The sequence below is a fragment of the Escherichia sp. MOD1-EC6475 genome (genome assembly GCF_003046645.1).
Lineage (GTDB): Bacteria > Pseudomonadota > Gammaproteobacteria > Enterobacterales > Enterobacteriaceae > Escherichia > Escherichia ruysiae.
In genome coordinates this window covers 1-57,089 of sequence record NZ_PZKQ01000015.1, presented here as the reverse complement: position 1 = coordinate 57,089, position 57,089 = coordinate 1, and the positions used below count along the sequence as shown (strand labels likewise).

Genomic DNA, 57,089 nt, shown 5'->3' with positions numbered 1-57,089 from the left:
CGCACTGAACGCCACACCGTTTACCGACAGTCTGGCGATTGGCGCCATTGCGATGATTGGTAAATCGTTGCCGAAAGCGGTGGGTTACGGGCACGACCTTGCCGCGCGCGAAAGTATGTTGCTCGCATCATGCATGGCGGGAATGGCGTTTTCCAGTGCGGGGCTTGGGTTGTGCCACGCGATGGCGCATCAGCCGGGGGCGACGCTGCATATTCCGCACGGTCTGGCGAATGCCATGCTGCTGCCAACGGTGATGGAGTTTAACCGGATGGTATGCCGCGAACGTTTTAGCCAGGTAGGCAGGGCGCTGCGAACTAAAAAATCCGACGAGCGTGATGCTATTAACGCGGTTAGTGAGCTGATTGCGGAAGTTGGGATTGGTAAACGACTGGGCGATGTTGGTGCGACATCTGCGCATTACGGCGCATGGGCGCAGGCCGCACTGGAAGATATTTGTCTGCGCAGTAATCCGCGTACCGCCAGCCTGGAACAGATTGTCGGCCTGTACGCAGCGGCGCAATAAATGCCGGATGCGACGCTTGCCGCGTCTTATCCAGCCTGGGGGATTGCACAGGTAGGGCGGATAAGGCGTTCACGCCGCATCCGCCAATAAATAACAACTAACAGGGAGTAAAGGCGATGGGAATTAACGAAATCATCATGTACATCATGATGTTCTTTATGCTGATAGCTGCCGTAGACAGGATCCTGTCGCAGTTCGGTGGTTCTGCTCGTTTCCTCGGTAAGTTCGGTAAAAGTATCGAAGGATCCGGCGGTCAGTTTGAAGAAGGATTTATGGCAATGGGCGCGCTTGGCCTGGCAATGGTCGGTATGACCGCGCTGGCACCGGTACTGGCGCATGTACTTGGGCCGGTAATCATCCCCGTTTATGAAGTGCTCGGCGCAAACCCTTCCATATTTGCCGGAACACTGCTGGCGTGTGATATGGGCGGCTTCTTCCTCGCCAAAGAGCTGGCGGGCGGTGACGTAGCAGCGTGGCTATACTCTGGGTTAATTCTCGGATCGATGATGGGGCCAACGATTGTGTTTTCCATTCCGGTGGCGCTCGGCATTATCGAACCCTCAGATCGTCGTTACCTGGCGCTCGGCGTGCTGGCGGGCATTGTGACTATTCCGATTGGCTGTATTGCCGGTGGCTTGGTGGCAATGTACTCCGGCGTACAGATCAACGGTCAGCCGGTGGAGTTCACCTTCGCGCTGATCCTGATGAACATGATCCCGGTACTTATCGTTGCGGTGCTGGTGGCGCTGGGGCTGAAGTTCATCCCGGAAAAAATGATCAACGGCTTCCAGATCTTCGCCAAATTTCTCGTTGCATTAATCACCCTCGGTCTTGCCGCTGCGGTGGTGAAATTCCTGCTTGGCTGGGAACTGATCCCCGGTCTTGATCCGATCTTTATGGCGCCTGGCGACAAACCTGGCGAAGTGATGCGCGCGATTGAAGTTATCGGCTCGATCTCCTGCGTCCTGCTTGGCGCGTATCCGATGGTACTGCTGCTGACCCGCTGGTTTGAAAAACCGCTGATGAGCGTCGGTAAAGTGCTGAATATGAACAATATCGCGGCAGCAGGCATGGTGGCGACGCTTGCCAACAATATCCCGATGTTCGGCATGATGAAGCAGATGGATACTCGCGGCAAAGTCATCAACTGCGCCTTCGCCGTTTCCGCAGCCTTCGCCCTGGGCGACCATTTAGGCTTCGCGGCTGCCAACATGAACGCCATGATCTTCCCGATGATTGTCGGCAAGTTGATTGGCGGCGTCACGGCGATTGGCGTGGCGATGATGCTGGTGCCAAAAGAAAACGCGGCAACGGCTAAAAACGCAGCGGAGGCGCAATCGTGAGCACTCGCCAGCTACTGAGCGTCGGTATCGATATCGGCACCACTACCACTCAGGTGATCTTCTCCCATCTGGAACTGGTTAACCGTGCGGCGGTGTCGCAGGTGCCGCGCTACGAATTTATCAAACGCGAAATTAGCTGGCAAAGCCCGGTGTTCTTTACCCCTGTCGATAAACAGGGCGGTTTAAAAGAAGCGGAACTGAAAACCTTAATCCTCGAGCAATATCAGGCTGCGGGCATCGCGCCGGAAAGCGTCGATTCCGGCGCCATCATCATCACCGGCGAAAGCGCGAAAACCCGCAACGCCCGTCCGGCGGTGATGACGCTCTCCCTGTCGCTGGGCGATTTTGTGGTCGCCAGCGCCGGACCGCATCTCGAATCGGTGATTGCAGGCCACGGTGCCGGGGCGCAAACCCTCTCTGAACAACGGCTGTGTCGGGTACTGAATATCGACATCGGCGGCGGCACCGCGAACTACGCCTTGTTCGAAGCTGGAAAAATCAGCGGGACTGCCTGCCTGAACGTTGGCGGTCGCCTGTTGGAAACCGACAGCCAGGGACGCGTGGTTTACGCCCATAAACCGGGGCAGATGATTGTGGATGAGTGCTTCGGCGCAGGCACCGACGCCCGTTCGCTGACTGGCGCGCAGCTGGTGCAGGTTACCCGCCGGATGGCAGAACTGATTGTTGAAGTGATTGACGGAACGCTCTCGCCGCTCGCGCAGGCATTGATGCAAACCGGTTTGCTGCCGGCAGGTGTTACGCCCGAAATCATTACGCTCTCCGGCGGCGTGGGCGAATGTTATCGCCACCAGCCCGCTGACCCGTTCTGTTTTGCCGATATTGGCCCGTTGCTGGCAACGGCGCTGCATGAGCATCCGCGTCTGCGTGAGATGAACGTGCAGTTTCCTGCGCAAACCGTGCGCGCCACGGTGATTGGCGCGGGCGCGCATACCCTTTCGCTCTCGGGCAGCACTATCTGGCTGGAGGGCGTACAACTGCCGCTGCGCAATTTGCCGGTGGCGATCCCGATTGATGAAACGGATCTGGTGAATGCCTGGCAACAGGCGCTGATTCAGCTTGATCTTTGCCCCAAAACTGACGCGTACGTGCTGGCGCTTCCCGCCGGGCTTCCGGTGCGTTACGCCTCGGTACTGACGGTCATCAACGCGCTGGTCGATTTCGTCGCGCGTTTTCCGAATCCGCATCCCCTGCTGGTGGTAGCCGGGCAGGACTTTGGTAAAGCTCTGGGTATGTTATTGCGCCCACAGCTACAACAACTCCCGTTGGCAGTCATTGACGAAGTGATTGTTCGCGCGGGGGACTATATCGACATTGGTACGCCTCTTTTTGGCGGATCGGTTGTGCCGGTGACGGTGAAATCACTCGCATTTCCTTCCTGAGGGAACGACTTATGAAACTAAAGACCACATTGTTCGGCAATGTATATCAGTTTAAGGATGTAAAAGAGGTGCTGGCTAAAGCCAACGAACTGCGTTCGGGGGATGTGCTGGCGGGCGTTGCTGCGGCAAGCTCGCAGGAGCGCGTGGCGGCAAAGCAGGTGTTGTCGGAAATGACGGTAGCGGATATCCGCAATAATCCGGTGATTGCCTATGAAGATGACTGTGTGACGCGGCTGATTCAGGACGACGTTAACGAAACGGCCTATAACCAGATTAAAAACTGGAGTATCAGCGAGCTGCGCGAGTATGTGCTGAGCGACGAGACCAGCGTTGACGACATTGCTTTTACCCGCAAAGGGCTGACCTCGGAAGTGGTCGCAGCGGTGGCGAAGATTTGCTCCAACGCGGACCTGATCTACGGCGCGAAGAAAATGCCGGTGATCAAAAAGGCCAATACCACCATCGGTATCCCAGGCACTTTCAGCGCCCGTTTGCAGCCAAATGATACCCGTGACGATGTGCAAAGTATCGCCGCGCAAATCTACGAAGGGCTTTCTTTCGGGGTGGGCGATGCGGTGATTGGCGTCAACCCGGTGACGGACGACGTGGAAAACTTAAGCCGTGTGCTGGATACCATTTACGGTGTGATCGACAAATTCAATATTCCAACCCAGGGCTGCGTGCTGGCGCATGTCACCACCCAGATAGAAGCGATTCGTCGTGGCGCACCAGGCGGGCTGATTTTCCAGAGTATCTGCGGCAGCGAAAAAGGGCTGAAAGAGTTTGGCGTGGAACTGGCGATGCTTGACGAAGCGCGCGCAGTGGGCGCGGAGTTCAACCGTATTGCCGGGGAAAACTGCCTCTACTTCGAAACCGGACAAGGTTCTGCGCTCTCCGCTGGCGCTAACTTCGGCGCTGACCAGGTGACGATGGAAGCTCGTAACTATGGGCTGGCGCGTCATTACGATCCGTTTATCGTCAACACCGTGGTCGGTTTTATTGGGCCGGAGTATCTCTACAACGACCGCCAGATTATCCGTGCTGGCTTAGAAGATCACTTTATGGGCAAGCTGAGCGGCATCTCTATGGGCTGTGACTGCTGCTACACCAACCACGCTGATGCTGACCAGAACCTCAACGAAAACCTGATGATCCTGCTCGCAACCGCAGGCTGCAACTACATCATGGGGATGCCGCTGGGCGATGACATCATGCTCAACTATCAGACCACCGCCTTCCATGACACCGCCACAGTGCGCCAACTGTTGAATTTGCGTCCGTCACCGGAGTTTGAACGTTGGCTGGAAAGCATGGGCATTATGGCAAACGGTCGCCTGACCAAACGGGCGGGCGATCCGTCACTGTTCTTCTGATGACGCGGAGATAACACATCATGGATCAAAAACAGATTGAAGAAATTGTACGCAGCGTGATGGCGTCAATGGGACAGGCGGATGCCGCGCCAGCGGAAACAAAATGCGCCACCACAACGTGCGCTGCGCCGGTGACCTTTGAAAGCTGCGCGCTGGATTTAGGTTCCGCTGAAGCGAAGGCATGGATTGGCGTGGAAAATCCGCATCGCGCAGACGTATTAACAGAACTGCGCCGCAGCACTGTGGCTCGCGTTTGTACCGGTCGTGCCGGTCCGCGTCCGCGTACTCAGGCGCTGCTGCGTTTCCTGGCCGACCACTCACGTTCGAAAGACACCGTCCTGAAAGAAGTGCCGGAAGAGTGGGTGAAAGCGCAGGAGCTGCTGGAAGTACGCTCTGAAATCAGCGACAAAAATCTCTACCTGACTCGCCCGGACATGGGGCGTCGTCTGTGTGCGGAAGCCGTTGAAGCCCTGAAAGCACAGTGCGTTGCCAATCCGGACGTACAGGTCGTTGTCTCCGATGGCCTGTCAACTGATGCCATCACCGTCAACTATGAAGAGATCCTGCCGCCGCTGATGGCGGGTCTGCAACATGCGGGACTGAAAGTCGGTACGCCGTTCTTTGTTCGTTATGGTCGCGTGAAGATTGAAGACCAGATTGGCGAACTTCTCGGCGCGAAAGTGGTGATTCTGCTGGTGGGCGAACGCCCGGGGTTAGGACAGTCGGAAAGTCTCTCCTGCTACGCCGTTTACTCACCGCGTATGGCGACCACCGTTGAGGCCGATCGCACCTGTATCTCTAACATTCACCAGGGCGGTACGCCGCCGGTTGAAGCCGCAGCCGTCATTGTGGATTTGGCGAAACGTATGCTGGAGCAGAAAGCATCCGGCATCAACATGACCCGATAAGGAGGCATCATGCCAGCTTTAGATTTGATTCGACCGTCGGTCACCGCCATGCGGGTGATTGCCTCCGTTAACGCTGATTTTGCGCGTGAACTGAAATTGCCGCCGCATATTCGTAGTCTCGGGCTGATTTCCGCCGACTCTGATGATGTTACCTACATTGCGGCTGACGAAGCGACCAAACAGGCGATGGTGGAAGTGGTTTATGGCCGCTCGCTGTATGCGGGAGCGGCGCACGGTCCGTCGCCGACTGCCGGTGAAGTGTTGATTATGCTTGGTGGGCCAAACCCGGCGGAAGTGCGTGCCGGCCTGGATGCGATGGTTGCGCATATTGAAAATGGCGCGGCGTTCCAGTGGGCGAACGATAAGCAAGATACCGCATTTCTCGCGCATGTGGTTTCGCGTACCGGGCGCGTCATCAGCCGTAAGGAAATTGGTCGGCCTGATGATGACACCCAGTGGCTGGTTACTGGCTTTAACCGCCAGCCGAAGCAACCTGACGCGTCCGCTATTGCCGAGGGATCTGCTGACGAGTTGTTGGCGCTGTTAACATCAGTACGTCAGGGAATGACGGCAGGAGAAGTGGCTGCCCACTTTGGCTGGCCGCTGGAAAAAGCCAGAAATGCGCTCGAACAGCTCTTTTCTGCCGGGACGTTGCGTAAACGCAGTAGTCGTTATCGTCTCAAGCCCCATTAACCTGTCGGAGATGCCGGGTGTCCTACAACACCCGGCATTAACATCATGAAAAAGACCCAAACAGCCAATTTGCACCATCTTTATCATGAACCCTTACCCGAAAACCTGAAGCTCACGCCGAAGGTCGAAGTGGATAATGTTCATCAACGACAGACAACGGATGTCTATGAACATGCTTTGACGATTACCGCCTGGCAGCAGATTTACGATCAGCTCCATCCGGGCAAGTTTCATGGTGAATTTACGGAAATCCTGCTTGATGATATTCAGGTTTTCCGTGAATACACCGGTCTGGCGCTGCGTCAGTCGTGCCTGGTCTGGCCGAACTCTTTCTGGTTTGGCATTCCGGCGACGCGTGGCGAACAGGGATTTATCGGTTCGCAATGTCTGGGAAGCGCAGAAATTGCCACACGCCCTGGTGGCACCGAGTTTGAATTAAGTACGCCGGACGATTACACCATTCTTGGCGTGGTGCTTTCTGAAGATGTCATTACCCGGCAGGCTAACTTTTTGCATAATCCTGATCGGGTATTACATATGCTGCGTAGCCAGTCGGCGCTTGAAGTGAAAGAGCAGCATAAAGCCGCGCTGTGGGGCTTTGTCCAGCAGGCGCTGGCAACATTTTGCGAGAATCCCGAGAATTTGCATCAGCCTGCGGTACGTAAAGTGCTGGGTGACAATTTGCTGCTGGCGATGGGGGCGATGCTGGAAGAAGCGCAGCCAATGGTGACGGCGGAAAGCATTAGTCATCAGAGTTACCGCCGTTTGCTTTCCCGCGCCCGCGAATATGTGCTGGAAAACATGTCCGAACCGGTAACGGTGCTGGACTTGTGCAATCAACTGCATGTCAGTCGCCGTACGTTACAAAACGCGTTTCACGCTATTTTAGGCATTGGCCCGAACGCGTGGCTGAAACGCATTCGCCTGAACGCTGTGCGCCGCGAACTGATAAGCCCGTGGTCGCAAAGCACAACGGTAAAAGACGCCGCCATGCAGTGGGGATTCTGGCATCTGGGGCAATTTGCCACGGATTATCAGCAACTGTTTGCCGAGAAGCCATCACTGACGCTGCATCAGCGGATGCAGGAGTTGGGGTGAGGAAATCATACCCAATCCCTGACCTTAATAAACTCGCTCAACGCCGCTTCCGGGCTGCCTTCTTCCGGTTGATAATCGTACTCCCAGCGTACCAGCGGCGGCATTGACATCAGGATTGATTCGGTGCGCCCGCCGGTTTGCAAGCCAAACAGCGTGCCGCGATCCCAGACCAGGTTGAATTCGACATAACGCCCGCGACGGTAGAGCTGGAAATTACGCTCGCGCTCGCCGTATTCCATCGCTTTACGTCGCTCAACAATAGGCAAGTATGCGTCGGTGTAGCCTTTGCCTACCGCCTGCATAAAGGCAAAACAGTGGTCGAAATCTGGCGTGTTCAGATCATCAAAGAACAGCCCGCCAATGCCGCGCTGTTCGTTGCGATGTTTGAGGTAGAAGTATTCGTCGCACCACTTTTTATAACGTGGATAAACGTCTTCACCAAATGGCTGGCACAGCTCGCGGGCGGTGCGGTGCCAGTGAATGGCGTCTTCTTCAAAGCCATAGAAGGGGGTTAAGTCGAAGCCACCGCCAAACCACCAGACAGGATCGGCGCCTGGTTTTTCGGCAATAAAAAAGCGCACATTCGCGTGGCTGGTGGGGACATACGGGTTATGCGGATGCACGACCAGCGAAACGCCCATCGCCTCAAAACTGCGCCCGGCAAGATCCGGGCGATGAGCGGTGGCGGAAGCCGGCATCGCATCACCGTGGACGTGAGAAAAGTTAACGCCCGCCTGTTCGAAAACTCCACCATTACGCAACACCCGGCTACGCCCGCCGCCACCAGCTTCGCGCTGCCAGCTATCTTCGACAAACTCTGTGCCATCTACGGCGCTTAGCTGTTGGCAAATTGTGTCCTGAAGGTTGAGCAGGAACTGTTTAACCTGGTGTGCGTCGGGCTTCATAACTTACCGCTTTTTCGAGTGTGCTTTCTGGTTGTCAAACCAGTGGAAATAACTGATCACGCCTTCGGCAATGGCAGAGGCAATTTTCTGACGAAACGCCGCCGTGCCTAACAGTCGCTCTTCTTCCGGGTTGGTGATAAACGAAGTTTCCACCAGCACTGAAGGAACCGACGGCGATTTCAACACCACAAATGCGGCTTGTTCGGTGTTGCGGCTGTGAAGTTTATGCACCGGCTTAATCTTCTTCAGAATATGCGAGCCAAGCGTCAGGCTGTTTTTAATGGTATCTGTTTGCACCAGATCAAACAGCACTTGTTGCAATAGATGATCCCTGTCAGTCGCTTTTTTCCCGGCGACTTCATCGGCACGGTTTTCGCGTTCCGACAAATATTTTGCCATCGCACTACTTGCGCCACGGTTAGAGAGGGCAAAGACTGATGCACCAGCGGCTTTTGGGTTGGTAAAGCCGTCGGCGTGAATTGACATAAACAGATCCGCGCCATGTTTATGGGCGATTTCAACGCGATCGTACAGTGGGATAAACGTATCGCCAGAACGCGTTAAACGCGCATCAATGCCATGATTGCGCAAAATGGAACGGACGTTTTTAGCAATCGCCAGCACCACGTGTTTTTCTTTCGAACCGTTGCGACCGATCGCTCCGGTATCAATCCCGCCGTGGCCTGGATCGAGAACAACGACACGTTTGCCGCCAGCTTTTTTGGCTTTTGGCTTGCTATGTCCGTTACTGGTTTTTAAAGGTTCTTCTTTAGCGATGGCTTGCGACATGCCTGACAACGTCAGGGCAGCCAATCCGGCTTTCAGCACCTGGCGGCGCGAAGTGAGTGTTTTTAGTGGTTTAAAAGTGCTCATACGGCCTGAGTTGTAATAATAAAGTTCCAGATGTTATATCGTATCGCGTAATCCGTTACGACCGTTTGCTGTTGAGAATTGTTTTACTTTTCATTTCAATAGTTGACAACTCCCCATTATGCCACTTTTTCAACCGATTTTCGTCAGATATTGGCTAATTCAACCGTTCACGCCATAATCACCCTTTTAACCCGCAAAAAGGTAACGAATACCATGGAGATACGCGTATTTCGCCAGGAAGATTTCGAAGAGGTCATCACCCTTTGGGAGCGTTGCGACTTGCTGCGTCCGTGGAATGATCCGGAAATGGACATCGAGCGCAAGATGAACCATGACGTCAGTTTGTTTCTGGTCGCTGAGGTGAACGGTGAAGTGGTCGGAACGGTGATGGGGGGTTATGACGGGCATCGCGGATCTGCTTATTATCTTGGCGTGCATCCAGAGTTTCGCGGGCGTGGGATTGCCAATGCGCTGCTTAATCGACTGGAGAAAAAGCTGATTGCTCGTGGTTGCCCGAAAATTCAGATCAACGTGCCGGAAGATAACGACATGGTGCTTGGAATGTATGAACGTCTGGGATATGAACACGCCGATGTGCTGAGTCTGGGTAAGCGTTTGATTGAAGATGAAGAGTACTGAGTTTCATCCTGTCCATTATGATGCGCACGGACGCCTGCGTTTACCTTTTCTCTTCTGGATTGTGCTTTTGCTACAGGCGCGAACCTGGGTACTGTTTGTGATTGCCGGTGCATCGCGCGAGCAGGGTACTGCGCTGCTGAATCTGTTTTATCCCGATCACGATAATTTCTGGCTGGGGTTGATTCCCGGCATTCCGGCGGTGCTGGCGTTTTTGCTGAGTGGTCGGCGGGCTACGTTTCCCCGTATCTGGCATGTGCTCTATTTTCTGTTGCTGTTGGCGCAGTTCGTTTTGCTTTGCTGGCAACCGTGGCTGTGGCTGAACGGTGAATCTGTTAGCGGTATCGGTCTGGCGCTGGTGGTGGCAGATATTGTGGCGTTAATCTGGCTTTTGACCAATCGACGCTTACGTGCCTGTTTTAATGAAGAAAAAGAATAGCGCAGAGGCGCGCTTTGTTTATGCCGGATGCGGCGTGAACGGCTTATTCAGCCTACAAATTTTCGCAAATTCAATACATTGCAGGAAAAAACAGGCCTGATAAGCGTAGCGCATCAGGCAATTCTGTGTTTGCCATCAGCTTCTAACGGCACTTTTTTGCAAATTTGCACTCCAAGCAACGTTATTGAATAACCAAAGGAAGTGACATGAAATCGCTGCGTTTATTGTTATGCGCTATGCCGTTGATGCTGACCGGCTGTTCCACCATGTCGTCAGTTAACTGGTCTGCCGCTAACCCGTGGAACTGGTTTGGGTCGTCCACCAAAGTGAGCGAGCAGGGGGTGGGTGAATTAACGGCGTCTACGCCGCTACAAGAACAAGCCATTGCCGATGCGCTTGATGGTGATTATCGCCTGCGCAGCGGAATGAAAACTGCGAACGGTAATGTTGTGCGCTTTTTCGAAGTAATGAAAGGCGACAACGTGGCGATGGTGATTAATGGCGATCAGGGCACAATCAGCCGCATTGATGTGCTTGATAGCGATATTCCTGCTGACACGGGTGTTAAAATCGGAACACCGTTTAGCGACCTTTACAGCAAAGCATTTGGCAATTGCCAAAAAGCCGACGGTGATGATAATCGTGCTGTGGAATGTAAAGCCGAAGGCAGCCAACATATTAGCTACCAGTTCAGCGGTGAGTGGAGTGGTCCTGAAGGGTTAATGCCTTCAGACGATACCCTGAAAAACTGGAAAGTCAGTAAAATTATCTGGCGGCGTTAATTTGCGTCTGAACAAACCGCCGCCGCAAAAAAACACGTAAGATAGCGCCCAACAATGCCACGGATTGCGTGGCATTCTTATTTTCAGGAGGAACAATGTCTCAGGTTCAGAGTGGCATTTTGCCAGAACATTGCCGCGCAGCGATTTGGATTGAAGCCAACGTTAAAGGGGAAGTTGATGCCCTGCGTGCGGCCAGTAAAACCTTTGCCGATAAACTGGCAACCTTTGAAGCAAAATTCCCGGATGCGCATCTCGGCGCGGTGGTTGCCTTTGGCAACAACACCTGGCGTGCTCTGAGCGGCGGCGTGGGTGCCGAAGAGCTGAAAGATTTTCCGGGTTACGGTAAAGGTCTTGCGCCAACGACCCAGTTTGATGTGTTGATCCACATTCTTTCTCTGCGTCATGACGTAAACTTCTCTGTCGCCCAGGCGGCGATGGAAGCCTTTGGTGACTGCATTGAAGTGAAAGAGGAGATCCACGGCTTCCGTTGGGTTGAGGAACGTGACCTGAGCGGCTTTGTTGACGGTACAGAAAACCCTGCGGGTGAAGAGACGCGTCGCGAAGTGGCGGTTATCAAAGACGGCGTGGATGCAGGCGGTAGTTACGTGTTTGTACAGCGTTGGGAACATAACCTGAAGCAGCTTAACCGTATGAGCGTTCATGATCAGGAGATGATGATCGGTCGTACCAAAGAGGCCAACGAAGAGATCGACGGCGACGAACGCCCGGAAACTTCTCACCTGACCCGCGTTGATCTGAAAGAAGACGGCAAAGGGCTGAAGATTGTTCGCCAGAGCTTGCCATACGGCACCGCCAGCGGCACGCACGGGTTGTACTTCTGCGCTTACTGCGCACGTCTGCACAACATTGAGCAGCAGCTGCTGAGCATGTTTGGCGATAGCGATGGCAAACGTGACGCAATGTTACGTTTCACCAAACCGGTCACTGGCGGCTATTACTTCGCGCCGTCGCTGGACAAACTGATGGCGCTGTAAGTTTTACTCACGCACCTGTAGCGTCTTGCCGGAGCGGCGTAAATGCTTTATTCGGCTTGTATGATCGTTCAAATTCAATAAATTGCAGTTAACCTGCAGGCCCGATAAGCGTAGCGTATCGGGCTGTTTTGTTTCTAAGTTACGGCTTAGTCCAGATTGACGTTACGGCAGCCAAAGAGCGTGGTGAAAATGAACCCGCTAATCCATGCCACCAGGATCCCGCCAGCGTAAACCGCCATTGCCGGAAGGATACCTTGTGCCGAAGTCATCAGCGGCAACGCCACCAGGCCAGACGGTCCAAAGGCGCTGTTTAAACCCATCGGCAGACCCCACCATGCGACCAACCCGATAAACAATCCACCCGCCGCGCCGCCTAAACAAGCGGTAACAAACGGTTTCATGCGGGGCAGGGTTACACCGTAAATCAACGGTTCACCCACGCCCAGCAAACCAGGAATAATCGCCCCGCGCACCTGGCTGCGTAAGGCACTGTGCGGCTGCGCGCGCCAGTAAAGCGCCAGTGCCGCACCCACCTGACCCGCGCCTGCCATTGAAAGGATCGGGAATAGACTGTTGAAACCCTGGCTGTCCATTAAGGCAAGATAAACGGGAATAAAGCCCTGATGCACGCCAAACACCACGGCAATCAGGAACAGCCCGGCAAGTACAGCACAACCAAGTGGATTACTGTTCAGATGCATAAACAGCCAGGACATGCCTTCGAATAACCAGCCTCCCAGCGGCATAATCACCAGATATGCCAGCGTGGCGGTGATCAGCAGAGTGATTAACGAGGTTAGCAGCATGTCGAGATCGTCCGGCATAAATTGACGCACCATACCTTCAATGCGGGCGCAGACCCAGGCGGCAATCAGTACGCCGATAATATTGCCGCGCGGATCGATAGGCAGGCCGAAGAAATCGTGAAAACCAGCGTAGTAACCGGTGGTGGCTGCTGGGTTATAACCGAGCAGAAAGAGTGCGGCGATAATTGCGCCATTTACGCCCGTGCCGCCGAAGGCCTGGGCGGCGTTATAGCCCACCAGAATCACCAGGAAGGTGAATAAACCTTTGCTGAATACCTTCATAAAATTCAGTGCGTCGGGCAGCGTTCCCTGGGCATCTGCCGGAACGTGCATCACCGTAGCAATTAACGTCGCAATCCCCAGCAACAGACCGGCGGCAATAAATCCGGGAATTAGCGGCGTAAAGATAGTGGCGAATTTGGCGAGAAATTGCTGCACGCCAGAGGTTTGTCTGGCTTTTAACTGACGTTTGTTCTGAGCGGCGATTTCTGCGGCATCCTGCACAGGTGTTTCACCCAACAACTCGCTCATTGCTTTTGCAGCACGATGCGCTTTGCCGGACCCAAATACCACCTGTACTTGATCGCTGGTCAAAATGACACCCTTCACCCCTTCCAGCGTTTTGATATCAGGATCAACCAGTGAACTGTCATGTACACCGAGACGCAGACGCGTCATACAGTGACCACAACTGGCGATATTTCCCGCGCCGCCGACGCGGGTAAGAATGGTGTTCAGAAGCTCACTGCTGATCTCTTTAGCCATAGGTTATTCCTTTTCCAGAGCCTTACGAATAAAACCCCCATGCTGCGCCAGGCGTTTTTTCGCTTCTGCGGCATCGAGATTTTTCAAGACCATTACAATCGCTGTTTTGCAGTGGCGATCGCAGGCAATTAGCGCCGCTTCCGCCTGTTCCGCGCTACATCCGGTCGCGTTTTTGACAATATTGACCTGGCGCACGTGTAGTTTTTCATTGGTGGCGACCACATCGACCATCAGGTTGCCGAACACTTTTCCTGACTTAATCATCAGCCCGGTGGAGAGCATGTTGAGCACCAGTTTCTGCGCCGTACCTGCTTTCATCCGCGAAGAACCGGTAACCACTTCAGCCCCGACGACTGGCGTAATAGCAAACTCTGCGGTTGTTGAAACAGCACTACCGGGATTACAGGAAATACCGACCGTGCGGCAGCCCAACTGGCGAGCGTATTCCAGCCCGGCAATCACATACGGCGTACGACCACTGGCAGCAATACCGACAACCACATCCTGCGCCGTTAAAGCAATATTTTTCAGATCGTTGACGCCGCCTTCCCGGCTGTCTTCCGCGCCTTCCACCGCGTGCTGAATGGCATATTCGCCGCCAGCAATCAAACCAACCACCAGACCAGGTTTCACGCCGTAGGTTGGGGGGCACTCGCTGGCATCCAGAATCCCCAGCCGACCGGAAGTCCCGGCACCGAGATAAATCAGACGACCGCCACCGCTGACCTGGGCGTGGATGACATCAATCGCCGCTGCGATATCCGGCAGTACTCGCTCAACGGCCAATGGAACGGTTTTATCTTCATCATTGATAATTCGGCACATTTCCAGCGTCGATACGCGGTCGATTTCAGCCGAGGCGCTGTTCGAACCTTCAGTAATCATTTTTTCAAGTTGCATATACAATCACCTTAAATATTTGCCTTCGAATAATTTCATATGGAGTGAATCATATCTCCCTGCCTGATTATGTACAGCAGGGAATGCATACAATGACAGAGTTGTGGTTATGGGAGATTTTACTTAAGATTTTCCTGAATTTAGATCCACTCCTCAGCATTGATCTGTTATTCAGGTATGGTAGGGACAATAGAGCGTAATGCTCTGTATTCAAAAGGAGAAACTTGAAATGGGTAAACTCACGGGCAAGACAGCACTGATTACGGGCGCATCGCAAGGCATTGGTGAAGGAATTGCCAGAACCTTTGCGCGTCATGGCGCAAACCTAATCTTGCTGGATATCTCCCCTGAGATTGAAAAGCTGGCGGATGAGCTGTGTGGTCGTGGTCATCGCTGTACGGCGGTAATTGCTGATGTACGCGACCCGGCGTCAGTTACGGCAGCGATCAAGCGCGCGAAGGAAAAAGAAGGGCGCATTGATATTCTGGTGAATAACGCAGGTGTTTGCCGTCTGGGTAGTTTTCTTGAAATGAGCGATGACGATCGCGATTTCCATATTGATATCAATATTAAAGGCGTGTGGAACGTCACGAAGGCTGTGCTGCCGGAGATGATTGCCCGCAAAGATGGTCGCATTGTGATGATGTCTTCGGTCACTGGCGATATGGTGGCCGATGCGGGTGAAACAGCGTATGCCTTAACAAAAGCGGCGATTGTTGGCCTGACTAAATCGCTGGCGGTGGAGTACGCGCAGTCTGGTATTCGCGTAAACGCCATCTGCCCTGGATACGTTCGCACGCCAATGGCGGAAAGCATTGCCCGCCAGTCAAATCCGCAAGATCCGGAATCGGTACTGACTGAAATGGCGAAAGCAATCCCGCTGCGTCGCCTCGCCGATCCGCTGGAAGTCGGCGAGCTGGCGGCCTTCCTCGCGTCGGATGAATCAAGTTATTTAACCGGTACACAGAATGTGATCGATGGTGGCAGCACACTGCCGGAGACAGTCAGCGTCGGCATCTGATTCACCTCTGTTTCCTCCCTGCATGTGTAGGGAGGATTTCGTCTTATTCCCTTTTCAACTTCCAAATCACCAAACGGTATATAAAACCGTTACTCCTTTCATGCCCGTTATAAATATGATGGCTATTAGAAAGTCATTAAATATATAAGGGTGCGCAATGGCCGTTAACTTACTGAAAAAGAACTCTCTCGCGCTGGTCGCTTCTCTGCTGCTGGCTGGTCACGTGCAGGCAACGGAACTGCTGAACAGTTCTTATGACGTCTCCCGCGAGCTGTTTGCCGCCCTGAATACCCCGTTTGAACAGCAGTGGGCAAAAGATAACGCTGGCGACAAACTGACGATTAAACAATCTCATGCCGGGTCATCAAAACAGGCGCTGGCAATTTTGCAGGGCTTGAAAGCAGACGTTGTCACTTATAACCAGGTGACTGACGTGCAGATCCTGCACGATAAAGGCAAGCTGATCCCGGCCGACTGGCAGTCGCGTTTGCCGAATAACAGTTCGCCGTTCTACTCCACGATGGGATTCCTGGTGCGTAAGGGCAACCCGAAGAATATCCACGACTGGAACGATTTGGTTCGCTCCGACGTGAAGCTAATTTTCCCGAATCCGAAAACCTCCGGTAACGCGCGTTACACCTACCTTGCAGCATGGGGCGCAGCGGATAAAGCCGACGGTGGCGATAAAGCCAAAACCGAACAGTTTATGACCCAGTTCCTGAAGAACGTCGAAGTGTTCGATACCGGAGGTCGTGGCGCGACCACCACCTTTGCCGAGCGCGGTCTGGGCGATGTGCTGATCAGCTTCGAATCGGAAGTGAACAACATCCGTAAGCAGTATGAAGCGCAGGGCTTTGAAGTGGTGATTCCGAAAACCAACATTCTGGCGGAATTCCCGGTGGCGTGGGTGGATAAAAACGTGCAGGCCAACGGCACGGAAAAAGCAGCAAAGGCCTATCTGAACTGGCTCTACAGCCCGCAGGCGCAAACCATCATCACCGACTACTACTATCGCGTAAATAACCCGGAAGTCATGGACAAACTGAAAGATAAATTCCCGCAGACCGAGCTGTTCCGCGTGGAAGATAAATTTGGCTCCTGGCCGGAAGTGATGAAAACCCACTTCACCAGCGGCGGCGAGTTAGACAAGCTGTTAGCGGCGGGGCGTAACTGATGTTTGCCGTCTCCTCCAGACGCGTGCTGCCGGGCTTTACCTTAAGCCTCGGCACCAGTCTGCTGTTTGTCTGCCTGATTTTGCTGCTGCCGCTCTCCGCGCTGGTGATGCAGCTTTCTGAGATGAGCTGGGCGCAGTACTGGGAGGTGGTCACCAACCCGCAGGTGGTCGCGGCCTACAAAGTAACGTTGCTGTCGGCGTTTGTGGCGTCGATTTTTAACGGTGTTTTCGGTCTGCTGATGGCGTGGATCTTAACCCGCTACCGCTTTCCGGGGCGCACTCTGCTTGATGCACTGATGGATTTACCCTTTGCGCTACCGACGGCGGTCGCGGGTTTAACGCTGGCCTCGCTCTTTTCCGTGAACGGCTTTTACGGCGAGTGGCTGGCAAAATCTGATATCAAAGTCACCTACACCTGGCTTGGGATTGCGGTGGCGATGGCCTTTACCAGCATCCCGTTTGTGGTGCGCACGGTGCAGCCAGTGCTTGAAGAGTTAGGCCCGGAATATGAAGAAGCGGCGGAAACGCTCGGCGCAACGCGCTGGCAGAGTTTCTGCAAAGTGGTGCTGCCGGAACTTTCTCCGGCGCTGGTGGCGGGCGTGGCGCTGTCGTTTACCCGCAGTCTTGGTGAGTTTGGCGCGGTGATTTTTATCGCCGGGAACATCGCCTGGAAGACGGAAGTGACGTCGCTGATGATTTTTGTGCGGTTACAGGAGTTTGATTACCCAGCGGCGAGCGCGATTGCCTCGGTGATCCTCGCGGCATCACTGCTGCTGCTGTTCTCAATTAACACTCTGCAAAGTCGCTTTGGTCGGCGTGTGGTAGGTCATTAATGGCGGAAGTGACACAGTTGAAGCGTTATGACGCGCGCCCGATTAACTGGGGCAAATGGTTTCTGATTGGCACCGGGATGCTGGTTTCGGCGTTCATCCTGCTGGTGCCGATGATTTATATCTTCGTGCAGGCGTTCAGCAAAGGGCTGATGCCGGTATTACAGAATCTGGCCGATCCGGACATGCTGCACGCCATCTGGCTGACGGTGATGATTGCGCTGATTGCCGTGCCGGTAAACCTGGTGTTCGGCGTTCTGCTGGCCTGGCTGGTGACGCGTTTTGATTTTCCGGGACGTCAGTTGCTGCTGACGCTGCTGGACATCCCGTTTGCGGTGTCGCCGGTGGTTGCTGGTCTGGTTTATCTGCTGTTCTACGGTTCCAACGGCCCGCTGGGCGGTTGGCTCGACGAGCATAACCTGCAAATTATGTTCTCCTGGCCGGGAATGGTACTGGTGACGATTTTCGTCACCTGCCCGTTTGTGGTACGCGAATTGGTGCCGGTGATGTTAAGCCAGGGCAGTCAGGAGGACGAAGCGGCGATTTTGCTTGGTGCGTCCGGCTGGCAGATGTTCCGGCGCGTCACGCTGCCGAATATTCGCTGGGCGCTGCTTTACGGCGTGGTGCTGACCAACGCCCGCGCAATTGGCGAGTTTGGCGCGGTATCGGTGGTTTCCGGCTCGATTCGCGGCGAAACCCTGTCGCTGCCGTTACAAATTGAATTGCTGGAGCAGGACTATAACGCAGTCGGCTCCTTTACCGCTGCGGCGTTATTGACGCTGATGGCGATTATCACCCTGTTTTTGAAGAGTATGTTGCAATGGCGCCTGGAGAATCAGGAAAAACGCGCGCAACAGGAGGAACACCATGAGCATTGAGATTGCCAGGATTAAGAAGTCTTTTGGTCGCACCCAGGTGCTGAACGATATCTCACTGGATATTCCTTCAGGTCAGATGGTCGCGCTGCTGGGGCCGTCCGGTTCCGGGAAAACCACGCTGCTGCGTATTATTGCCGGGCTGGAACATCAAACCAGCGGGCATATCCGCTTCCACGGCACCGACGTCAGCCGCTTGCACGCGCGCGATCGTAAAGTCGGTTTTGTGTTCCAGCATTACGCGTTGTTCCGCCATATGACCGTGTTCGACAACATCGCCTTTGGCCTGACGGTGCTGCCGCGTCGTGAGCGCCCGAATGCGGCAGCCATCAAAGCGAAGGTGACAAAATTGCTGGAAATGGTTCAGCTTGCGCATCTGGCGGATCGTTATCCGGCGCAGCTTTCCGGCGGTCAGAAGCAGCGTGTGGCACTGGCGCGCGCACTTGCCGTTGAACCGCAAATTCTGCTGCTCGATGAACCGTTTGGCGCGCTGGATGCGCAGGTGCGTAAAGAGCTACGTCGCTGGCTGCGTCAACTGCATGAAGAATTGAAATTCACCAGCGTATTCGTCACCCACGACCAGGAAGAGGCGATGGAAGTCGCCAACCGCGTGGTGGTGATGAGCCAGGGCAATATCGAACAGGCCGATGAGCCGGATCAGGTATGGCGCGAACCTGCGACCCGTTTTGTGCTCGAATTTATGGGCGAAGTGAACCGCCTGCAGGGAACCATTCGCGGCGGGCAGTTCCACGTTGGCGCACATCGCTGGCCGCTGGGATATACGCCTGCGTATCAGGGGCCGGTGGATCTCTTCCTGCGCCCGTGGGAAGTGGATATCAGCCGCCGTACCAGCCTCGATTCGCCACTGCCGGTACAGGTACTGGAAGCCAGCCCGAAAGGCCACTACACCCAATTAGTGGTGCAGCCGCTGGGATGGTATGACGACCCGCTAACTGTGGTTATGCGTGGTGACGATGCTCCGCAGCGCGGCGATCGTTTGTTCGTCGGGCTGCAACATGCGCGGCTGTATAACGGCGACGAGCGTATTGAAACCCGCGATGAGGAACTTGCTCTCGCACAAAGCGCCTGATAGGTTGAGTGAATGTTAAACGCCCGGAGGCGCTTCCCGCGATCCGGGCTTTTTAATGGCAAGGTTTGTAACCTGTAGGCCTGATAAGACGCGCAAGCGTCGCATCAGGCAACACCACGTATGGACAGTGATCGTGAGTACATTAGAACAAACAATTGGCAATACGCCTCTGGTGAAATTACAGCGAATGGGGCCGGATAACGGCAGTGAAGTCTGGTTAAAGCTGGAAGGTAATAATCCGGCAGGTTCGGTGAAAGATCGCGCGGCACTATCGATGATTGTCGAGGCGGAAAAACGCGGAGAAATTAAACCGGGCGATGTGTTAATTGAAGCCACCAGCGGTAACACCGGCATTGCGCTGGCAATGATCGCCGCGCTAAAAGGCTATCGCATGAAATTGCTGATGCCTGACAATATGAGCCAGGAACGCCGAGCGGCGATGCGTGCCTACGGTGCGGAGCTGATTCTTGTCACCAAAGAACAGGGCATGGAAGGTGCGCGCGATCTGGCGCTGGAAATGGCGAACCGGGGCGAAGGCAAGTTGCTTGATCAGTTCAACAACCCCGATAACCCCTACGCCCATTACACCACCACCGGGCCGGAAATCTGGCAGCAGACCGGTGGGCGCATTACCCATTTTGTTTCCAGCATGGGGACAACCGGCACCATTACCGGTGTGTCACGGTTTATGCGTGAACAATCCAAACCGGTGACCATTGTTGGCCTGCAGCCAGAAGAGGGCAGCAGTATTCCGGGGATTCGCCGCTGGCCAGCGGAATATCTGCCGGGGATTTTCAACGCCTCGCTGGTGGATGAGGTGCTGGATATTCATCAGCGCGATGCGGAAAACACCATGCGCGAACTGGCGGTGCGGGAAGGTATTTTCTGCGGTGTTAGCTCCGGCGGTGCCGTTGCAGGCGCGCTACGCGTGGCAAAAGCCAACCCTGGTGCGGTGGTGGTAGCGATCATCTGCGATCGTGGCGATCGCTACCTTTCCACTGGCGTATTTGGCGAAGAACACTTTAGCCAGGGGGCGGGGATTTGAGTTTATTGCGCAGGCACTGTTTTATCCGTCTGGGCAATTAACGTATGTAAAAAAGGTTGCGCGTTTTCATCGCTCTTACCAGGGATCTTCACAATGTAAGGCTTTCCGGTAATCGATGATGACGAGGCAACCTTATCAATAAATTGCTCGGCAGTATCAATGCGATTACGGGTATTGCCCAGCTTCAGACGCAGATGGGAAACCGCTTCATCGCAGGTGTGTTCATCGCCGTTGCGTACAAATATCAAATCCTTTTTCTGTGCTAATCCCTCGAGCATGGCGTTGATGCGGGCTTCTTCATGGGCTGTTAACTTCGCGTAAGCGGGGAGTGCCATTAACAGCGTAATGACCAGACAAATGATTTTCTTCATTGAATTACCTTATCCTTGTTTTGTGTTAGCCGATTTGACTGCCAGAATCAGGTAAAGTTTCGGTTGGAATACGATGGGGATCATCGGCAAGGAGAAAAAACTAAATGAGTAGTTTGTTGTTGTTTAACGATAAGAGCAGGGCGCTGCAGGCGGATATTGTCGCCGTGCAGTCGCAGGTAGTGTACGGCAGCGTAGGCAACAGCATCGCCGTGCCTGCGATTAAACAGAACGGCCTGAATGTCTTTGCCGTGCCGACCGTGTTGCTGAGCAATACGCCGCATTATGACACATTCTATGGTGGTGCGATTCCGGACGAATGGTTTAGTGGCTATTTGCGTGCGCTTCAGGAGCGTGATGCGCTGCGCCAACTTCGCGCTGTTACCACGGGCTATATGGGGACGGCATCGCAAATCAAAATCCTTGCTGAATGGCTGGCAGCCTTACGCGAAGAGCATCCTGACTTGCTGATTATGGTTGATCCGGTGATTGGCGATATTGATAGCGGTATTTACGTCAAAGCTGATCTTCCCGATGCGTATCGGCAATATTTACTGCCGCTGGCGCAGGGGATTACGCCAAATATCTTTGAGCTGGAAATCCTGACCGGTAAAAATTGTCGTGACCTCGACAGCGCCATTGCTGCTGCAAAAAGCCTGCTTTCAGAGACATTAAAATGGGTGGTGGTTACCAGCGCCTCCGGTAATGAAGAACATCAGGAGATGCAGGTGGTGGTGGTCAGTGCCGACAGCGTGAATGTCATTTCCCATTCACGGGTAAAAACCGACCTGAAAGGTACTGGCGATCTGTTTTGCGCCCAGCTTATTAGTGGATTACTGAAAGGGAAGGCGTTAACCGACGCAGTACATAGCGCGGGCTTACGTGTGCTGGAGGTAATGCGTTATACCCAGCAGCATGAGAGCGATGAATTGATTTTGCCGCTGCTGTTAGAAGCATAAAAAAATGGCGCCGATGGGCGCCATTTTTCATTGCGGCAAGAATTACTTCTTGATGCGGATAACCGGGGTTTCACCCACAGTTACGCTACCGGACAGTTTGATCAGTTCTTTGATTTCGTCCATGTTGGAGATAACAACCGGAGTCAGGGTAGACTTGGCTTTCTCTTCCAGCAGCGGCAGATCGAATTCAATAACCGTATCGCCAACTTTCACGCGCTGACCTTCTTCAGCAATACGCTTGAAGCCTTCGCCTTTCAGTTCAACGGTGTCGATACCGAAGTGGACGAACAGCTCAACGCCGCTATCGGATTCGATAGAGAACGCGTGGTTGGTTTCAAAGATTTTACCAATGGTGCCGTCAACCGGAGCGACCATTTTGTTACCAGTCGGTTTGATAGCAATGCCATCACCAACGATTTTTTCCGCAAAAACGACATCCGGCACGTCTTCGATATTGACGATCTCGCCAGAGAGCGGAGCAATGATCTCAATAGTTCCGGTATCCTTTTTGTCATCGGAAACCAGAGATTTCAGTTTATCGAACAAACCCATGATCTTCTCCTAAGCAGTAAATTGGGCCGCATCTCGTGGATTAGCAGATTGTTTTTTCTTCAATGAACTTGTTAACCAGCGTCATTAACTCGTCCGTTGTCGGTTGAGCAAGAGCCTGCTCTGCTAACACCTTCGCATCTTCGAAGTTCGTGTTACGGATAATCTTCTTAATGCGCGGGATAGAAATGGCGCTCATAGAGAATTCGTCCAGACCCATCCCCAGCAACAGAAGTGTAGCACGTTCATCGCCAGCAAGCTCACCACACATGCCAGTCCATTTGCCTTCAGCATGAGAAGCATCAATAACTTGCTTGATCAAGTTCAGCACGGACGGTGACATTGGCTGGTAAAGGTGTGAAATCATATCATTACCACGGTCAACTGCCAGAGTGTACTGCGTTAAATCATTGGTGCCGATACTAAAGAAATCAACTTCTTTGGCTAAATGACGCGCAATTGTTGCGGCAGCCGGTGTTTCCACCATCACGCCAATTTCAATTGATTCGTCAAACGCTTTACCTTCGTCGCGCAGTTCCTGTTTGTAGATTTCGATCTCTTTGCGCAGAGCGCGTACTTCTTCGACAGAGATGATCATCGGGAACATGATGCGCAATTTACCGAAAGCAGAGGCACGCAGGATAGCGCGGAGCTGATCGCGCAGGATCTCTTTGCGATCCATCGCGATACGGATAGCACGCCAGCCGAGGAACGGGTTCTCTTCTTTCGGGAAGTTCATGTACGGCAGCTCTTTGTCGCCGCCAATGTCCATGGTACGAACGATAACAGCCTGCGAACCACACGCTTCAGCCACTGCTTTATAGGCAGCAAACTGTTCTTCTTCTGTTGGCAGCGCGTCGCGGTCCATGAACAAGAATTCGGTACGATACAGACCAACGCCTTCAGCGCCGTTACGTTCTGCACCTTCAACATCACGAACAGTACCGATGTTAGCGCACACTTCTACCTGGTGACCGTCCAGCGTAATAGCCGGGAGATCTTTCAGTTTAGCAAGCTCTGCTTTTTCAGAAGCAACTTGCTCCTGAACAGCGCGCAATTTATCGATAACTTCGTTGGTTGGATTGACGTAAACCTGATTATTTACGGCATCCAGAATCAGATAGTCGTCATTTTTCACCTGCGAAGTGACGCTACCAGTACCCACGATGGCCGGCAACTCCAGAGAGCGCGCCATAATAGAAGTGTGGGAAGTACGGCCACCTGCGTCGGTGATGAAACCCAGTACCTTCTTCAGGTTCAACTGTGCGGTTTCGGACGGTGTCAGGTCAGCGGCAACCAGAATGACTTCATCCTGAATGGCGCTCAGATCGATAATCTTCAGACCCAGGATATTGCGCAGCAGGCGCTTACCGATATCACGCACGTCAGCCGCACGCTCTTTCAGGTATTCATCATCCAGTTCTTCCAGGGCAGAAGCCTGACCTTCAATAACTTCATGGGCAGCTGCGTCAGCCGTCATGTGCTTATCTTTAATCAGGGCTATGATTTCCTGCTCCAGCTCCTCATCTTCGAGCAGCATAATATGCCCTTCAAAGATGGCTTCTTTTTCTTCACCGAACGTTTCACCAGCTTTCGTTTTGATCGTTTCCAGCTGGGCTGATGCCTTGGCACGACCGCTCAGAAAACGTTCAACTTCCTGATCAACCTGGTCGGCAGAAATTTTTTTCCGGTCAATGACGATTTCGTCTTCTTTCAGAAGCAGAGCTTTACCGAAAGCGATACCCGGGGATGCTAAAATGCCTGAAATCATAACCCTACCTTACTTGTGACTGATTTTTAAAAGAACCCGGAAAATTACTCGAGTTCCGCCATCAGTTTAACCAGATGTTCAACCGCTTTCTGCTCGTCTTCGCCTTCAGCGGAGATAGTCACAACGGTCCCTTGAGTCAGGCCCAGAGTCTGCAGTTTAAACAGGCTTTTTGCGCTGGCGCTTTTGCCGTTGGAAGTCACAGTAATTTCAGAAGTGAAGCCCTTAGCTTCTTTTACAAACTGGGCAGCAGGGCGGGTGTGCAGACCGTTCGGAGCGGTAATGGTAACTTCTTGCTGGAACATTGTATTTCCCCAACTTATAGGTTTAGTGTTGTGGAACTAAAGTCTAGCCTGGCGGTTTGACTTTAGCCTGTATTGTTAGCGCCAGTTTTTAACAGACGCGACGCACGAAGTGTTCTGTACAGTCCATTGCTGGCGGGTATTGACCGCTGACGTTTCGTTCATCATTAAACATTATGCCGCTAAAGGAAGAATTGAACCAAATCATAAAATCGATTCAGCTAAGGCTTTTCCTGTAACGATTAATTTCGCGCATCAAAATAATTAGTCAGGTTAAATACCAGTTCCGACAGGCTGAATCAATGCCAGGAGAGGCTAAAATTTGAAGTAGGCCACAAAAAAGCACCTGAAAAGGTGCTTTTTTACGCATTTTTAACAACCTGGCATTACTGTTGCAATTCTTTTTCGGTAAAGAGATCGGCAAATAATGCGGTGCTTAAATAACGCTCACCCGATGATGGCAGAATAACCACAATATTCTTATTGGTAAAGCTTTCATCTTCTTGTAGTTTCAACGCCGCAGCAACCGCCGCGCCGGAAGAGATTCCGGCAAGAATGCCTTCTTCTTCCATTAAACGACGTGCAGTAGAGATAGCTTCTTCATTGGTGATGCCAATAACTTTATCGACCAGTTTGAGATCAAGGTTCGCCGGGATAAAGCCAGCGCCGATGCCCTGGATTTTATGCGGGCCGGGTTTGATTTCTTCACCTGCCAGCGCCTGGGCGATGACGGGAGAATCGGTTGGCTCAACGGCGACAGAGATGAGATCAGTCTTGCCTTTGGTGCCTTTAATGTAACGGCTAACGCCCGTCAGCGTGCCGCCAGTCCCGACGCCTGCGATAAAGACATCAACCTGCCCATCGGTATCTTCCCAGATTTCCGGGCCGGTGGTTTTTTCATGAATTTCCGGGTTGGCCGGATTGCTGAATTGTTGCAGCAGCAGGTATTTCTCTGGGTTACTGGCGACAATTTCTTCTGCTTTTTGAATCGCGCCTTTCATGCCTTTCGCGCCTTCAGTCAGTACCAGGTTTGCGCCCAGGGCTTTCAGCAGTTTGCGACGTTCAATACTCATTGTCTCTGGCATGGTCAGAGTGAGTTTATAACCGCGAGCGGCTGCCACATAAGCCAGAGCAATACCTGTGTTGCCGCTGGTGGGTTCAACCAGTTCAACGCCGGGTTTCAGCACGCCGCGTTTTTCGGCATCCCAAATCATATTGGCACCGATACGGCACTTAACGCTGAAGCTGGGGTTACGAGATTCCACCTTCGCCAGAATACGTCCGTTACCGATGCGATTCAGGCGAACCAGCGGTGTGTGACCGATAGTCAGCGAGTTATCTTCAAAAATCTTACTCATGGCCTGTCCTTAACTGTATGAAATTGGGATACAACAGGTAGCATACCCGCTCAGAGAATATGCGGAAGTAAGGATTTAGCATATCTATATGCAGAAGGGAAATAATGGCTTGCAAGATGGAATAAGGGTGGCATAAGCCACCCCTGTTTCATACAAAAAGTTTACAAAACAACCGGAAAATTGTTACCGCCATAATGCATGTTTAGCGCGATAGCAATCGACCCACATCGCTGTCGCGCCACAGACGGCCACCGGCATGATGAACAGGTTGAGCACCGGGATCATCGTGAACAGACTCGTTAATGCGCCAAACTGCATATTGGTGATTTTGCGCGTGCGCAGGGCAGTGCGCATTTCTTTGAACGGCACTTTGTGGTTGTCGAACGGATAGTCGCAGTACTGAATGGCTAACATCCAGGCGCTGAACAGGAACCACAACACTGGCGCGACGGTTTGCCCGATGCCCGGGATGAAGTAGAGGATCAGCAATACGATGGCGCGTGGCAAATACCACGCAAATTTTTGCCATTCACGTTTCATAATTCGCGGCACATCTTTCATGATGCCAAAAATTCCGGTATCCGGCGGCGTAGCGCCTGTCAGCCTTGCTTCCAGCTGTTCAGCCAATAAACCGTTAAATGGCGCGGCAATCCAGTTCGCAATAGTTGAGAAAAAATAACCAAAAATCAGTAGCACGGAGAGAACCGCGACAGGCCACAGCAAATAGCTTAACCATTGCAGCCAGTCAGGCACGTGGCTCATTAATGATGGGATCCAGACATCCAGTTGGGTAAAGAGCCACCAGAATGCACTTCCCATCAACAAAATATTGACTAACAGAGGTAAAATGACAAAACGCCGAATCCCGGGTTGCGAGACGAGCTTCCAGCCTTGCGCAAAATAGTAAAAACCGCTGCGTGGGGAAGATGTGTATGTTGAAACCATAATCAGGAGATGCTCCTTTTGACCAATCCCAGGAAAATTCTGCGTATTTTACCGACTAATTGCGCAATGGACAGTTAGGATATGTTCGAAAAAACAGCAAAAAGCACGATTTCATCTATCTTTGTGCTGTGAAAGTTAAGAGTGCACTTGCACTCGAGGTAATCGGCAAATACTCTTAGTGAGTAAATGTTTGCCGTGGTGGCAAGGTGTTAGAACAACAGAGAATATAATGATGCAGGATTTGCGTCTGATATTAATCATTGTTGGCGCGATCGCCATAATCGCTTTACTGGTACATGGTTTCTGGACCAGCCGTAAAGAACGATCTTCTATGTTCCGCGATCGGCCATTAAAACGAATGAAGTCAAAACGTGACGACGATTCTTATGACGAGGATGTCGAAGATGATGAGGGCGTTGGTGAGGTTCGTGTTCACCGCGTAAATCATGCCCCGGCTAACGCCCAGGAGCATGAGGCTGCTCGTCCGTCGCCGCAACACCAGTACCAACCGCCTTATGCGTCTGCGCAGCCGCGTCAACCGGTTCAGCAGCCGCCTGAAACGCAGGTATCGCCGCAACATGCTCCGCATTCAGCGCAGCCGGTTCAGCAACCGCAGCCAGTTCAGCAGCCGGCCTACCAGCCGCAGCCTGAACAGCCAGTTGTTTCGCAAGTACCGCCAGCTCCACAACCGACGCAGCCAGCGCCCCAACCAGCGCAGCAGGCTTTCCAGGTTGCAGAACCCGTAGCGGCACCGCAGCCTGAACCTGTAAATGAACCGGCGCCTGTCATGGATAAGCCGAAACGCAAAGAAGCGGTGATCATTATGAACGTTGCGGCGCATCACGGTAGCGAGCTTAATGGTGAACTGCTTCTTAACAGCATTCAGCAGGCGGGCTTTATCTTTGGCGATATGAATATTTACCATCGTCATCTTAGCCCGGACGGCAGTGGCCCTGCGTTATTCAGCCTGGCGAATATGGTGAAACCGGGAACATTCGATCCTGAAATGAAGGATTTCACCACTCCTGGCGTCACTATCTTTATGCAGGTTCCGTCTTATGGTGATGAACTGCAAAACTTCAAGCTGATGCTGCAATCTGCGCAGCATATCGCTGATGAAGTCGGTGGTGTGGTTCTTGACGATCAGCGCCGTATGATGACTCCGCAGAAACTGCGCGAGTATCAGGACATCATCCGCGAAGTGAAAGACGCTAACGCCTGATACACTTAAGGCAAATTAACTCTTCTTCGAACCCCCGCTTGTCGGGGGTTTTTAGCATTGATGGTGCGATATGGAATCAATCGAAAGACAACTCACAGAACTGCGAACGACGCTTCGCCATCATGAATATCTTTATCATGTGATGGATGCGCCGGAAATTCCCGACGCTGAATACGACAGGCTGATGCGTGAGCTGCGCGAGCTGGAAGCAAAACATCCGGAACTCATTACCCCGGATTCACCAACCCAGCGCGTAGGCGCAGCACCGCTGGCAGCCTTCAGCCAGATTCGTCATGAAGTTCCGATGCTGTCGTTGGACAACGTTTTTGATGAAGAGAGTTTTCTCGCCTTCAACAAACGCGTACTGGATCGTCTGAAAAGTAACGAAAAAGTCACCTGGTGCTGTGAGCTGAAGCTGGATGGTCTTGCCGTCAGCATTCTGTATGAGAATGGCGTTCTGGTCAGTGCGGCGACCCGTGGCGATGGCACCACCGGAGAAGACATTACGTCTAACGTCCGTACTATCCGCGCTATTCCGTTGAAATTGCATGGTGAGAATATCCCGGCGCGCCTGGAAGTACGTGGTGAAGTATTCCTGCCGCAAGCGGGATTCGAAAAGATCAACGAAGAGGCGCGACGCACGGGCGGGAAAGTATTTGCTAACCCACGTAATGCGGCGGCAGGTTCGCTGCGTCAGCTTGATCCACGTATCACGGCGAAGCGACCGCTCACTTTCTTCTGCTACGGCGTTGGTGTACTGGAAGGCGGCGAGCTGCCTGACACCCATCTTGGCCGTTTAATGCAATTTAAAAAGTGGGGATTACCGGTCAGCGATCGTGTCACGTTATGTGAATCGGCAGAAGAGGTGCTGGCGTTTTATCACAAAGTTGAAGAAGACCGCCCGACGTTGGGCTTTGATATCGACGGCGTGGTGATTAAAGTCAACTCACTGGCGCAGCAGGAACAGCTTGGGTTTGTTTCACGAGCCCCGCGCTGGGCAGTGGCGTTTAAATTCCCGGCGCAGGAACAGATGACTTTCGTGCGCGACGTTGAGTTTCAGGTTGGACGTACCGGCGCTATTACGCCCGTTGCGCGTCTGGAACCTGTACATGTTGCAGGCGTGCTGGTGAGCAATGCTACCTTACACAATGCCGATGAAATCGAACGTCTTGGTTTACGTATTGGCGATAAGGTGGTGATTCGCCGCGCTGGCGATGTGATCCCGCAGGTGGTTAACGTAGTGCTTTCTGAACGCCCGGAAGATACCCGTGAGGTTGTATTTCCGACGCATTGTCCGGTATGTGGTTCTGATGTTGAACGTGTGGAAGGAGAAGCAGTCGCCCGCTGTACTGGTGGCCTGATTTGCGGCGCTCAGCGTAAAGAGTCGCTGAAACACTTTGTTTCCCGCCGCGCGATGGACGTTGACGGTATGGGTGACAAAATCATCGACCAGCTTGTCGAAAAAGAGTATGTCCACACACCTGCTGACCTGTTCAAACTCACCGCAGGCAAACTGACCGGACTGGAGAGAATGGGGCCGAAATCAGCGCAAAACGTGGTTAACGCGCTGGAAAAAGCGAAAGAAACCACCTTTGCTCGCTTCCTTTATGCGCTTGGCATCCGTGAAGTCGGCGAGGCCACCGCAGCAGGTCTGGCGGCATATTTCGGCACGCTGGAAGCACTGGAAGCAGCCTCGATTGAAGAGCTGCAAAAAGTTCCCGATGTCGGAATTGTCGTTGCATCCCATGTTCATAACTTCTTTGCCGAAGACAGTAACCGCAATGTCATCAGCGAGCTGTTAGCGGAAGGCGTTCGCTGGCCTGCGCCGGTCGTCATCAACGCTGAAGAGATCGACAGTCCGTTTGCCGGTAAAACCGTGGTGCTCACCGGTAGCTTAAGTCAGATGTCGCGTGATGACGCTAAAGCTCGCCTGGTCGAACTGGGCGCGAAAGTTGCGGGCAGCGTGTCGAAGAAAACCGATCTGGTGATCGCCGGAGAAGCCGCAGGTTCTAAACTGGCGAAAGCGCAGGAATTGGGCATTGAAGTGATCGACGAAGCTGAAATGCTACGTTTGCTGGGTAACTGAGATGGAAAAAGAGCAGCTGATTGAAATAGCCAATACGATAATGCCGTTTGGCAAGTATAAAGGGCGTCGCTTAATCGACCTGCCGGAAGAGTATCTTTTGTGGTTTGCCCGCAAGGATGAGTTCCCGGCGGGAAAACTCGGTGAGCTAATGCAAATCACGCTGCTGATTAAAACCGAGGGGCTGACGCAACTGGTTCAGCCCCTGAAACGTCCGCTTTAAATCTTCCCAGCGTGGCTTTCCTGCTGCGCCTGTAGTTGCTCGGTCTGGCGCTTATAACGACGCGCCAGCACCGCGCAAACCATCAGCTGGATCTGATGGAAAATCATCAGTGGTAGCACCATCATACCGATAACTGACGTTGGGAACAGAATGTTCGCCATCGGAATACCATTCGCCAGGCTCTTTTTCGAACCACAGAAGACAATCGTTATCTCATCCGCTTTATTGAAACCTAGTCGGCGTGCCATAAAGACGTTAATCACAATCACGATAGCCAACAGCACGCAGCTGACCACCACGATAAACAGCAACGATCCCCAGCCGACTTTGTGCCAGATGCCGTTAACGACTGCTTCGCTGAAGGCCGTATAGACCACCAACAGAATGGAGGTCTGGTCAGTTTTCGCAATCCACTTTTTATTGCGCGCCACCCAGTTGCCAATCCACGGGCGAGAAAGATGCCCCAACACAAAAGGTAGTAACAGCTGCAGCATAATCTTACCGACCTGCTCAAGGCTGCCCTCTGCACCGTGAACATTCATCACCAGACCAACCAGCAATGGCGAAAGGAAAATACCCAGCAGGCTGGATGCTGATGCAGAACAAACGGCCGCCGCGACGTTACCGCCCGCCATCGAAGTAAAAGCGATTGCAGACTGCACGGTGGCAGGGAGAATGCAAAGATAGAGAAAGCCGGAATAGAGCATGGGATCGACGTTTACGGGTTTCCACCAGGCAAACAACACGCCCAGAACCGGAAACAGCACGAAGGTACTGCACATCACCCACAAATGCAGTCGCCAGTGACTACCGCCTGCAATAATAGCCTCTCGCGACAACTTCGCGCCGTGCATAAAGAACAACAGGGCAATGGCTGCCGTGGTCAGATTTTCAAAGAAGGGGACAAAACCGCCTCTGGCCGGAAAGAAAGAAGCCAGTAACACCACCGTGACCAGGGTTAAGGTGAAAGGATCGAGGATACGAAAAAGTTTCATAAAGACTCCAGATGATCGATGGTGCTATTGTGCTTCTTTCAGTTTGAGAAATAAAATTGATTTATTGCATTCATTCATGAAGAAAATAGATGAATGACTCATTAAAACAATTAAATGTTTTCGTCACAGTAGCGCAGGAAGAACCGGTCACTTTCAACAACTGCTGAAGCATTAGAGGACGTGGAGCAAGAACAAGGAGAATAGTGATGGCAGGGCGAGAAGGGGATTCGTTGTATCATATATCGTGTTATGTATTTCTGCCGGGAATCCCGGCAGAAATGGTTCAGAAGTTAAATTTGACCGAGTAAATGATGGCGTCCTGATACCAGGCTTCTCCCAGCTTGTCGTCCGCGTAGCGATACTGAATGCCTGCGGTGATTTTCGCGGTAGCGTTCCACCAGAGGGCGACCGCACCGTTCAGCCCTTCTTTACCGCCATTACCTGCTGCGTAGGTGGCATCACGATCAAACTCGTACTCGTTCCAGTTGGTGAGGGTGAATTTCTCTCTGCCCAGCATAAAGCTGTAACCCGCAACCCAACCTGCCACGTAACCGTTATCGCCAGTGTAATAGGTTTGATCCGTATAGCGTTTAGCGAAGAACGGTTTGAACCACCACCCCTTGCCAGTAAAGTTGTAGCCGATACCGTACAGGAACATATCATCGTGGAAATTCACACGATTTGCAGAACCGTAGGTGCCATACGCGTGCAGGTAGAGATTAAATCCGGTATCGCCCAGGTAAATGCGGTTGGTATTTTTAAAGGTATAACGCTGCTCGCTACCTGGTTTATCGTGGCGGTCGTTATAAAAGTTTTCCCAGTCGAAGAACCCGTACATTTCTCCCCAACTAAAGTTAGCGCCGCCTTCCATTTCAAGATAACCAAAATCATCTTTGTGTGATTTGGTCGACGATTTCTCAGTGGTTCTGCTGGTCCAGTCCAGGTAATGCACGCCGATATCTGCAAATCCACTTTTAAATTCTGCATGAGATATAACAGGTATGGCTAATAAAGAGGAAAGAGTCAGAAGATGTTTTTTCATAGCATAAATCCCTATGCCGATCGTTATTAGTAGATTGCTTAATAAAATGGTTGCTTAAAAACGGCATATTGTTAATGCAAGGGAGTGAGTATCACCAATACAGTTTTTGCTGAGAATTAATAGTGAAAAGATATAAATTCATCGATATCGAATCACTATTGAATGCGTGAAAAAAGTGTATTGGTAAGAGCCGGGACAACCTCGCTATAAAAAGGCGTTAGATTCAACCCTACAGAAAAAGGATATATATGTCTCAGGCAAATTTTTCTCATAACCCGCTGTATTGCGTCGATATTATCCGGGCTTATAAACCAGATTTCACACCACGAGTGGTTTTTATTTTAGGTTCCGGGCTGGGCGCGCTGGCCGATCAGATTGAGAACGCTGTCGCCATTTCCTATGAAAAGCTGCCGGGCTTCCCGGTGAGTACGGTGCATGGACATGCAGGCGAGCTGGTGTTGGGGCATCTCCAGGGCGTTCCGGTGGCATGTATGAAAGGTCGGGGACATTTCTATGAAGGTCGTGGAATGACCATCATGACCGATGCGATTCGTACTTTCAAATTGCTGGGTTGTGAACTGCTGTTCTGCACCAATGCGGCGGGATCACTGCGTCCGGAGGTGGGGGCGGGCAGTCTGGTTGCGCTGAAAGACCACATCAACACCATGCCGGGTACACCGATGGTGGGTCTTAACGATGAACGTTTTGGAGAACGCTTCTTCTCGCTGGCAAATGCCTATGATGCGGATTACCGGGCTCTGTTGCAAAAAGTGGCGAAAGAAGAGGGATTCCCCCTGACGGAAGGTGTGTTTGTTTCGTATCCGGGACCGAATTTCGAAACGGCGGCTGAAATTCGCATGATGCAAATTATTGGCGGGGATGTCGTTGGAATGTCCGTTGTGCCTGAAGTTATTTCAGCACGCCATTGTGACCTGAAGGTAGTGGCCGTTTCTGCGATTACCAATATGGCGGAAGGTCTGAGTGACGTAAAGCTTTCGCATACCCAAACGCTGGCAGCTGCGGAGCTCTCTAAGCAGAACTTTATCAACCTTATTTGCGGCTTTCTGCGCAATATTGCCTAAGTAAAACAACAATAAACGGCCTCACGGGTGAGGCCACATGATGCGATAAGGAAACGATTATGAGCATCGCTTTACGCTTAAAGGTAATGTCCTTTTTGCAATATTTTATCTGGGGGAGCTGGCTGGTTACCCTCGGTTCTTACATGATTAATACCCTTCATTTTACCGGCGCTAACGTCGGTATGGTCTACAGCTCCAAAGGGATTGCTGCGATAATTATGCCTGGCATTATGGGGATTATCGCGGATAAATGGCTGCGTGCGGAACGTGCATATATGCTGTGCCACTTGGTGTGTGCTGGTGTGCTTTTTTATGCGGCGTCGGTGAGTGATCCGGATACGATGTTTTGGGTGATGTTAGTCAATGCGATGGCATTTATGCCGACTATCGCATTATCGAACAGCGTCTCTTATTCCTGCCTCGCCCAGGCGGGGCTTGACCCGGTGACGGCTTTCCCGCCTATTCGCGTTTTTGGTACGGTGGGATTCATCATCGCGATGTGGGCGGTAAGCTTACTGCATCTGGAATTGAGCAGTCTGCAACTGTATATCGCTTCCGGGGCGTCTCTGCTGCTGTCGGCTTATGCGCTGACTTTGCCTAAGATTCCTGTTGCGCAGAAAAAAGTGGCTACTTCGCTTGCCAGTAAGCTCGGTCTGGATGCCTTCGTCCTGTTCAAAAATCCACGCATGGCCATCTTTTTCCTCTTCGCCATGATGCTGGGCGCGGTACTGCAAATTACCAACGTTTTTGGCAACCCGTTCCTGCATGATTTTGCTCGTAACCCGGAGTTTGCTGATAGCTTCGTGGTGAAGTATCCGTCCATTTTACTGTCAGTTTCACAGATGGCTGAAGTCGGTTTTATTCTGACGATTCCGTTCTTTTTAAAGCGTTTCGGTATCAAAACGGTCATGCTTATGAGTATGGTGGCCTGGACGCTACGCTTTGGCTTCTTCGCTTATGGCGATCCGTCACCAACCGGGTTTATTTTGCTGCTGCTGTCGATGATTGTTTACGGCTGCGCGTTTGATTTCTTCAATATTTCCGGTTCGGTCTTTGTCGAACAGGAAGTTGATTCCAGCATTCGTGCCAGCGCACAGGGGCTCTTTATGACCATGGTAAATGGTGTCGGTGCGTGGGTGGGCTCGATTCTGAGCGGTATGGCAGTAGATTACTTCTCGGTAGATGGCGTAAAAGACTGGCAAACTATCTGGCTGATGTTTGCAGGATATTCTCTTTTCCTCGCAGTGATATTTTTCTTTGGGTTTAAATATAACCATGACCCTGAAAAGATAACACATCGAACAGTGACACATTAAAAGGATTTGCAGCTCTGTTTTTCGGGGCTGCTTTTATGATAAAGGTTAATTAGTGAAAGATATTTTATTTTCTTCTGGTGTCGGTTTTGGCATTGGTGCTTTATTTACAATCGTGCGATTACCTATTCCTGTGCCAAATGTATTGCCGGGTATATTATCTATTGTGTTTATGTATGTAGGTTATCTGGTGGTGAAATACTTTATGCCGTGATAATTTAACAAGATATATTTATTAAACGGAGCACTTAATTATGGAACGCATTTACAGAACAGACCTTAAGTTGCTCCGTTATTTTCTTGCTGTAGCGGAAGAGTTACATTTTGGCCGCGCAGCGGCGCGTTTAAATATGTCTCAGCCTCCGCTCAGTATTCATATTAAAGAGCTGGAAAATCAACTTGGCACACAGCTTTTTATTCGTCACTCGCGCAGCGTCGTCCTGACACACGCGGGCAAAATTTTGATGGAAGAATCGCGCCGATTGCTGATGAATGCAAATCAGGTGTTGGCTCGGATTGAACAAATAGGGCGGGGAGAAGCAGGACGGATTGAACTCGGTGTGGTCGGAACGGCAATGTGGGGACGGATGCGACCGGTTATGCGGCGATTTCTTAGGGAAAACCCCAACGTTGAAGTACTGTTTCGCGAAAAGATGCCTGCGATGCAAATGGCGCTGTTGGAGCGTCGCGAACTCGATGCCGGGATCTGGCGAATGGCGACAGAACCACCGGAAGATTTTACCAGCTTACGCTTGCATGAATCGGCGTTTCTGGTAGCGATGCCTGAAGAGCATCACCTCTCATCATATTCCGCCGTTCCGCTGGAAGCACTACGTGACGAGTATTTTGTCACAATGCCGCCCGTGTACACTGACTGGGATTTTTTGCAGCGTGTTTGTCAGCAGGCGGGGTTTTCACCGGTTGTTATTCGCGAAGTTAATGAACCGCAAACGGTGCTGGCCATGATCAGTATGGGTATTGGTATCACCTTGATAGCAGACAGCTACGCACAGATGAACTGGCCTGGTGTCATTTTTCGTCCGCTCAAAGAGCGCATCCCGGCAGATTTGTATATTGTTTATGAAACGCAGCAGGTGACACCTGCGATGGTTAAGCTATTGGCAGCATTGACACAGTAAGCGAGGAGTTGCCGGAAATTGTAGGTCTGATAAGCGAAGTACATCAGGCAATTTCGTAAATCGCAGATAGCAAAAAAGCGCCTTTAGGGCGCTTTTTTACATTGGTGGGTCGTGCAGGATTCGAACCTGCGACCAATTGATTAAAAGTCAACTGCTCTACCAACTGAGCTAACGACCCGAAGTGGTGGGTGATGACGGGATCGAACCGCCGACCCCCTCCTTGTAAGGGAGGTGCTCTCCCAGCTGAGCTAATCACCCACTTCGGTACTTCACATTGTTACAAGAAATTTAGCTGGCGAGAAAGTGGTGGGTGATGACGGGATCGAACCGCCGACCCCCTCCTTGTAAGGGAGGTGCTCTCCCAGCTGAGCTAATCACCCACTTCTCAATTTCTTGCTACACGGCGGAGACTACATAAAGTAGTTGGTGGGTGATGACGGGATCGAACCGCCGACCCCCTCCTTGTAAGGGAGGTGCTCTCCCAGCTGAGCTAATCACCCCCGCTGTGTGGAGTCGCATTATAGGGAGAGTTCGAAATGAGTCAACGTATTTTCTAAAGAATTTGTTTGTTCGTCGTAAAATTAAGCAGGATGATCGCAAAACAGACCGTGTTGCGCAATTTCTCAACGAAAACAATAATGCATCATGTAGCAACCCGAACTACATTGAGGAATCAGGCTGGAGTGATAGAATATCGCCCACTCAATTTTCCAGGATTTGCCGGTTGTCGGCATCTTTCTAAACGTAAGGCCATTTCATGAAAATCAAAACTCGCTTCGCGCCAAGCCCAACAGGCTATCTGCACGTTGGCGGCGCGCGTACTGCTCTTTACTCCTGGCTTTTTGCACGTAACCACGGCGGTGAGTTCGTGCTGCGTATTGAAGACACCGATCTTGAGCGTTCTACGCCGGAAGCTATCGAAGCCATTATGGATGGTATGAACTGGCTGAGTCTGGAGTGGGATGAAGGTCCGTACTATCAGACCAAACGTTTTGATCGCTATAACGCAGTTATCGATCAGATGCTGGAAGAGGGCACGGCCTATAAATGCTATTGCTCTAAAGAGCGTCTGGAAGCACTGCGTGAAGAGCAAATGGCGAAAGGTGAGAAGCCGCGTTATGACGGTCGCTGCCGCCACAGCCATGAGCATCATGCTGATGAACCGTGTGTCGTACGTTTTGCTAATCCGCAAGAAGGTTCTGTGGTTTTTGACGATCAGATCCGTGGTCCGATCGAGTTCAGCAACCAGGAGCTGGATGATCTGATTATCCGCCGTACCGATGGTTCTCCGACCTATAACTTCTGTGTAGTTGTCGATGACTGGGATATGGAAATCACCCATGTTATCCGTGGTGAAGACCATATCAACAACACGCCGCGCCAGATCAACATTCTGAAAGCCCTGAAAGCACCAGTGCCGGTTTACGCGCACGTTTCTATGATCAACGGCGATGACGGTAAAAAACTGTCCAAACGTCACGGTGCGGTCAGCGTAATGCAGTATCGCGACGACGGCTATCTGCCGGAAGCATTGCTGAACTATCTGGTGCGTCTGGGCTGGTCCCATGGCGATCAGGAAATCTTCACCCGTGAAGAGATGATCAAATATTTCACCCTGAATGCCGTCAGCAAATCTGCCAGCGCGTTCAATACCGACAAGCTGCTGTGGTTAAACCACCACTACATTAACACGCTGCCGCCGGAGTATGTTGCTACCCATTTACAGTGGCACATCGAGCAGGAAAATATCGATACCCGCAACGGCCCGCAGCTGGCGGATCTGGTTAAACTGCTGGGAGAACGCTGCAAAACTCTGAAAGAAATGGCACAGAGCTGCCGTTACTTCTACGAAGATTTTGCTGAGTTCGATGCCGATGCAGCGAAAAAACATCTGCGCCCGGTAGCGCGTCAGCCGCTGGAAGTGGTTCGCGACAAACTGGCAGCTATTACTGATTGGACAGCTGAAAACGTTCACCACGCTATTCAGACGACGGCGGACGAGCTGGAAGTGGGGATGGGCAAAGTCGGTATGCCGCTGCGTGTCGCTGTCACTGGTGCGGGGCAGTCGCCGGCACTGGATGTTACCGTTCACGCGATCGGCAAAGCTCGTAGCATCGAGCGCATCAACAAAGCTCTGGCTTTTATTGCTGAACGCGAAAGCCAGCAGTAATTAGCGTATAAAAGATAAACGGCAGGAGATAGTATCCTGCCGTTTTTTATTTATGCTGATTCGTCAATGTCGAGACGGGCAAGGAAATTACGAATCCCTTCACGCGATAAAAATTGCGCAACTTTTTCCTGCTCACTGTGAGTCATATTGTCTATTGCGCTGATTATTTGCCGATAAGCCGGAGTGCGCATACCCGGCGCGTATTCAGCAAGGGATTCTTCGGCCTCGAGAAGCATTGGCGTATTATGGAAGGCAGGCGTGTTTTGAATAAATTCGCAAACATGTGTGTCCAGTAGAATAAGTCTGGCTCGACCACCTTTCACTCCGGGAAATTTTTCTGTTTTCCAGCCTTTTTCTCTAATCCAGCGGTTAACTGTTTGTTTCGCCACACCGAGGCATTCCGCCAGTTCTTCGGTGGTCATTTTATTGCGTAATCTTTTCATATTATTTGCTGTTGCGAATCCCTAAGCGTTGTAATAACCCGATAATCCCTTCCCGCAGAAGCAATGATGTAAACTGCTTTTGTTCAGCCGGCGTCATCTCTTTCGCCAGCGTAGCTAACAGCACTTCAAGCGGTGCATCGCCAGACAGGGCGGGTATTTCTCCCTGACCCTCCGGGCGTTCTGCATTGCGAATATATTCACGAACCTGTTCATTGACGTGTACCAGTCGAGCCTTGCCCCCCTGGACGCCCGGTTTTGGTGATGTCGTCCAGCCTTCCTTGCGTACCCATTTATTAATGGTCTGCCGGCTATAACCGGTCAGTCTGGCAAGTTCATCTGGCGTCATCCTCTCCTTGAACATAACAATTCCCTGAATAGTTGTGGGTCTATTAAGTGTTCATTTTATAGCATCAATTTACATGAAACCGTGACATGAATAACTACTGAATGCGAGGCGTAATCCAAAAATGTTCATTTGCCTGATTTTTCAGCGATTGAAACAAGGCGCTGCAATTTGCCGTTGACACATTCGGACGGAATTCATATGATGCCGCCCGTCAACTCGACAAGCTTTACGTGATGGGGCTATAGCTCAGCTGGGAGAGCGCTTGCATGGCATGCAAGAGGTCAGCGGTTCGATCCCGCTTAGCTCCACCAAATTTTGCACCCAGCAAATTTGGTACGTAAACGCATCGTGGGGCTATAGCTCAGCTGGGAGAGCGCTTGCATGGCATGCAAGAGGTCAGCGGTTCGATCCCGCTTAGCTCCACCAAATTTCAAACCCTCGCTGTGAAGCGGGGGTTTTTTGTCTCTGATTTTTGCCGCTTTTGTAATACAGTCTACGCCCGGGTTAGTGCCGCCTGGTGAAAGCATCATTGGATGAAAAAGCGGCAACAGGCCGACTCCTGTTTGCTTCGCGATGCGAATAAACTTATTATTTGGGTGCCTGAAAACCCCGATCAGTGAGAGTAGTCTACTCATGTTTGTGGAGCATAATCTGATAAAAAATATCAAGATATTCACACTGGCGTTTACGCTCACCGTGGTACTTATTCAGCTATCCCGTTTTATTTCGCCACTTGCCGTTATCCACTCCAGCTATATCTTTCTGGCGTGGATGCCACTGTGCGTAATGCTGTCAATATTGTTCATCTTTGGCTGGCGTGGTGTTGTTCCCGTTTTATGCGGGATGTTTTGCACTAATCTGTGGAATTTCCATCTCTCATTTTTGCAAACTGCCGTCATGCTCGGTAGCCAGACATTTGTAGTGCTGTGTGCCTGTGCAATATTACGCTGGCAGTTAGGAACGCGTTGGCGTTATGGGTTAACCACCCGATACGTCTGGCGACGTCTCTTCTGGCTTGGTTTAGTGACGCCGATTGGCATCAAAGGCAGCATGTATCTGGTGGGTAGCTTTTTTGATTTCCCGCTAAAGATATCGACATTTTTCGGCGATGCAGATGCTATTTTCACGGTCGTTGATTTACTTAGCCTTTTCACGGCAGTGTTGATTTACAACATGCTCTATTACTATCTCACTCGCATGATTGTAAGCCCCCACTTTGCGCAGATATTGTGGCGCAGGGATATCGCCCCGTCGCTGAACAAAGAGAAACGTGCATTTACTTTAAGCTGGCTGGCGGCTCTTAGCGTACTGCTACTTCTGATGTGTACGCCTTATGAAAACGACTTTATTGCCGGTTACCTGGTGCCCGTTTTCTTCATCATCTTTACCCTTGGTGTTGGTAAACTTCGTTATCCGTTTTTAAATCTCACCTGGGCTGTTTCGACTCTTTTCCTCTTGAATTACAACCAGAATTTTTTACAAGGGGTCGAAACTGAATATTCGCTGGCATTTATTCTCGCGGTGCTGATTTCCTTTAGCGTTTGCCTGCTTTACATGGTGCGTATTTACCATCGAAGTGAATGGCTTAATCGCCGCTGGCATTTGCAGGCCCTGACCGATCCATTAACGCTATTACCCAACTTTCGTGCACTGGAGCAATCGCAGGAGCAGGAGGCGGGAAAGAGTTTTTGCTGCCTGCGTATTGATAATCTTGAGTTTATGAGTCGTCATTACGGTCTGGTGATGCGTGTTCATTGTATCCGCTCAATTTACCGAACCTTGCTGCCATTGATGCAGGAAAACGAAAAGTTGTATCAACTGCCGGGCAGTGAATTGCTGCTGGTACTGACCGGGCCGGAAACGGAAGGTCGACTACAGCATATGGTTAACATCCTCAATAGTCGGCAGATTCACTGGAACAACACCGGTCTGGATATGGGCTATGGTGCCGCCTGGGGGCGTTTTGATGGCAATCAGGAAACCCTGCAGCCTATGTTGGGGCAGTTAAGCTGGCTGGCGGAACAATCCTGCGTTCATCACCACGTGTTGGCGTTGGATAATCGAGAGGAGATGGCGTCCGGGCAGACCACCAAACAGGTACTGTTGCTGAACACCATTCGTAAGGCGTTAGATAATGGTGATTTGCTTCTCTACGCCCAGCCCATTCGTAACAAAGAGGGGCAGGGCTATGATGAGATCCTGGCGCGTCTGAAATATGACGACGGCATTATGACGCCGGATAAATTTCTGCCGCTTATCGCCCAGTTTAACCTTAGCGCGCGTTTCGATTTGCAGGTGCTGGAATCTCTGTTGAAGTGGTTAGCAACTCACCCTTCCAACAATAAAGGTCCGCGCTTTTCAGTCAATTTAATGCCGCTCACTCTGTTGCAAAAAAATATCGCCGGGCGGATTATTCGTCTGTTTAAGCGTTATCACATCTCCCCGGAGACAGTCATTCTTGAGATCACCGAGGAGCAGGCGTTTTCAAATGCAGAGAGCAGCATGTACAACATCGAGCAACTGCATAAATTTGGCTTCCGTATTGCGATTGATGACTTTGGCACTGGTTATGCCAACTACGAGCGATTAAAACGTTTGCAGGCCGATATCATCAAGATTGATGGCGTCTTTGTGAAAGATATAGTGACTAATACGCTGGATGCGATGATTGTGCGGTCAATTACCGACCTGGCGAAAGCGAAGTCGTTAAGCGTGGTAGCGGAGTTTGTCGAAACGCAACAGCAGCAGGCGTTATTGCATAAACTTGGGGTGCAATATCTGCAAGGGTATTTGATTGGTCGCCCGCAGCCATTAGCTGATTAACAGGCGTAAAAAAGCCGGGGGATTATCCCCGGCATTTGAGGCTGATGACAACCAGTAAACTGTCTGATGCGCTATGCTTATCAGGCCTGGATGGGAATCACAATCTATTGAATTTGCGATGTTTTGTATGCCGGATAAAGCGTTTACGCCGCATCCGGCATAAACAGAGCACACGTTGTCAACAAACTGAAGCCGGGGAACATTCCCCGGCTTTTTTAATGAATGTATTGGACTTACAGCACCAGTGCTGCGATTGACGCAGAAAGTACGCTCACCAGCGTAGAGCCGTAAACCAGTTTCAGACCGAAGCGAGAAACCACGTTACCTTGCTCTTCGTTCAGACCTTTAACCGCGCCCGCGATAATCCCGATAGAAGAGAAGTTAGCAAAGGATACCAGGAACACAGAGATGATGCCTTCTGCACGCGGAGAAAGCGTGGAAGCAATTTTCTGCAGATCCATCATCGCAACGAACTCGTTGGAAACCAGTTTGGTCGCCATGATACTGCCCACTTGCAGTGCTTCGTTGGATGGAACACCCATTACCCATGCAACCGGATAGAAGATGTAGCCCAGGATACCCTGGAAGGAGATGCTGTAGCCAAACCAGCCAGTCACGGTGGCAAACAGTGCGTTCAATGCGGCGATCAGGGCGATAAAGCCGATCAGCATCGCTGCAACGATAATGGCAACTTTGAAACCTGCCAGAATGTATTCACCCAGCATTTCGAAGAAGCTCTGACCTTCGTGCAGGTTGGACATCTGAATGTTTTCTTCGCTGGCGTCAACACGGTAAGGGTTGATCAGCGACAGCACGATAAAGGTGCTGAACATGTTCAGTACCAGTGCAGCAACGACGTATTTCGGCTCCAGCATCGTCATGTATGCGCCAACGATGGACATCGACACGGTGGACATCGCTGTTGCTGCCATGGTGTACATACGATTACGGGAGATTTTGCCGAGGATATCTTTATAGGCGATAAAGTTCTCGGATTGTCCCAAAATCAGGGAGCTGACGGCGTTAAAGGATTCCAGTTTGCCCATGCCATTGACTTTGGAAAGCAGGAAACCAATCGCGCGGATAATCACCGGCAGCACGCGAATGTGCTGGAGAATACCGATCAACGCAGAAATAAAGACGATAGGGCACAGCACTTTCAGGAAGAAGAACGCCAGGCCTTGATCATTCATGCTACCAAAGACGAAGTTAGTACCTTCGTTGGCAAATCCGAGCAGTTTTTCGAACATTTCGGAGAAGCCTTTCACGAAGCCCAGACCAACGTCAGAGTTCAGGAAGAACCACGCCAGTAATACTTCGATAACAAGCAGTTGAATAATATAACGGATACGAATTTTTTTGCGGTCGCTGCTTGCCAGCAATGCGAGAATCGCAACAACGGCTAGTGCCAGTACAAAATGAAGGACGCGGTCCATATTTGCTCCAAATATGAGGCAGGTTAAATTTCCGTGCACATTCTATGCAACATGATTCAGGAAAACGAGATCTGACACACACTATAATGACGTCCTGTGACAAGCTTCAAAAATAGTGAGCTGTCCTACATTTCTGCTATGTTGTGTATGGAAGCGGAAAGTTATGTAAATGTGCTAACATTAAACATAAAAATAACATTCAAGCCATCAATCTTTTCGTAGTCATAATCCTGGTCTATCAGAGAAATCATCACAACCATTTAAATGAATTTGATAATCATTCTCGTTTGACATAGCATGAAACATAGCAAAGGCTATGTTTTAGAGGCACAACAAGATGACGAACTATCGCGTTGAGAGTAGCAGCGGACGGGCGGCGCGCAAGATGAGGCTCGCATTAATGGGACCTGCGTTCATTGCGGCGATTGGTTATATCGATCCCGGCAACTTTGCGACCAATATTCAGGCGGGTGCCAGCTTCGGCTATAAGCTATTGTGGGTTGTTGTCTGGGCTAATCTGATGGCGATGCTGATTCAGATCCTCTCGGCCAAGCTGGGGATTGCCACCGGTAAAAATCTGGCGGAACAAATTCGCGATCACTACCCGCGTCCGGTCGTCTGGTTCTATTGGGTTCAGGCAGAAATTATTGCGATGGCTACCGACCTGGCGGAATTTATTGGCGCGGCTATCGGTTTCAAACTGATTCTTGGGGTTTCGCTGTTGCAGGGCGCCGTATTAACGGGTATCGCAACCTTCCTGATTTTAATGCTGCAACGTCGCGGGCAAAAACCGCTGGAGAAAGTGATTGGCGGGCTACTGCTGTTTGTCGCAGCGGCTTACATTGTTGAGCTGATCTTCTCCCAGCCTAACCTGGCGCAGTTAGGTAAAGGAATGGTGATCCCGAGTTTACCTACCTCAGAGGCGGTCTTCCTGGCTGCGGGTGTGCTGGGGGCGACGATTATGCCGCATGTGATTTATTTGCACTCTTCGCTGACCCAGCATCTGCATGGTGGGTCACGGCAGCAACGTTATTCAGCCACCAAATGGGATGTCGCGATTGCCATGACTATTGCTGGTTTTGTCAATCTGGCGATGATGGCAACGGCTGCTGCCGCGTTCCACTTTTCCGGCCATACTGGTGTCGCCGATCTTGACGAAGCCTACCTGACGCTGCAACCGCTGTTAAGCAATGCTGCAGCGACTGTCTTTGGTTTAAGCCTGGTGGCAGCTGGGCTTTCTTCAACGGTGGTGGGTACGTTGGCGGGGCAGGTGGTGATGCAGGGTTTTATTCGTTTCCATATCCCACTGTGGGTACGCCGTACGGTAACCATGCTGCCGTCATTTATTGTCATTCTGATGGGATTAGATCCGACACGGATTCTGGTTATGAGTCAGGTGCTGCTCAGTTTTGGTATTGCTCTGGCGCTGGTGCCACTGCTGATTTTCACCAGTGACAGCAAGTTGATGGGCGATCTGGTGAACAGCAAACGCGTAAAACAGACTGGCTGGGTGATTGTGGTGTTGGTAGTGGCGCTGAATATCTGGCTGTTGGTGGGAACGGCGCTGGGGTTGTAGTTGAACGGGCGTCGCATCAGACACCACAGGCGGATGCGGCGTAAAACGCCTTATCCGCCCTACGCGTTCAATGGAGTGGGGCTGTAGGCCTGATAAGACGCACAAGCGTCGCATCAGGCATCGTGCTCCATTAGTGGATGTGTTTAATGACGATGTCCGTGTCCACGGCCTTTCCCGCGATGATCATCACGGTCGCGCCAGCCTTCACGATAGCCACGCTCATACGCTTTACGCTTATCCCAGCCACGGTGGTAGCCATTATCGTGACGCCACCAGCGGTTTTTACGCCATTCGTAATTACGGTGCCAGTAATCACGGTCGCGCCAGTGACCACCGTCCCAGTAATTACCGTAGTGATCGCGATCGCCAATTTGTAATTTGATTGATGGCAGTAGGGTAATTTCACCTGCGTTTGCCGCAAGTGGGGTAAAAGCCATCAGGGCGGCCGCCAGAAACAGTGACCTGAACATTGTTATTCTCCTTCACGATCGAAGCCGTCAGCGGCCTGTTAACGCAATATTACGGGGAGGTAAAGCCCCGTTTCATCGCCATAACTCTTAAATCATGAGGGAGAGCATTTTTTGCTAAAGGTTATCGTGGGGTGGTTGCTGCTTCGGGCGATTCACAATCATCATTGGTTTGCCAGCCAGCAATAGCCATGCCGGAAGCATAACGATACAAAGTAGCGGTAGCAGATTGGTATCAGGTACAACGACCGCCGCCATAAACAGGCTTAACCAGCCATCGCGCGTTACCACCAGTACCATACCGAGAATAGCGCAGGAGACAGTAATTGCCGCCGGGACTGCGGGAACGTGTTCATGTAGCATCAAACCTAACGCCACGCCAACAAACACTGCCGGGAATATTCGCCCGCCACGAAACCCGCTGGCGGCGGCAATGACCAGAGCGGCGAGCTTAATCACCGCCAGTAAAAAGTAATCACTGGTGCTGAAAGCCTGATTCATCACCATTTGCTGCATCTCATCCAGCCCTTTAAACAGTGAAACCGGCCCACCAATAACGCCCAAAATACCGAGAATAAACCCGCCAACCCCGAGCATGAGCACAGGGTTTTTAATCTGATGCATCATTGCGTGCAACCGTGGCAGACACCATACGGCGACCATCCCCGCAGCGATAGCAATCGCCGCTACAATCGCACCGCTGATGATGTCTGCCATCTGCATCTGTCCGTAATGCGCAATGGGCAGCGAAAAATGAGGATGGAAAAATAGACTTGTCGTCAGCGCACCAGCCGCCGCTGCCATTAACGGCGCAAAGAGTCGATCCCATAGCGGCACTTCATTACTGCCATTTAAGGTTTGCGAAAATATCAACGCCGCCGCAACAGGTGTGCCAAATAGCGCACCAATAGTTCCGGCTGAGGCTAAAATAGTCCATTCCATCCGGTTAACTCGAGGTAACAGACGAGCGCCTATCGCCACCGCGAGGGCGATATTAACGGTCATAATCGGATGTTCCGGCCCCAGGCTGACACCACCGGCAAGACCGAGAATTAATGCTACGATAAGCCCTGGTAGCGCAGAAGGGGAGACTGGCGCGCCGATCAGCGGTTCACTGGCGGGGTCTGGTCCGGCATGACCCTGGCTGAAACGGATAACCAGTCCCACTGCGATCCCCGTCAACGTTAATATTCCGATGATCCACAGCGGTGAATCCTGGGCTATTCCCAGACTTCCCGGCAGTCGTTGCCAGAGTAAATTCTGTAATACCGAGGCGATTTTCATCACCACAATCAGAATAAGACTGGACGCAATCCCAATTGCCAGGGCAGGAAGCGATAATAACAACATGGTTCTGGCTCGCGAATGGAGCATGTTCTATTCCTTATGCGGGGTCAGATACTTAGTTTGCCCAGCTTGCATAAAGGCATCGCTGCAATTGGTGCTGAAACGATAAAGTAATAGTGTGACCCAGATCGATATTTACAGGGAGCCCGCCTTTCCGGCGTTGTTGTTAGGCTCCCAGGTATTTACAGTGTGAGAAAGAATTATTTTGACTTTAGCGGAGCAGTAGAAGAATGACAAAGTATGCATTAGTCGGTGATGTGGGCGGCACCAACGCACGTCTTGCTCTGTGTGATATTGCCAGTGGTGAAATCTCGCAGGCTAAAACCTATTCTGGGCTTGATTATCCCAGCCTGGAAGCGGTTATCCGCGTTTATCTCGAAGAACATAAGGTCGAGGTGAAAGACGGTTGTATTGCCATCGCTTGCCCAATTACCGGTGACTGGGTGGCAATGACCAACCATACCTGGGCGTTCTCAATTGCCGAAATGAAAAAGAATCTCGGTTTTAGCCATCTGGAAATTATTAACGATTTTACCGCTGTATCGATGGCGATCCCGATGCTGAAAAAAGAGCATCTGATCCAGTTTGGTGGTAAGGAACCGGTTGAAGGTAAACCTATCGCGGTTTACGGTGCCGGAACAGGGCTGGGAGTGGCGCATTTGGTTCATGTCGATAAACGCTGGGTAAGCCTGCCAGGCGAAGGCGGTCACGTTGATTTTGCGCCAAACAGCGAAGAAGAGGCCATTATTCTCGAAATACTGCGTGCTGAAATAGGCCATGTCTCTGCTGAACGCGTGCTCTCTGGACCAGGCCTGGTGAATTTGTACCGCGCGATTGTGAAAGCCGACAACCGCCTGCCAGAAAATCTCAAGCCAAAAGATATTACCGAACGCGCGCTGGCCGACAGTTGTACCGATTGCCGCCGCGCGTTGTCGCTGTTTTGCGTGATTATGGGCCGTTTTGGCGGCAATCTGGCGCTCAATCTCGGCACATTTGGCGGCGTGTTTATTGCGGGCGGTATGGTGCCGCGTTTCCTTGAGTTCTTCAAAGCCTCTGGTTTCCGTGCCGCTTTTGAAGACAAAGGCCGCTTTAAAGAATATGTCCATGATATTCCGGCTTATCTCATCGTCCATGACAATCCGGGTCTTCTCGGCTCAGGCGCACATTTACGCCAGACCTTAGGGTACGTCCTGTAAATCCTTCCTGCCATATCGGGAGGCAACTCTCCCGATAACCTTTTAAATCATGCGGTTAGTTCAATTTTTCTTTGTGTTTCATCACAAGGCCGACCTGCGTCACACTTCCGCACTACGGGATTAATTCTCCAGTAAATGCATTATTTGTCTGGTAACGGCAATTTGTTTTGCACGTTCATAATTTCACTCGTTAACTATAAACGAACGAGGAAATAACGATGAGTAAGAAACTGATTGCCTTATGTGCCTGCCCGATGGGCCTTGCGCACACTTTTATGGCGGCTCAGGCGCTGGAAGAGGCCGCAGTGGAAGCTGGCTATGAAGTGAAGATTGAAACCCAGGGCGCAGACGGCATCCAGAATCGCCTGACGGCGCAGGATATCGCCGAAGCAACCATCATCATCCACTCCGTAGCTGTTACCCCGGAAGATAACGAACGTTTCGAATCCCGCGACGTTTATGAAATCACTTTGCAGGACGCAATTAAAAACGCTGCGGGCATCATCAAAGAAATCGAAGAGATGATTGCCGCTGAACAACCGTAATTTTCGACAGGGATAATTGTTATGGCCATTAAAAAACGCAGTGCAACCGTTGTGCCTGGCGCATCCGGTGCGGCAGCGGCAATTAAGAATCCGCAGGCCTCTAAAAGCAGCTTCTGGGGTGAACTTCCGCAGCATGTGATGTCAGGGATTTCACGCATGGTGCCGACCTTAATTATGGGCGGCGTGATCCTCGCTTTCAGCCAGCTGATTGCTTATAGCTGGCTAAAAATTCCCGCTGACATTGGCATTATGGATGCACTTAATAGCGGGAAATTTTCCGGTTTCGACCTCTCCTTACTGAAATTTGCTTGGCTGTCGCAGTCCTTCGGCGGCGTGTTGTTTGGTTTTGCCATTCCGATGTTTGCCGCTTTTGTGGCGAACTCTATCGGCGGCAAACTGGCGTTCCCGGCTGGGTTTATCGGCGGGTTGATGTCTACCCAGCCAACGCAACTGCTGAACTTTGATCCCAGTACTATGCAGTGGGCGACCTCTTCACCAGTGCCGTCTACCTTCATTGGTGCACTGATTATTTCCATCGTTGCGGGTTATCTCGTGAAGTGGATGAACCAGAAAATCCAGTTACCGGATTTCCTGTTAGCGTTCAAAACCACATTTTTGCTACCGATTCTTTCCGCCATTTTTGTCATGCTGGCGATGTATTACGTCATCACCCCATTTGGCGGTTGGATCAACGGTGGGATCCGTGCCGTATTGACCGCCGCAGGAGAGAAGGGGGCGCTGATGTATGCGATGGGTATCGCAGCAGCGACCGCAATCGACCTCGGTGGCCCAATCAACAAAGCAGCAGGTTTCGTTGCTTTCAGCTTTACCACTGACCACGTATTACCGGTTACCGCGCGTTCTATCGCTATCGTTATTCCGCCGATTGGTCTGGGTCTGGCGACTATTATCGACCGTCGTTTAACCGGCAAACGCCTGTTTAACGCCCAGCTTTATCCGCAGGGTAAAACCGCGATGTTCCTGGCGTTTATGGGGATCAGTGAAGGTGCGATTCCGTTTGCGCTGGAAAGCCCCATCACCGCAATTCCGTCCTATATGGTCGGTGCGATTGTCGGCTCCACCGCCGCTGTCTGGTTGGGTGCAGTGCAATGGTTCCCTGAATCAGCAATCTGGGCGTGGCCGCTGGTGACTAATCTGGGCGTCTACATGGCGGGGATCGCGCTGGGGGCAATCATTACCGCGCTGATGGTGGTGTTCCTGCGTCTGATGATGTTCCGCAAAGGCAAATTGTTAATCGATAGCCTGTAAGAAGGAAAATTCAGATGACATTACTCGCTTCGCTGCGTGACTGGCTTAAGGCGCAACAACTGGATGCGGTGCTTCTCTCCTCACGACAGAACAAACAGCCGCATCTGGGGATCTCCACCGGATCAGGCTATGTGGTGATTAGCCGTGAGAGCGCGCACATTCTGGTGGATTCGCGCTATTACGTGGAGGTGGAAGCTCGTGCGCAAGGCTACCAGCTACATTTGCTTGACGCGACGCACACGCTGGCAACCATCGTCAATCAAATCATTGCCGATGAACAGCTGCAAACGCTCGGTTTTGAAGGCCAGCAGGTGAGTTGGGAAACCGCGCACCGCTGGCAGGCTGAACTTAATGCAAAGCTGGTCAGCGCCACGTCGGATGTGCTGCGGCAAATCAAAATGCCAGAGGAGGTGGAGAAAATCCGTCTCGCCTGTGGGATTGCCGATCGTGGTGCAGAGCATATTCGCCGCTTTATTCAGGCGGGGATGAGCGAATGCGAGATAGCTGCTGAACTGGAGTGGTTTATGCGCCAGCAGGGAGCAGAAAAAGCCTCCTTTGACACCATTGTCGCCAGTGGCTGGCGTGGGGCGCTACCGCACGGTAAAGCCAGCGACAAGATTGTTGCTGCGGGCGAGTTTGTCACTCTCGATTTCGGTGCGCTGTATCAGGGCTACTGCTCTGATATGACGCGCACCTTGCTGGTGAATGGCGAAGGGGTGAGCGCCGAATCTCATCCGCTGTTTAACGTCTATCAGATTGTTTTGCAGGCACAGCTCGCAGCAATCTCTGCAATTCGCCCCGGCGTGCGCTGCCAGCAGGTTGACGACGCCGCGCGTCGGGTGATTACCGAGGCAGGATTTGGCGACTATTTTGGTCACAACACTGGTCATGCTATTGGCATTGAAGTACACGAAGATCCGCGCTTTTCACCGCGGGATACCACGACGCTACAGCCAGGCATGTTACTGACCGTGGAGCCGGGGATTTATTTGCCAGGGCAAGGGGGCGTGCGCATCGAGGATGTTGTGCTGGTCACCCCGCAAGGCGCAGAAGTGCTCTACGCCATGCCGAAAACAGTGTTGCTCACGGGAGAGGCATAATGGATTTATCGCTATTAAAAGCGTTGAGCGAGGCCGATGCGATCGCCTCCTCGGAACAGGAAGTGCGGCAGATCCTGCTGGAAGAAGCGGATCGCCTGCAAAAAGAAGTGCGATTTGACGGTCTGGGATCGGTGCTGATCCGCCTGAATGAATCGACGGGACCGAAGGTGATGATTTGCGCCCATATGGATGAAGTGGGGTTTATGGTGCGTAGCATCTCCCGCGAAGGCGCGATCGATGTGTTGCCGGTTGGCAACGTGCGCATGGCTGCCCGCCAGTTGCAGCCGGTGCCATCACCACCCGTGAAGAGTGCAAAATACCTGGCCTGCTTGACGGCGAGAGGCAGGGGAATGACGTCAGCGCCATGCGCGTAGACATTGGTGCGCGTTCGTATGACGAAGTGATACAGGCGGGAATTCGTCCAGGCGATCGCGTCACGTTTGATACCACTTTTCAGGTTCTCCCTCACCAGCGGGTGATGGGTAAAGCTTTTGACGATCGTCTCGGTTGCTACCTGTTAGTGACCTTACTGCGCGAACTGCACGACGCCGAACTGCCTGCGGAAGTGTGGCTGGTGGCAAGTTCCAGCGAAGAGGTGGGATTACGCGGCGGGCAAACCGCTACCCGCGCGGTTTCACCAGACGTTGCGATTGTGCTGGATACCGCCTGCTGGGCGAAAAACTTTGATTATGGCGCGGCTAACCATCGCCAGATTGGTAACGGCCCGATGCTGGTGTTAAGCGATAAATCGCTGATTGCACCACCAAAACTCACCGCCTGGATTGAAACCGTGGCGGCAGAAATTGGTGTGCCGTTGCAGGCCGATATGTTCAGCAACGGCGGCACAGATGGCGGAGCGGTGCATTTAACCGGCACCGGCGTGCCCACGGTGGTGATGGGGCCAGCCACCCGCCACGGACATTGCGCCGCATCGATTGCCGATTGCCGCGACATTTTGCAGATGCAGCAACTTTTATCTGCCCTTATTCAACGTCTTACCCGTGAGACGGTTGTTCAACTGACGGATTTCAGATGATCTCCTGATTAACCCGGAGCGGTTATGTTATCGATTCAATTTCTCTGTCCTTTGCCTAACGGCCTTCATGCCCGTCCGGCGTGGGAACTTAAAGAACAGTGCAGTCAGTGGCAAAGTGAAGTGATCTTCATCAACCATCGGCAGAACGCCAAGGCCGATGCCAAAAGTTCACTGGCGCTGATTGGCACCGGCACCTTATTTAATGACAGTTGCAGCCTGAACATTAGCGGCAGTGATGAAGAGCAGGCGCGACGCGTACTCGAAGAGTATATCCAGGTGCACTTTATCGATAGCGACAGCGTACAGCCGACGCAGGCAGAACTGACGGCGCATCCGCTGCCGCGTTCATTAAGTCGCCTTAACCCTGATTTGCTGTACGGTAACGTGCTGGCGAGCGGCGTCGGCGTTGGTTCGTTAACGTTGTTGCAGAGCGACAGCCTCGACAGTTATCGGGCGATCCCTGCCAGTGCGCAAGACTCCACTCGCCTGGAACACAGCCTGGCAACGCTTGCCGAGCAACTGAACCAGCAACTACGTGAGCGTGACGGCGAAAGTAAAACCATTCTTAGCGCCCATTTGTCGCTGATTCAGGATGAAGAGTTTGCGGGGAATATCCGTCGTCTGATGGCTGAACAACATCAGGGGCTGGGGGCGGCGATCGTCAGCAATATGGAGCAGGTTTGCGACAAACTTTCTGCTTCTGCCAGCGATTATCTGCGTGAGCGAGTTAGTGATATTCGTGATATCAGCGAACAGTTGCTGCATATCACCTGGCCGGAGTTGAAACCGCGCAATAATCTGCTGCTTGAAAAACCGACCATTCTGGTCGCAGAAGATTTAACCCCAAGCCAGTTTTTGAGCCTCGATTTAAAAAATCTCGCAGGCATGATTCTGGAGAAAACCGGGCGCACCTCGCATACCCTGATTCTGGCGCGAGCTTCGGCGATCCCGGTACTGAGCGGCCTGCCGCTGGATGCGATAGCCCGTTATGCCGGGCAACCGGCGGTGCTTGACGCCCAGTGCGGCGTGCTGGCGATCAATCCTGATGACGCGGTGAGCGGTTATTACCAGGTCGCGCAGACGCTGGCGGATAAACGTCAGCAGCAACAGGCGCAGGCCGCCGCGCAGCTGGCCTATTCCCGTGATAACAAGCGTATCGATATTGCCGCGAATATTGGCACCGCTCTGGAAGCACCAGGCGCGTTTGCCAACGGCGCGGAAGGCGTCGGGCTGTTCCGTACCGAAATGTTGTATATGGATCGCGACAGCGCGCCGGACGAACAGGAGCAGTTTGAAGCCTACCAGCAAGTGCTACTGGCGGCGGGCGACAAGCCGATTATCTTCCGCACGATGGACATCGGCGGCGATAAAAGCATTCCTTACCTCAACATTCCCCAGGAAGAGAACCCGTTCCTCGGCTATCGCGCGGTACGTATTTACCCGGAATTTGCTGGCCTGTTCCGCACTCAACTGCGGGCCATTTTGCGCGCCGCCAGTTTCGGCAACGCCCAGTTGATGATCCCGATGGTCCACAGCCTCGATCAGATCTTATGGGGGAAGGGCGAGATCCAAAAAGCGATCGTTGAGCTTAAGCGCGATGGCCTGCGTCATGCAGAGACGATTACGCTGGGTATCATGGTGGAAGTGCCGTCGGTGTGCTACATCATCGATCACTTCTGCGATGAGGTCGATTTCTTCAGTATCGGCTCCAACGATATGACCCAGTATCTGTATGCGGTCGATCGTAATAACCCGCGCGTATCGCCGCTGTATAACCCGATTACGCCATCTTTCCTGCGCATGTTGCAGCAGATAGTGACCACTGCGCATCAGCGGGGAAAATGGGTCGGCATTTGCGGTGAGCTGGGTGGTGAAAGCCGTTATCTGCCGCTACTGCTTGGGCTGGGTCTGGATGAGTTAAGCATGAGTAGCCCACGCATTCCGGCGGTGAAAAGCCAGTTGCGTCAACTGGATAGCGAGGCGTGTCGGGAACTGGCACGTCAGGCGTGTGAATGTCGCAGCGCGCAGGAAATTGAAGCGTTACTCACCGCGTTTACGCCGGAAGAAGACGTTCGTCCGCTGCTGGCGCTGGAGAATATTTTTGTTGATCAGTCCCTTAGCAATAAAGAACAGGCGATTCAGTTCCTGTGCGGCAACCTCGGCGTTAACGGGCGCACTGAACATCCGTTCGAGCTGGAAGAAGATGTCTGGCAGCGGGAAGAGATTGTCACCACTGGCGTTGGTTTTGGCGTGGCGATCCCGCACACTAAATCTCAGTGGATCCGCCATTCCAGTATCAGCATTGCCCGGCTGGTGAAACCGATTGACTGGCAGTCAGAAATGGGCGAAGTCGAGCTGGTGATTATGCTGACGCTGGGCGCTAGCGAAGGGATGAATCATGTGAAAGTCTTCTCGCAGCTGGCGCGCAAACTGGTGAATAAAAACTTCCGCCAGTCGCTGTTCGCCGCGCAAGATGCACAAAGCATCCTGACGCTGCTGGAAACAGAATTAACCTTCTAAAGTTAGCCCTGAAAACGGGCGCTGTACTCTCCCGGCGTCAGGCCAAACTGATGCCGGAAGACGCGACAAAAATAGTCGCTGTCTGGAAAGCCGCAACGCTGTGCCACTTCATGAATCGACAGATGATATTTCTGCAAAATCATCCTCGCCTTTGCCATTCGCACCCAACGCACATATTCGATAAAACGCATCGTCCCATGCTGCGCAAACAGTTTTGACAGATGATTGGGCGTGATATTAAAAAACTGCGCCACGCTCTCGCGGGTGAGCGGCTGGGCGTAGTTATCCTGAACCCAGTTACAAATGCTGTGATAGAGAAAATCGCCGCGCGGCTGTGAATTGCCCGGCGGCATGTTCACCACATTTCGGCAAAGATGCAGCAAACTTAACACCAGCGGCTGAATGATATTCTGCTCCAGCGGCGAACGGCTGAGATGGGTGAGGGCAGTAAGCATCGCTTCACCTTCGCCACGTTGCAGGCTGGGAAGCTGGAGCTGGCGAACCGGATGTAACAACGACGTGGTGCGGCTATCGTAAAACGATAACCCCAGCCAGGTCGGCGCGAACACCAGGCTTAACAGCATCACCGGTTTTTTGTTCACTGGTAAATTAGCCGCGCGCGCCGGAATAAACAGCATTTCTCCTTCCACCATGTGCTGCTGCTTTGCTTCCAGCAGGTTGCCGTATTCGCCGCGCAGCACAATATCCAGACGGGGAAAATCAATACACAAACTGCCCACCGGCAACGTGGCGGGCTGACTGGCAAACCAGACGCGCCCCAGTAGTTGCGGGTTAAGCACCAGGCCGCTGAACAGATCGGCGAAAAATTGTTGATCGGCGGGCAAGCCTGTTGCTTTCATGAAAGTTCCCGATTACAGATGCATTAACTGGCGGAATTCTTTAACTTTGCTGCGGCTGACCGGCACTTCAAAATCCAGATCTTTCAGTCGCAGAATGTAGGTGTTATTAAACCACGGTTCGATTTCGCGTATTTTGTTCAGATTGACACAAAACGAGCGATGGCAGCGGAAAAAATGCGACGGCGGCAGCTTGCTGCAAAATTCGGTAATGTTCATCGGCATTACGTAGGATTCACGCCGCGTATAGACAAAGGTCATTTTTTCGTGCGCTTCGGCGTAATAGATATCATTAATTGGCGTAACGATAATTCGCTCATCTTTCACCAGATTAATGGTGTCATTCTCACGCGTTACTGTTGCCGCAGGCGTACTGCTGGTTTGCTGTTGCTGCCAGGCCGCTTCCAGTTTTTGCAGCATCCCGGTGATGCGTGACTCCTGATACGGTTTGAGAATGTAGTCAAACGCCTCCAGTTCAAACGCTTCTACCGCATGTTCTTTCCACGCGGTGATAAACACAATAAACGGTTTATGGGCAAACTGGCTGATGTTTTGCGCCAGCAGCACGCCATCCAGCGACGGAATATTGATATCCAGAAAAATGGCGTCGACGCGGTTATGCTGCAAAAACTTCAACACGTCCAGACCGTCGTCAAAGGTGCCGACAATCTCCATCTGGCTGTGCTCTTTAATCAGCCAGCTCAGTTCCTGTTGTGCCAGGAATTCGTCTTCAACAATGATGACTTTCACAATATCACCCCGGCTCAAAGCAATAACGTAGCCTGTGAGGCGACTGGGGTGCGTTGGTTAGGAATGTAAAACGCAATTTCCGTCCCCGGCTCCAGGCGGCGGATATGCAGCCCCTCGCCATACAATAACTTCACGCGATGATGGACATTCAGCAGGCCAATTTTATTTCCCGGCATTTCGTTCGCTTCGACCCGCTCAATCACTTTCGGATCGATGCCGTGCCCGGTATCTCTCACCGCAATACGAACCCGATTACCGCACTCTGCAACGCTGATGGTGACAACGCCTTTACCTTTGCAAGGCTGAATACCGTGGACAATAGCGTTCTCCACCAACGGCTGGATCAGCAGGCTGGGTATACAGCAATTCACCTCTTCATCAATATCATAGATAACAGTCAGCTTGTCGCCAAAGCGAGCCTGCTCAATGGCGATATAGTCCTTGATTTGATACAGCTCTTTTTTGATATCGATTTGCTCATCGTCTTTTAATTCAATGTTATAGCGCAGATAACGCGACAGATTAAAGATCAGCTGGCGAGCGGTATCCGGATTCAGGCGAATTGATGAGGAGATTGCATTCAGAGCGTTAAACAGAAAATGGGGATTAATTTTGCTTTGCAGGGCGCGAAGCTCTGCCTTATTTGCCATTTCACGCAGCTGCTCGGCGCGAGAAACTTCCAGTTGCGTGGAGATGATTTGCGACAGACCGACCGCCATTTCCTGTAGTGACGAAGTGATCTGATGCGCGTGGCAGTAGTAAATTTTCAGCGTCCCGGTAACGACTCCTTTCTCCCAAAGCGGGATCACCAGCATTGAGTGGATTTCCGGTGTGCGGTGAGCTTCATCATTATTTTTAATGATGATTTTTCCGTAATTCATCGCCTGACGTGTGGTTGGGCTAATAAAGTCATCACCATTCTGATAGTTATGTTCACCCACGCCAACGTAGGCCAGCACATGATCGGTATTGGTGATTGCTACCGCATCGGCGTGAATGTCATCGCGGATAATTTCGCAGACCTTGCGTAATGACTCGCTATTGACATGGCGAAACAGCGGCAGCGTTTTGTTGGCGATATCCAGCGCCAGCTTGGCTTGCCGCGCGGCGCTGGCCTCCTTTTCGCCCTCAACGCTTTGCACCAGCAGCACAATAAAACCGATACAGACGCTGCCGAGGATCATTGGAATCCCGATTTTTGACACAATGTCCAGCCCCAGTTCAGTGGTCGGCGCCCAGACAATCACCAGAATCATGGTCAGCGTTTCGCACAACATGCCGCCGAGAATACCGACTCGCCAACGCTGCGCTTTGGGGATTTTCAGGTTGATCCAGCCCGATATACATCCCGCCAGAATACTGGTGATAAAGCAGGGGATCGCCGTC

At 52.0% G+C, this 57,089-nt stretch carries 54 protein-coding genes, 6 tRNA genes and 1 pseudogene (1 of these 61 running past the window's edge); 37 read left to right on the top strand and 24 right to left on the bottom strand.

What is annotated here, in order from left to right:
• From eutG to eutR, 7 genes are all read left to right on the top strand, one after another.
• A protein-coding gene (gene eutG / locus A7589_RS05040) for an ethanolamine utilization ethanol dehydrogenase EutG (RefSeq protein WP_105282683.1) crosses the window boundary here: on the top strand, positions 1-523 show its end. 662 nt of this gene lie to the left of the window's left edge; the window shows 523 of its 1,185 coding nt (coding positions 663-1,185); the start codon falls outside the window, past its left edge; the stop codon is at positions 521-523.
• A 116-nt stretch (positions 524-639) separates the two neighbouring features.
• On the top strand, positions 640-1,866 hold the full coding sequence (gene eutH, locus A7589_RS05035; protein WP_000512403.1) for an ethanolamine utilization protein EutH: 1,227 nt from the start codon (positions 640-642) through the stop codon (positions 1,864-1,866).
• Positions 1,863-3,266, top strand: coding sequence for an ethanolamine ammonia-lyase reactivating factor EutA (gene eutA / locus A7589_RS05030; protein WP_000107569.1), 1,404 nt, complete (start codon positions 1,863-1,865; stop codon positions 3,264-3,266). The genes eutH and eutA overlap by 4 nt, the downstream gene beginning before the upstream one ends.
• Before the next feature lie 11 nt (positions 3,267-3,277).
• A complete protein-coding gene (gene eutB / locus A7589_RS05025; RefSeq protein WP_000769961.1) occupies positions 3,278-4,639 on the top strand; it encodes an ethanolamine ammonia-lyase subunit alpha in 1,362 nt (453 codons plus the stop codon).
• Positions 4,640-4,659: 20 nt separating this feature from the next.
• A complete protein-coding gene (gene eutC / locus A7589_RS05020; protein WP_108188748.1) occupies positions 4,660-5,547 on the top strand; it encodes an ethanolamine ammonia-lyase subunit beta in 888 nt (295 codons plus the stop codon).
• A gap of 9 nt (positions 5,548-5,556) precedes the next feature.
• Positions 5,557-6,240 (top strand): ethanolamine utilization microcompartment protein EutL, encoded by a 684-nt coding sequence (gene eutL, locus A7589_RS23200; RefSeq protein ID WP_108188747.1) that lies wholly within the window; start codon positions 5,557-5,559, stop codon positions 6,238-6,240.
• A 45-nt stretch (positions 6,241-6,285) separates the two neighbouring features.
• Positions 6,286-7,338 carry an HTH-type transcriptional regulator EutR gene (gene eutR, locus A7589_RS05010; protein WP_105282681.1) on the top strand — a complete coding sequence of 351 codons (1,053 nt, stop codon included), beginning with the start codon at positions 6,286-6,288 and terminating at the stop codon, positions 7,336-7,338.
• A 5-nt stretch (positions 7,339-7,343) separates the two neighbouring features.
• Here the strand turns inward: eutR and hemF are convergent, their stop codons facing one another.
• Entirely contained in the window at positions 7,344-8,243 is a 900-nt protein-coding gene (gene hemF / locus A7589_RS05005) for an oxygen-dependent coproporphyrinogen oxidase (protein WP_000801357.1), read from the bottom strand.
• Positions 8,244-8,246: 3 nt separating this feature from the next.
• Positions 8,247-9,116 (bottom strand): N-acetylmuramoyl-L-alanine amidase AmiA, encoded by an 870-nt coding sequence (gene amiA / locus A7589_RS05000; protein ID WP_000102901.1) that lies wholly within the window; start codon positions 9,114-9,116, stop codon positions 8,247-8,249.
• A gap of 213 nt (positions 9,117-9,329) precedes the next feature.
• Between amiA and A7589_RS04995 the strand changes: the two genes are divergently transcribed.
• The 4 genes from A7589_RS04995 to yfeX all read left to right on the top strand — a co-directional run bounded on the left by A7589_RS04995 (position 9,330) and on the right by yfeX (position 11,968).
• Complete coding sequence (locus A7589_RS04995; protein ID WP_000406000.1) at positions 9,330-9,755, top strand: GNAT family acetyltransferase; 426 nt, start codon at positions 9,330-9,332, stop codon at positions 9,753-9,755.
• Positions 9,742-10,191, top strand: a complete 450-nt coding sequence (locus tag A7589_RS04990) for a DUF2919 domain-containing protein (RefSeq protein WP_010356932.1) — start codon at positions 9,742-9,744, stop codon at positions 10,189-10,191. The genes A7589_RS04995 and A7589_RS04990 overlap by 14 nt, the downstream gene beginning before the upstream one ends.
• A 206-nt stretch (positions 10,192-10,397) precedes the next feature.
• Positions 10,398-10,973, top strand: a complete 576-nt coding sequence (locus A7589_RS04985) for an RpoE-regulated lipoprotein (RefSeq protein ID WP_000838931.1) — start codon at positions 10,398-10,400, stop codon at positions 10,971-10,973.
• Positions 10,974-11,068: 95 nt separating this feature from the next.
• A complete protein-coding gene (gene yfeX / locus A7589_RS04980; RefSeq protein ID WP_010356930.1) occupies positions 11,069-11,968 on the top strand; it encodes a porphyrinogen peroxidase in 900 nt (299 codons plus the stop codon).
• Positions 11,969-12,114: 146 nt separating this feature from the next.
• Here yfeX and murP read toward each other — a convergent pair whose 3' ends face one another.
• Positions 12,115-13,539: a PTS N-acetylmuramic acid transporter subunit IIBC gene (gene murP / locus A7589_RS04975; protein ID WP_001040440.1), complete on the bottom strand. Its 1,425-nt coding sequence runs from the start codon at positions 13,537-13,539 to the stop codon at positions 12,115-12,117.
• A gap of 3 nt (positions 13,540-13,542) precedes the next feature.
• Complete coding sequence (gene murQ, locus A7589_RS04970) at positions 13,543-14,439, bottom strand: N-acetylmuramic acid 6-phosphate etherase (protein ID WP_001175639.1); 897 nt, start codon at positions 14,437-14,439, stop codon at positions 13,543-13,545.
• A gap of 229 nt (positions 14,440-14,668) precedes the next feature.
• On the opposite strand from murQ, the gene ucpA reads away from it, so the two are divergent.
• The 6 genes from ucpA (at position 14,669) to cysM (ending at position 20,474) form a co-directional block, all read left to right on the top strand.
• Positions 14,669-15,460 (top strand): SDR family oxidoreductase UcpA, encoded by a 792-nt coding sequence (ucpA, locus tag A7589_RS04965; protein WP_000517452.1) that lies wholly within the window; start codon positions 14,669-14,671, stop codon positions 15,458-15,460.
• Between the two features lie 157 nt (positions 15,461-15,617).
• Complete coding sequence (cysP, locus tag A7589_RS04960; protein WP_000290250.1) at positions 15,618-16,634, top strand: thiosulfate/sulfate ABC transporter substrate-binding protein CysP; 1,017 nt, start codon at positions 15,618-15,620, stop codon at positions 16,632-16,634.
• Positions 16,634-17,467: a sulfate/thiosulfate ABC transporter permease CysT gene (gene cysT / locus A7589_RS04955; protein ID WP_000458423.1), complete on the top strand. Its 834-nt coding sequence runs from the start codon at positions 16,634-16,636 to the stop codon at positions 17,465-17,467. The genes cysP and cysT overlap by 1 nt, the downstream gene beginning before the upstream one ends.
• Positions 17,467-18,342: a sulfate/thiosulfate ABC transporter permease CysW gene (gene cysW, locus A7589_RS04950; protein ID WP_000852697.1), complete on the top strand. Its 876-nt coding sequence runs from the start codon at positions 17,467-17,469 to the stop codon at positions 18,340-18,342. The genes cysT and cysW overlap by 1 nt, the downstream gene beginning before the upstream one ends.
• A complete protein-coding gene (gene cysA, locus A7589_RS04945) occupies positions 18,332-19,429 on the top strand; it encodes a sulfate/thiosulfate ABC transporter ATP-binding protein CysA (RefSeq protein ID WP_000021085.1) in 1,098 nt (365 codons plus the stop codon). Before cysW ends, cysA begins: the two co-directional genes overlap by 11 nt.
• A gap of 133 nt (positions 19,430-19,562) precedes the next feature.
• On the top strand, positions 19,563-20,474 hold the full coding sequence (cysM, locus tag A7589_RS04940; protein WP_001297645.1) for a cysteine synthase B: 912 nt from the start codon (positions 19,563-19,565) through the stop codon (positions 20,472-20,474).
• Positions 20,475-20,476: 2 nt separating this feature from the next.
• On the opposite strand, the gene A7589_RS04935 is transcribed toward cysM, so the two are convergent.
• Positions 20,477-20,845 carry a YfeK family protein gene (locus tag A7589_RS04935; RefSeq protein ID WP_000719936.1) on the bottom strand — a complete coding sequence of 123 codons (369 nt, stop codon included), beginning with the start codon at positions 20,843-20,845 and terminating at the stop codon, positions 20,477-20,479.
• 104 nt (positions 20,846-20,949) lie between these two features.
• Here A7589_RS04935 and pdxK point away from each other — a divergent pair, with 104 nt between their 5' ends.
• The gene (pdxK, locus tag A7589_RS04930) at positions 20,950-21,801 is read left to right on the top strand and encodes a pyridoxine/pyridoxal/pyridoxamine kinase (protein ID WP_000096630.1); all 852 of its coding nucleotides are present in this window, start codon (positions 20,950-20,952) and stop codon (positions 21,799-21,801) included.
• Positions 21,802-21,843: 42 nt separating this feature from the next.
• Here the strand turns inward: pdxK and crr are convergent, their stop codons facing one another.
• From crr to cysZ, 5 genes are all read right to left on the bottom strand, one after another.
• Positions 21,844-22,353 carry a PTS glucose transporter subunit IIA gene (crr, locus tag A7589_RS04925; RefSeq protein WP_000522247.1) on the bottom strand — a complete coding sequence of 170 codons (510 nt, stop codon included), beginning with the start codon at positions 22,351-22,353 and terminating at the stop codon, positions 21,844-21,846.
• A gap of 40 nt (positions 22,354-22,393) precedes the next feature.
• Positions 22,394-24,121, bottom strand: coding sequence for a phosphoenolpyruvate-protein phosphotransferase PtsI (gene ptsI, locus A7589_RS04920; RefSeq protein WP_000623129.1), 1,728 nt, complete (start codon positions 24,119-24,121; stop codon positions 22,394-22,396).
• A gap of 44 nt (positions 24,122-24,165) precedes the next feature.
• Complete coding sequence (gene ptsH / locus A7589_RS04915; protein ID WP_000487600.1) at positions 24,166-24,423, bottom strand: phosphocarrier protein Hpr; 258 nt, start codon at positions 24,421-24,423, stop codon at positions 24,166-24,168.
• 383 nt (positions 24,424-24,806) lie between these two features.
• Positions 24,807-25,778: a cysteine synthase A gene (gene cysK / locus A7589_RS04905; RefSeq protein WP_000034402.1), complete on the bottom strand. Its 972-nt coding sequence runs from the start codon at positions 25,776-25,778 to the stop codon at positions 24,807-24,809.
• A 183-nt stretch (positions 25,779-25,961) separates the two neighbouring features.
• Positions 25,962-26,723: a sulfate transporter CysZ gene (cysZ, locus tag A7589_RS04900; RefSeq protein WP_000255355.1), complete on the bottom strand. Its 762-nt coding sequence runs from the start codon at positions 26,721-26,723 to the stop codon at positions 25,962-25,964.
• Positions 26,724-26,952: 229 nt separating this feature from the next.
• Between cysZ and zipA the strand changes: the two genes are divergently transcribed.
• The 3 genes from zipA to A7589_RS04885 all read left to right on the top strand — a co-directional run bounded on the left by zipA (position 26,953) and on the right by A7589_RS04885 (position 30,251).
• Entirely contained in the window at positions 26,953-27,945 is a 993-nt protein-coding gene (gene zipA, locus A7589_RS04895; RefSeq protein ID WP_105282679.1) for a cell division protein ZipA, read from the top strand.
• 70 nt (positions 27,946-28,015) lie between these two features.
• The gene (ligA, locus tag A7589_RS04890) at positions 28,016-30,031 is read left to right on the top strand and encodes an NAD-dependent DNA ligase LigA (protein ID WP_000443721.1); all 2,016 of its coding nucleotides are present in this window, start codon (positions 28,016-28,018) and stop codon (positions 30,029-30,031) included.
• A gap of 1 nt (position 30,032) precedes the next feature.
• A complete protein-coding gene (locus A7589_RS04885) occupies positions 30,033-30,251 on the top strand; it encodes a DUF3820 family protein (protein ID WP_000410201.1) in 219 nt (72 codons plus the stop codon).
• On the opposite strand, the gene A7589_RS04880 is transcribed toward A7589_RS04885, so the two are convergent.
• Together A7589_RS04880 and A7589_RS04875 are read right to left on the bottom strand one after the other, a co-directional pair.
• Positions 30,248-31,246 carry a bile acid:sodium symporter family protein gene (locus A7589_RS04880; protein WP_000765628.1) on the bottom strand — a complete coding sequence of 333 codons (999 nt, stop codon included), beginning with the start codon at positions 31,244-31,246 and terminating at the stop codon, positions 30,248-30,250. The genes A7589_RS04885 and A7589_RS04880 overlap by 4 nt on opposite strands.
• 283 nt (positions 31,247-31,529) lie before the next feature.
• Positions 31,530-32,288 carry a nucleoside-specific channel-forming Tsx family protein gene (locus A7589_RS04875; RefSeq protein WP_000716414.1) on the bottom strand — a complete coding sequence of 253 codons (759 nt, stop codon included), beginning with the start codon at positions 32,286-32,288 and terminating at the stop codon, positions 31,530-31,532.
• Between the two features lie 248 nt (positions 32,289-32,536).
• On the opposite strand from A7589_RS04875, the gene xapA reads away from it, so the two are divergent.
• From xapA to xapR, 4 genes are read left to right on the top strand one after another with little or no spacing between them, the layout of a single operon-like run.
• A complete protein-coding gene (gene xapA, locus A7589_RS04870) occupies positions 32,537-33,370 on the top strand; it encodes a xanthosine phosphorylase (RefSeq protein WP_000075899.1) in 834 nt (277 codons plus the stop codon).
• Between the two features lie 59 nt (positions 33,371-33,429).
• Positions 33,430-34,686: a xanthosine/proton symporter XapB gene (gene xapB, locus A7589_RS04865; protein WP_000020386.1), complete on the top strand. Its 1,257-nt coding sequence runs from the start codon at positions 33,430-33,432 to the stop codon at positions 34,684-34,686.
• A gap of 52 nt (positions 34,687-34,738) precedes the next feature.
• Entirely contained in the window at positions 34,739-34,897 is a 159-nt protein-coding gene (locus tag A7589_RS04860; RefSeq protein WP_000651752.1) for a DUF1427 family protein, read from the top strand.
• 40 nt (positions 34,898-34,937) lie between these two features.
• Positions 34,938-35,822 carry a DNA-binding transcriptional regulator XapR gene (gene xapR, locus A7589_RS04855; RefSeq protein WP_000439927.1) on the top strand — a complete coding sequence of 295 codons (885 nt, stop codon included), beginning with the start codon at positions 34,938-34,940 and terminating at the stop codon, positions 35,820-35,822.
• A 102-nt stretch (positions 35,823-35,924) separates the two neighbouring features.
• On the opposite strand, the gene A7589_RS04850 is transcribed toward xapR, so the two are convergent.
• From A7589_RS04850 to A7589_RS04835, 4 genes are all read right to left on the bottom strand, one after another.
• Positions 35,925-36,000: transfer RNA gene (locus A7589_RS04850), tRNA-Lys, on the bottom strand.
• Positions 36,001-36,004: 4 nt separating this feature from the next.
• Positions 36,005-36,080: transfer RNA gene (locus A7589_RS04845), tRNA-Val, on the bottom strand.
• 46 nt (positions 36,081-36,126) lie between these two features.
• A tRNA-Val gene (locus A7589_RS04840) sits at positions 36,127-36,202 on the bottom strand.
• A 44-nt stretch (positions 36,203-36,246) separates the two neighbouring features.
• A tRNA-Val gene (locus A7589_RS04835) sits at positions 36,247-36,322 on the bottom strand.
• A gap of 257 nt (positions 36,323-36,579) precedes the next feature.
• Here A7589_RS04835 and gltX point away from each other — a divergent pair.
• Complete coding sequence (gltX, locus tag A7589_RS04830; RefSeq protein WP_000695677.1) at positions 36,580-37,992, top strand: glutamate--tRNA ligase; 1,413 nt, start codon at positions 36,580-36,582, stop codon at positions 37,990-37,992.
• 50 nt (positions 37,993-38,042) lie between these two features.
• Here gltX and A7589_RS04825 read toward each other — a convergent pair whose 3' ends face one another.
• Complete coding sequence (locus A7589_RS04825; protein ID WP_000826491.1) at positions 38,043-38,435, bottom strand: MerR family transcriptional regulator; 393 nt, start codon at positions 38,433-38,435, stop codon at positions 38,043-38,045.
• 1 nt (position 38,436) lies between these two features.
• Positions 38,437-38,796, bottom strand: coding sequence for a YfeC-like transcriptional regulator (locus A7589_RS04820; protein WP_000472025.1), 360 nt, complete (start codon positions 38,794-38,796; stop codon positions 38,437-38,439).
• A gap of 220 nt (positions 38,797-39,016) precedes the next feature.
• Here A7589_RS04820 and A7589_RS04815 point away from each other — a divergent pair.
• The 3 genes from A7589_RS04815 (at position 39,017) to A7589_RS04805 (ending at position 41,604) form a co-directional block, all read left to right on the top strand.
• A tRNA-Ala gene (locus tag A7589_RS04815) sits at positions 39,017-39,092 on the top strand.
• A 39-nt stretch (positions 39,093-39,131) separates the two neighbouring features.
• A tRNA-Ala gene (locus tag A7589_RS04810) sits at positions 39,132-39,207 on the top strand.
• A gap of 207 nt (positions 39,208-39,414) precedes the next feature.
• Positions 39,415-41,604, top strand: coding sequence for a bifunctional diguanylate cyclase/phosphodiesterase (locus A7589_RS04805; protein WP_010351047.1), 2,190 nt, complete (start codon positions 39,415-39,417; stop codon positions 41,602-41,604).
• A gap of 233 nt (positions 41,605-41,837) precedes the next feature.
• Here A7589_RS04805 and nupC read toward each other — a convergent pair whose 3' ends face one another.
• Complete coding sequence (gene nupC, locus A7589_RS04800; RefSeq protein WP_010351048.1) at positions 41,838-43,040, bottom strand: nucleoside permease NupC; 1,203 nt, start codon at positions 43,038-43,040, stop codon at positions 41,838-41,840.
• Positions 43,041-43,337: 297 nt separating this feature from the next.
• Between nupC and A7589_RS23655 the strand changes: the two genes are divergently transcribed.
• Both A7589_RS23655 and A7589_RS04795 read left to right on the top strand, forming a co-directional pair.
• Entirely contained in the window at positions 43,338-43,397 is a 60-nt protein-coding gene (locus A7589_RS23655) for a hypothetical protein (RefSeq protein WP_423779531.1), read from the top strand.
• Entirely contained in the window at positions 43,378-44,616 is a 1,239-nt protein-coding gene (locus A7589_RS04795; protein WP_000186355.1) for an Nramp family divalent metal transporter, read from the top strand. The genes A7589_RS23655 and A7589_RS04795 overlap by 20 nt, the downstream gene beginning before the upstream one ends.
• Before the next feature lie 143 nt (positions 44,617-44,759).
• Here A7589_RS04795 and ypeC read toward each other — a convergent pair whose 3' ends face one another.
• The gene (ypeC, locus tag A7589_RS04790; protein WP_000490072.1) at positions 44,760-45,086 is read right to left on the bottom strand and encodes a DUF2502 domain-containing protein YpeC; all 327 of its coding nucleotides are present in this window, start codon (positions 45,084-45,086) and stop codon (positions 44,760-44,762) included.
• 114 nt (positions 45,087-45,200) lie between these two features.
• Entirely contained in the window at positions 45,201-46,457 is a 1,257-nt protein-coding gene (locus tag A7589_RS04785; RefSeq protein WP_000903273.1) for an ion channel protein, read from the bottom strand.
• A 203-nt stretch (positions 46,458-46,660) separates the two neighbouring features.
• Between A7589_RS04785 and glk the strand changes: the two genes are divergently transcribed.
• The 6 genes and pseudogenes from glk to ptsP all read left to right on the top strand — a co-directional run bounded on the left by glk (position 46,661) and on the right by ptsP (position 54,096).
• Positions 46,661-47,626, top strand: coding sequence for a glucokinase (gene glk, locus A7589_RS04780; RefSeq protein ID WP_000170359.1), 966 nt, complete (start codon positions 46,661-46,663; stop codon positions 47,624-47,626).
• A 218-nt stretch (positions 47,627-47,844) separates the two neighbouring features.
• Entirely contained in the window at positions 47,845-48,171 is a 327-nt protein-coding gene (locus tag A7589_RS04775) for a PTS fructose transporter subunit IIB (RefSeq protein WP_000038454.1), read from the top strand.
• Between the two features lie 21 nt (positions 48,172-48,192).
• Positions 48,193-49,440, top strand: coding sequence for a PTS fructose transporter subunit IIC (locus A7589_RS04770; RefSeq protein ID WP_000985310.1), 1,248 nt, complete (start codon positions 48,193-48,195; stop codon positions 49,438-49,440).
• Positions 49,441-49,454: 14 nt separating this feature from the next.
• Positions 49,455-50,540 carry an aminopeptidase gene (ypdF, locus tag A7589_RS04765; protein WP_000173277.1) on the top strand — a complete coding sequence of 362 codons (1,086 nt, stop codon included), beginning with the start codon at positions 49,455-49,457 and terminating at the stop codon, positions 50,538-50,540.
• Positions 50,540-51,576: pseudogene (ypdE, locus tag A7589_RS04760) on the top strand (aminopeptidase). The gene ypdF and the pseudogene ypdE overlap by 1 nt, the downstream one beginning before the upstream one ends.
• 24 nt (positions 51,577-51,600) lie before the next feature.
• Positions 51,601-54,096, top strand: a complete 2,496-nt coding sequence (gene ptsP, locus A7589_RS04755) for a phosphoenolpyruvate--protein phosphotransferase (protein WP_000949095.1) — start codon at positions 51,601-51,603, stop codon at positions 54,094-54,096.
• Between the two features lie 2 nt (positions 54,097-54,098).
• Here the strand turns inward: ptsP and A7589_RS04750 are convergent, their stop codons facing one another.
• The 3 genes from A7589_RS04750 to ypdA form a co-directional block, all read right to left on the bottom strand.
• Positions 54,099-54,956, bottom strand: coding sequence for an AraC family transcriptional regulator (locus A7589_RS04750; RefSeq protein WP_105282817.1), 858 nt, complete (start codon positions 54,954-54,956; stop codon positions 54,099-54,101).
• Positions 54,957-54,968: 12 nt separating this feature from the next.
• A complete protein-coding gene (ypdB, locus tag A7589_RS04745; protein WP_001295458.1) occupies positions 54,969-55,703 on the bottom strand; it encodes a two-component system response regulator YpdB in 735 nt (244 codons plus the stop codon).
• 14 nt (positions 55,704-55,717) lie between these two features.
• The coding region (gene ypdA / locus A7589_RS04740; RefSeq protein WP_108188746.1) for a two-component system sensor histidine kinase YpdA at positions 55,718-57,089 on the bottom strand (1,372 nt) is incomplete at its 5' end.

What these genes read in the sequence shown, in the direction of transcription:
- eutH (WP_000512403.1), top strand. Translation starts at nt 640, where the DNA reads ATGGGAATTAACGAAATCATCATGTACATCATGATGTTCTTTATGCTG.
- eutB (WP_000769961.1), top strand. Translation starts at nt 3,278, where the DNA reads ATGAAACTAAAGACCACATTGTTCGGCAATGTATATCAGTTTAAGGAT.
- eutC (WP_108188748.1), top strand. Translation starts at nt 4,660, where the DNA reads ATGGATCAAAAACAGATTGAAGAAATTGTACGCAGCGTGATGGCGTCA.
- eutL (WP_108188747.1), top strand. Translation starts at nt 5,557, where the DNA reads ATGCCAGCTTTAGATTTGATTCGACCGTCGGTCACCGCCATGCGGGTG.
- eutR (WP_105282681.1), top strand. Translation starts at nt 6,286, where the DNA reads ATGAAAAAGACCCAAACAGCCAATTTGCACCATCTTTATCATGAACCC.
- hemF (WP_000801357.1), bottom strand. Translation starts at nt 8,243, where the DNA reads ATGAAGCCCGACGCACACCAGGTTAAACAGTTCCTGCTCAACCTTCAG.
- amiA (WP_000102901.1), bottom strand. Translation starts at nt 9,116, where the DNA reads ATGAGCACTTTTAAACCACTAAAAACACTCACTTCGCGCCGCCAGGTG.
- A7589_RS04995 (WP_000406000.1), top strand. Translation starts at nt 9,330, where the DNA reads ATGGAGATACGCGTATTTCGCCAGGAAGATTTCGAAGAGGTCATCACC.
- A7589_RS04990 (WP_010356932.1), top strand. Translation starts at nt 9,742, where the DNA reads ATGAAGAGTACTGAGTTTCATCCTGTCCATTATGATGCGCACGGACGC.
- A7589_RS04985 (WP_000838931.1), top strand. Translation starts at nt 10,398, where the DNA reads ATGAAATCGCTGCGTTTATTGTTATGCGCTATGCCGTTGATGCTGACC.
- yfeX (WP_010356930.1), top strand. Translation starts at nt 11,069, where the DNA reads ATGTCTCAGGTTCAGAGTGGCATTTTGCCAGAACATTGCCGCGCAGCG.
- murP (WP_001040440.1), bottom strand. Translation starts at nt 13,539, where the DNA reads ATGGCTAAAGAGATCAGCAGTGAGCTTCTGAACACCATTCTTACCCGC.
- murQ (WP_001175639.1), bottom strand. Translation starts at nt 14,439, where the DNA reads ATGCAACTTGAAAAAATGATTACTGAAGGTTCGAACAGCGCCTCGGCT.
- ucpA (WP_000517452.1), top strand. Translation starts at nt 14,669, where the DNA reads ATGGGTAAACTCACGGGCAAGACAGCACTGATTACGGGCGCATCGCAA.
- cysP (WP_000290250.1), top strand. Translation starts at nt 15,618, where the DNA reads ATGGCCGTTAACTTACTGAAAAAGAACTCTCTCGCGCTGGTCGCTTCT.
- cysT (WP_000458423.1), top strand. Translation starts at nt 16,634, where the DNA reads ATGTTTGCCGTCTCCTCCAGACGCGTGCTGCCGGGCTTTACCTTAAGC.
- cysW (WP_000852697.1), top strand. Translation starts at nt 17,467, where the DNA reads ATGGCGGAAGTGACACAGTTGAAGCGTTATGACGCGCGCCCGATTAAC.
- cysA (WP_000021085.1), top strand. Translation starts at nt 18,332, where the DNA reads ATGAGCATTGAGATTGCCAGGATTAAGAAGTCTTTTGGTCGCACCCAG.
- A7589_RS04935 (WP_000719936.1), bottom strand. Translation starts at nt 20,845, where the DNA reads ATGAAGAAAATCATTTGTCTGGTCATTACGCTGTTAATGGCACTCCCC.
- pdxK (WP_000096630.1), top strand. Translation starts at nt 20,950, where the DNA reads ATGAGTAGTTTGTTGTTGTTTAACGATAAGAGCAGGGCGCTGCAGGCG.
- crr (WP_000522247.1), bottom strand. Translation starts at nt 22,353, where the DNA reads ATGGGTTTGTTCGATAAACTGAAATCTCTGGTTTCCGATGACAAAAAG.
- ptsI (WP_000623129.1), bottom strand. Translation starts at nt 24,121, where the DNA reads ATGATTTCAGGCATTTTAGCATCCCCGGGTATCGCTTTCGGTAAAGCT.
- ptsH (WP_000487600.1), bottom strand. Translation starts at nt 24,423, where the DNA reads ATGTTCCAGCAAGAAGTTACCATTACCGCTCCGAACGGTCTGCACACC.
- cysK (WP_000034402.1), bottom strand. Translation starts at nt 25,778, where the DNA reads ATGAGTAAGATTTTTGAAGATAACTCGCTGACTATCGGTCACACACCG.
- cysZ (WP_000255355.1), bottom strand. Translation starts at nt 26,723, where the DNA reads ATGGTTTCAACATACACATCTTCCCCACGCAGCGGTTTTTACTATTTT.
- zipA (WP_105282679.1), top strand. Translation starts at nt 26,953, where the DNA reads ATGATGCAGGATTTGCGTCTGATATTAATCATTGTTGGCGCGATCGCC.
- ligA (WP_000443721.1), top strand. Translation starts at nt 28,016, where the DNA reads ATGGAATCAATCGAAAGACAACTCACAGAACTGCGAACGACGCTTCGC.
- A7589_RS04885 (WP_000410201.1), top strand. Translation starts at nt 30,033, where the DNA reads ATGGAAAAAGAGCAGCTGATTGAAATAGCCAATACGATAATGCCGTTT.
- A7589_RS04880 (WP_000765628.1), bottom strand. Translation starts at nt 31,246, where the DNA reads ATGAAACTTTTTCGTATCCTCGATCCTTTCACCTTAACCCTGGTCACG.
- A7589_RS04875 (WP_000716414.1), bottom strand. Translation starts at nt 32,288, where the DNA reads ATGAAAAAACATCTTCTGACTCTTTCCTCTTTATTAGCCATACCTGTT.
- xapA (WP_000075899.1), top strand. Translation starts at nt 32,537, where the DNA reads ATGTCTCAGGCAAATTTTTCTCATAACCCGCTGTATTGCGTCGATATT.
- xapB (WP_000020386.1), top strand. Translation starts at nt 33,430, where the DNA reads ATGAGCATCGCTTTACGCTTAAAGGTAATGTCCTTTTTGCAATATTTT.
- xapR (WP_000439927.1), top strand. Translation starts at nt 34,938, where the DNA reads ATGGAACGCATTTACAGAACAGACCTTAAGTTGCTCCGTTATTTTCTT.
- gltX (WP_000695677.1), top strand. Translation starts at nt 36,580, where the DNA reads ATGAAAATCAAAACTCGCTTCGCGCCAAGCCCAACAGGCTATCTGCAC.
- A7589_RS04825 (WP_000826491.1), bottom strand. Translation starts at nt 38,435, where the DNA reads ATGAAAAGATTACGCAATAAAATGACCACCGAAGAACTGGCGGAATGC.
- A7589_RS04820 (WP_000472025.1), bottom strand. Translation starts at nt 38,796, where the DNA reads ATGTTCAAGGAGAGGATGACGCCAGATGAACTTGCCAGACTGACCGGT.
- A7589_RS04805 (WP_010351047.1), top strand. Translation starts at nt 39,415, where the DNA reads ATGTTTGTGGAGCATAATCTGATAAAAAATATCAAGATATTCACACTG.
- nupC (WP_010351048.1), bottom strand. Translation starts at nt 43,040, where the DNA reads ATGGACCGCGTCCTTCATTTTGTACTGGCACTAGCCGTTGTTGCGATT.
- A7589_RS04795 (WP_000186355.1), top strand. Translation starts at nt 43,378, where the DNA reads ATGACGAACTATCGCGTTGAGAGTAGCAGCGGACGGGCGGCGCGCAAG.
- ypeC (WP_000490072.1), bottom strand. Translation starts at nt 45,086, where the DNA reads ATGTTCAGGTCACTGTTTCTGGCGGCCGCCCTGATGGCTTTTACCCCA.
- A7589_RS04785 (WP_000903273.1), bottom strand. Translation starts at nt 46,457, where the DNA reads ATGCTCCATTCGCGAGCCAGAACCATGTTGTTATTATCGCTTCCTGCC.
- glk (WP_000170359.1), top strand. Translation starts at nt 46,661, where the DNA reads ATGACAAAGTATGCATTAGTCGGTGATGTGGGCGGCACCAACGCACGT.
- A7589_RS04775 (WP_000038454.1), top strand. Translation starts at nt 47,845, where the DNA reads ATGAGTAAGAAACTGATTGCCTTATGTGCCTGCCCGATGGGCCTTGCG.
- A7589_RS04770 (WP_000985310.1), top strand. Translation starts at nt 48,193, where the DNA reads ATGGCCATTAAAAAACGCAGTGCAACCGTTGTGCCTGGCGCATCCGGT.
- ypdF (WP_000173277.1), top strand. Translation starts at nt 49,455, where the DNA reads ATGACATTACTCGCTTCGCTGCGTGACTGGCTTAAGGCGCAACAACTG.
- ptsP (WP_000949095.1), top strand. Translation starts at nt 51,601, where the DNA reads ATGTTATCGATTCAATTTCTCTGTCCTTTGCCTAACGGCCTTCATGCC.
- A7589_RS04750 (WP_105282817.1), bottom strand. Translation starts at nt 54,956, where the DNA reads ATGAAAGCAACAGGCTTGCCCGCCGATCAACAATTTTTCGCCGATCTG.